This is a genomic window from Streptomyces albus subsp. albus (assembly GCF_000725885.1).
GTDB classification, from domain to species: Bacteria; Actinomycetota; Actinomycetes; order Streptomycetales; family Streptomycetaceae; genus Streptomyces; species Streptomyces albus.
The window spans coordinates 1-57,481 of record NZ_JODR01000020.1 but is presented as its reverse complement, the minus strand read 5'-3'; the positions used below and the strand labels follow the sequence as shown (position 1 = coordinate 57,481).

The window sequence follows — 57,481 nt, the reverse complement described above, 5'->3', positions numbered from 1 at the left end:
CCTCCACCACTTGCCGTCGGCCGAGGCGCTCGCCCTCTTCCGCCGCCATCTGGCGCCCGGCGGAACGCTGGTGGTCCTCGGGGTGGCACGCGCGGCGACGCCATACGACTTTCTGCTCTCCGCCGTGGCGGCGCCGCTCAACGCCCTCATGGGCTGGGCCAGGAACAGGGGACGCACGGCGCCCCGCCCCGTGTCGATGACGGCCACGACGCGGCCGGCCGAGGAGAGCTTCCCCGACATCGTCCGCCAGGCCCGTGCGGTACTGCCCGGGGCGCGTCTGCGCCGACGGCTGTTCTGGCGGTACACGCTGGTGTGGCGGAACCGTTGAGCGGGCGGCGCGCAGCAACGGAACGCGGCTCGCACGGTCCTGTCCGGCCGGTGCCGGGGCCGTCGGCGCCGGCCGCTGTCAGTGCCGGTCGGCACAATGACCGGCATGACACCGTGGCTTCTCAGCGACATCGAACGCGCCGTCCGCAGCAGTTGGAGCGCGGAGACGTGCACACCCGAGTACCGCTCGCGCTGGTCCGGGGACAATCCGGCCCGGGACCAGTGCGGGGTCACCGCGATGGTGCTCAACGACCTGCTGGGCGGCGAACTGGTGCGAGGAGAGGTGTACGCCGGCGGGAAGCACGTGGACTACCACTGGTGGAACCGTCTGGGCATGGGCGTCGACATCGACCTGACCCGCGAGCAGTTCGGCCCCGGGGAGACGGTCACCGGTGGCGTCGTCGTGCCCCGCCCTCCGGTCACCGAATGACGCAGACTCCGCGAGGAGTACGAACTCCTCCGCGACCGTGTGCGGGCCAAGCTCGCCGGGCCGCGGGCGGCAGAACTGTGACCGGCCCCGCCGGGCCGCCTGCGTCGCGCCTCTTGTCACCGGCCCGGTCGACGGGTCTTCACGAGGGAGTGGCGGAGTCCGGGCGGAGCTGTTCCTGCATGCCTTGGAAGTCCCAGTTGAACCACGACTCCGCGATCTTCCCGTCGCGGAACCGGAAGGTGGCCTGGCCGGCCGCCTCGAAGGTCCGGCCGCTCGGCGCGATCCCCTGGTACTCACCGATGTGCCGGCCTCGCACCGTGAACCGCGCGGCCACCAGATCGTCTTCGGCCACCATGCTCTCGACCGTGTGCCGGAGCGCGAAGGCCGTGGCCACTCCCCCGTACACCTCCCGGGCCCCTTCCAGGTCCACCGTCTCCTGCGGCATCGCCGGATCGTGTTCGGCGTAGTCCGCGGTGCACAACTCGGGGTACTCGGTCACGCGGTCCGCGTCCCGCTCCTCCTCCAGGAAGCGGCGGACCGCCTCCTTGTGCTCTGCGAGCTGGTCGAGCGCCATGACGCCTCCCGGACACAGTGGACATACCGGATGTTCCAGGCTAGTCGCCCCGGGATGGTGTGTCCTGTTCGGCGGCGCCCCGGCAGATGACGGCGAGCGGCGCGCGACCGGGCGCGGGCGCGCCCGCGGGCGAACGCCCCCCGTACCGGTGGACGTACACAGGATCGCCGCCGGTCCGGTAAGAGCCACAGCGACAGGGGGCGGCTCGTGGCGGGGGACGGGGCAGGCCGGCTCGGGGAGCGACAGCGCGGGATCGTCCGGCCCACGGAGGCCGCGCGGCGCGTTTTCCACCCGCCGCGGATCCCCGAATCCGTGGATCCGCTGGTCGAACGGCTCAGGCAAGTCCGCGTACTGACCAGCCTCGTGACCGCGCTGGGCGTCCACACCGTCTCGGCGGGCGGCTTCTCGCTCCGCGAGGCGCTGGAGAACGGTGTGACCGCGTCGCTGGCGCTGCTCGTCATCACGCCACGACGGTGGGCGGACTGCTGGAGCTGCACCGTCTGCGCCGCCACCACGGCACCCGGCTGCGGACCCACCCGCTGGCCCGTACGCGCTGAGCGCGGGGCCGCGACGCGGCCGGCCCGGCCGCTCCCCCGCCCCGGGCGCCGGGGCGGATACCGCACCGGCACCTCCGGGCCGACCCGGGATCGGGCGGTCTTCCCCGCTGAGGGGCGACGGCGGTCAGGCCGTGGCGCGGGGGCGGGACCGCTCGTCGGGGGTCGTCTTGCGGTCGGCCTCGTCCTTGACGAGCCAGGAGAGCAGCGACGCCACCGTCAGACCGGCTTCGGCCGGGTGGCGCAGCACCTTGCTGGGGTCGATCTGGTAGGTGTTCGTGCGGCCTTCGCGGGTGTGCGAGAGATAACCGTCCCGCTCCAGGTCGGCAATGATCTTCTGTACAGCGCGCTCGGTGAGTCGGCAGTGCGCGGCGATGTCGCGGATGCGGGCGCCGTGGTCATCCGCGATGGCTGCCAGCACTCGTGCGTGATTTGTCAGAAACGTCCATCCGGTGTGTGGCTCTGGCACTCCGTGCATGCGCCAACTCTACTGCCCCAGCATTCACGCACCCAATAACACGTACTAGAGTTCATGTATCTTCTGACATGTGAAACCAGGAGGAGCGCGCCGGACACCGAGGCCGGCCCCGAGGAGAGGGGAGGGACGTCCATGACGGAACACTCCGGAGGCCGCGGCGTCCCGAGCGGCTTCCCGGCGGGCGGCACGCCGATCGGACGGGCCGCGACAGCATGCGGGCGGAACCCCCTTGTGCGCCCCGGCCGTCGAAGCCGCACCCGAGGGCGACCGGACCCGTGTCAGCGTACGGGGCGAACGCCGCCGCGGCAGCCCGCGCGGCCGGGCCGGCCCGCACCGGGCACCGAGCGCTTCTGCTGCCCGGCGGCGGCACCGGCCCGGCTCCATGCCGGGCCGTGCGCCGTGACCGCGCCGGGCTCCACGTCCTGCTCCGCCCGCGCCGGCAGGCGCTCGGACCGAGGCAGACCGTCCCATCCACACCAGCAGCCCCGCGGTTGAGCGGCTGCTCATCCTGACCGGAGCGCGGGAGTTGTTCACCCAGCACAGCCCAGACGACGACAAGGACACACCCGGTACCGGCGATCCGCACGAGGACGCCGACCAGGATCTGCGCACCGAAGTGAGCCAGCTGCGCCGGGCCATGCAGACCCGGCCGACGATCGACCTGGCCCGCGGCATGCTCATGGCCACTTTCGGCCTGTCCCCCCAGGCGGCCTGGAGCGTCCTCGTCACCACCTCCCAGAACACCAACACCAAACTGCACCGTCTGGCCGACGATCTGGTCGAGACGGTGCAGGGGGCACCGCTGCCGAAGGCGGTGCACCAGCAGTTGGTGAAGGCGGTCGCCGACGCGAACGCCGCGACGGCGGCCGAGGGCTCCGGCCGCCGGCCGACAGCCTCCCGGCAGGCCCCGGCGGCCGGCCCGCGCCACTCCGCCGCCGGACCGTCGCACGACCCCGGGCCCGGACCGTCGCGAGAGTCCCGGCCCGGACCCCGCTCACCCGCGGGGCCGTGAAGTCACCGTGCCCCTCGGCGGCGTCCGGCCCGGTCCGGATCGGCGGCGCCGCGCTGCTGCGCACCACCGCCCCGCCCGCCCCCGGACAGGCCCGATCAGCAGTGGTCAGGCGGTTACCGTTCTGATACTGGTACGGCATGGATTTCCAGGAGAAGACCGGGTTACCACACACTCAGGACGTCCCCGCCTTCCTGGAGGGCCTGCGACGTCTCAAAGAGGAATCGGGTCTCACGCTGCGGCAGTTGGAGCAGCGCGCTGCCGCGAAGGGTGAGCTGCTGCCGCGCAGCACACTCTCCTCCATGCTGAGCGGCAGGAGACTGCCCCGGCCCGAACTGCTCGCCACCTTCATCAGGGCCTGCGGACACGAGGAGCGGGTGGACGCATGGCTCGCCGCCCGGGACACGCTCGCCGCAGGCCTACGTTCCGAGGAGGACCCGGCCGAGACCGCCCCCGCACCCGCCGCCCCCGCACCCGCCGGCCCCGCACCCGCACCCGCACCCGCACCCGCACCCGCACCCGACGGACCGAATCCCACCGCAGCCGGGCCCGGTCCCGTCCCCGCCGCACCCGTCCCCGACACCGATACCGAAGGGCGCGGTACCCACGCATCCCGTTCCCGCCCGTACCGCCGGTTGCTGCGGCCCCGTCTGCTGGTGCCGCTGGCGGTGGTCGCGCTGGTCGGCGCGACGGCCGGGGTGCTCGGCACGCGGAGTGAGGATCCCGGACCCGGACCGGCCACCGCGGCCGATGCCGCCCGGGAATCGTCCGGACAGACAACGACGAGAACCGCCCGGGAGAAGGGGGAAATACCCCGTGGCGCGATCCGTCTGCACCCGCTGTCGGCCGACCGGCTGTGCCTGACCGACGGTCATGTCCGCGACGGTCGTTATCACTCGCAGGTCGCCGTCCAGCGCCCCTGCGACGAGGCGCCGCCGCAGAAGACCGAGCTGCGCCGCGAGCCCGGCTCGGACGGCTACCGCATCCAGTGGCACCACCCCGAGTTCGGTACCGGCTGCCTCAAGGTCCTCGACTCGGGCCCCGGCAAGGGGCTGCTGGAGCCCTGGGACGCCTGCGACCGTGCCGAACTGTTCCAGGTGGTGCCCGCCCCCGGCCGCGGTGTGGTGACCTTGCGTACGGAAGGGGGCCGTTGCGTGGGCATGGCGGAGCCCGTCACGGCCGAGCGCACCGAGGCCGTCGCCCAGCGGTGCACCACCGGCCGCCACCAGTTGTTCCGCGTCGAGCCCGCCGACTGACCCCGCCGGCCGCGTGTCGGGCGGCCGGCGGGTGTTCTGCGGGCGGACAGCGCGAGCCGGAGGCGGGTGCCGCACCCGTCGGTACGGTCGGCCGTCCCTCACCTCCCCCGTGGCGGTGAGAGACGGCCCGGTCATGCGGTGTCCGGGAGGGGATGCCGACGCCTTCGATCTTCGGTGCGGGCCCCGGCGGGGAGGAAGGGGGCCGGGCTGTCCCGGACGGGTGCGCGCCTGTCCGGGCAGGTCAACGGCCTGTGCGCGGTATGTCCCGGACGGTGCGGCCGGGGGCCGGGGACGCGGCGGCACCCTGTGCGGCGTCCTTGGGGGCACCGGCTGCCGTGGTGTGCTCAGCGCCGCTCCCGGCGCCCGGGACCGCGAGCACGCTCCCTCTTTCGAGTGGTTTGCCGACCGAGGTTGTTCCGACGGTCGGACGATCCTGCCGGGGGGCCGTGCGCTGCGGCCCGGGGAAGGATGGTGTGCCACCGATGGACACGATGCGACGAACACTACTGGGGGCTGCCATGGCCTCGCCGCTGCTGGCCCAGTTCTCCGGCACGGCAGCCGCGGCTTCCGTGGACGACACCTGGGGAACCGTCTCCGACGCCTGGGTCGAGATCCGCTGGACCGCCCCGGCCCAGGCACAGCTCGACCGGCTGGAGGCGGTGGTGGAAGCGGTGCCGCCGGCCCGGCTGATCAAGGGCTCCGAAGGTGCCGCCCTGCGTTTTCCCGTACGGACCGGGAGGGGCGAGCCCTCGCTGAACGATCTGTCGAAGGCCCGGGGAGAGGGCGGCCTGGACGGCGGGCTCACCGTGCGCACGCCGCAGGGGACTTTCCGGGTGACCCGCCTCCGCGGCACGCTGCGGGAAGAGGTGGCGTCCGGTACGTGCGTGGTCAACGGCGTGGAGGCGGGGCACCGTTCCCTGTTCCGCTGCGGTGTGGCCGAGGGCCGGCTGACCGCCGGGCAGGTGCCGGCCGACCGTCCGCTGAAGGTCCGGGTGGGCGATATGCCGCTGCACCCCACCCCCGATCTGGTCGAGGCGTTCTCCGCGACGTTCGGCAAGCCCGTCTTCTCCACCGGCACGGTGCTGGCGCATCTGTCGGCCGAGGGCGTCTACACCCCGCCGAAACGCTGACGGCGGACCCGCCCACGGGCCCTCCGCCCGGCTGGGGCGATCCGCGCCGGTGCGGTGGGCCAATGGCCGGGGCACGGCGCCGACGGACCCGAGCAGCGGGTCCGTCCGCTCCCCGGGCGGGCGGAACCGGTCCGGGTCATCCGGTCCGGGTCGGTTTTGCCGGGGTGGCGGGGGCGGGGAGCCCGGCGCCGTAGCGGCGCTCGCGGGAGGCGTAGACGGCACACGCCTCCCGCAGCTGTGCCAGCCCGAAGTCGGGCCACTGGTCCGGGGTGAACAGCAGCTCGGCGTAGGCGAGCTGCCAGGGCAGGAAGTTGCTGAGCCGCTGTTCGCCGGAGGTGCGGATCAACAGGTCCACGTCGGGCAGGCCGGGTGCGTACAGGCACCGGGCGAGGTCGTCGGGGCCGATGTCCTCGGGACGCAGGGTGCCCGCGACGGCCTCGGCGGCCAGCGCGCGGGCGGCGGCGGCGAGTTCGTCCCGTCCGCCGTAGTCGACGCAGACGGTCAGGTTCAGCACGTCGTTGCCGAAGGTCATGCTCTCCAGCAGGGCCAGCGCGGCGGCGAGGGACTGTTCGATGCGGTCGCGCCGCCCGCACCAGCGCACCCGTACGCCGAGTTCGTGCAGCCATGCGGCGCCCTGGAGTGCCGCGTCGGCCGCGGCGGCGAACAGGGTGACCAGTTCCTGCTGGGCCCGGTTCCAGTTCTCGGTGGAGAAGGCGTAGACGGTCAGGTGCCGGATGCCGAGCCGTAGCGCGGCGTTGACCAGGCGTATCAGCGCCCGCCCGCCCGCGTGGTGGCCCTGCCAGGCGAGCAGTCCGCGCCGCCGGGCCCACCGGCGGTTGCCGTCCATGATCACCGCGACGTGGCCGGGCATCGCGTGGCCGGGCCGCACCGTGGCCGGGGGCCGGCGTGCCGTGGCGGCCGGGGTGAGCGGGGCGACGCCGTCGGTCAGTACGCGGGAACGCAGCAGGGCCGCCTCGTCGTACTGGAGTTGCGCGCCGAGCAGGAGGACGTGCAGGAACGGCCGGCAGGCGGCTTCGACGGCCCCGGTGACCGGTACGGCCTCCTCCAGCAGGCTCTGCCACCGGGTGAGCTGCCGGTCGACCAGTTCGTCCAGCGCCTCCCGTCGGCCGCCGCTCAGCAGGTCGGCGGGTTCCAGTCCGAGGTCGCGCAGGTCGCCTCGCGGCAGATGGCAGCGGCCGGCGGCCAGATCACCGGGCAGGTCCTCGAAGATGTCGGCCATCTGGCAGGCCTCGCCCAGCGCGGACACCAGCGCGGGTGCGTCGGGCCCGTGCGGTCCCAGCAGCGGGAGCCAGAGTTCGGCGATGGTGCCGGTGACGCCCCGCAGGTAGTGCCGCTGCTGGGCGAAGGTCTCGAACGCGGGCGGGGCGGCGCAGTCCTGGCCGACGGCGTCCAGGAACTCCTCGACCAGCGTCCGGTCGAGGCCGTGGCGCAGCACCGTGTCCACGAACGCCCGCCGCAGCGGATGTGTGCTGTGCCCGGTGCGCAGGTCGGTCATGGTCTCGGCGCGCCAGCGGGCCAGGCGGCGCATGCGGCCTTCGGGTGTCCCCTCGTCGGCGATGCGGTCGGTGCGCAGGGCGAAGCCGTGCACGGCGTGGAGGTGGGGGCGGACCGCGGAAGGCAGCATGTCGGTCGCCGTCCACAGGGGCGGCAGGTGCCGCCGGATCTCCCGTGCGCACAGTTCGTAGGACTCCCGCAGTGCGCTCGCGTCGTTGCCCGCCTGGTCGTGTCCGGTCATGCCCGCCCCTCTCCCCTCCCCCGCCCCGTCCGCATGGTCCGCGGTGCTGTCGCCGGGCGGGCCTCGGTGCCGGCTGCCGGCCGGAACGGCCGGGAAGCCGCACCGGCGTCAACGACGCGGCGGCGCGTGGGTACCGCGACAGGCGGGGGGGCAGGCCTGCAACCGGCCATGATCGTGCCGGCTGCCGGGGGCCGGGGGGCGGGCCGGTGGTGACTTTGGGTGCGGTCAGCCGAGGTGGCGGGTGGCCTCGGACTGGGCGTGGGCCGACCGGGTCAGGAAGTCGGCGACGGTGGCGAGTTGTTCGTCGTCGTACTGCTCGCACGCCTGCCGCACCCTGCCCGATGTTTAACCAGACCTATCCAAATAACTCAGGGTGAGGGGTGTTTCTGTCGCGAAAGCGCTCATCGTCGGCGCGACGAACGCACCCGAGGACGCCGTCGAGCCGGCCCGGGGCCGTGCGGGGCCGCCCCGACATCCCCTCCGTCTTCGCGGCCTTCGAGGCCCGCCGGCGCCCCGCGCGAGCGGATCGTCAAGGAGGCGGCGTATCAACAACGACAAGGCGGCGGGGCCGGTGGCCCTCGTCTTCCGGGGCATGCCGCTGCCGGTGATCACGCCGAGGACGGCGGGCAGCGCCGGGATCCGGCGGACGTACGGTCACCGCATCGGCTGGGAGGCCCCCGTCACCGGCGGCTGCGAGGTGCGGCGGTCCCCGCCGTCGGGCCACGGGGCCGGGTCACAGGAGCAGGTGGACGACCGCCGCCAGACCGATGACGATCACCGTCGCGCGCAGCACCTGGGGCGGCAGCCTGCGGCCGACCCTGGCACCGAGGAGGCCGCCGAGCGTGGAACTGACGGCGAGCACCCCGACGACCGGCCAGCTGACGGGGGCGACGACGGCGTACACGGCCCCCGCCACGATGTTCACCACGGCGGACAGGGTGTTCTTGAAGGCGTTCAGCGTCTGGAGGGAGTCGGCGAGCAGGAAACCCATGACGCCGACGAGCATGATCCCCTGCGCGGCGGTGAAGTAGCCCCCGTAGACGCCGACGAGGAAGATGAGGACGTACAGCAGCGGCCCGGAGCGGTCCGCGCCGTTCCGGGTGCGCAGCCGCCGCGCCGCCAGCGGCTGGACGGCGACGAGCAGCACCGAGAGGCCGACCAGTGCGGGAACCACCAGTTCGAAGGCGTCCTGGGGCAGCGACAACAGCAGCACCGCTCCCCCGATGGCGCCGAGGAACGAGGCGACCGCGTAGCGGATCACCCGGCCGCGCTGTCCGGCCAGCTCGTGCCGGTACCCGTAGGCACCGGTGACCGAGCCGGTGATCAAGCCCACCGCGTTGGACGTCGTCGCGGTCACCGGCGGCCAGCCGAGCGCGACGAGCACCGGGAAGGTCACCAGCGTCCCCGAGCCCACCACCGTGTTGATCCCGCCGGCCCACAGGCCCGCAACGGCGATCACTGCACCCTCCCACCATGTCATGAACGCAACGGTACGATCACCGGCGGCGAGCCGGACCGGGGGGCCGCCGCCGAGAGCGCGTCACTCCGCTGGCGGACCGGCACCCTCCGTCTGCCAGCGGGAACGCCACGGATGCGGCCCGGCCCGCCCCTCTCCGCGCAGACTGGTGGCATGGGCAACGTCGACGGCCAGGACGCATCCACGCGACGGTTCCCCCCACGGCCCGACAGCGTGAGGGCGGCCCGGCGTTTCGTGCGGACCGCCCTGGAGGGGACGCCGGACCCGGTCGTGGACACCGCCGAGCTGCTGCTCGGCGAGCTGGCCACCAACGCGGTGCTGCACGCCGGCACCGTTCGAGGTGTCGGTCTCGGCCACGGACGGCAGGGTGCGCGTCCAGGTCGGCGACCGGCAGCCGGACCGCCCGCCGCTTCCCCCGGGAACCTGCGCGGGAGCGGGCACCGGGCTGGGGCTGGTCATGGTCGAGGAGCTGGCCTCCCGTTACGGGGTCCGGTCGGGCGAGGAGCACAAGACCGTGTGGTTCGACCTGGGGGACGGTCCCGCACCGTGGGCGCCGTCCACCTGGGAGTCGGCCCGGCCGCCGTCCGGGCCGCACACGACGGTCGCCTTGGTCGACCTGCCGCACGCCCTGTACACCGCCTGCCGTATGCGCAGACACGCGCTGCTGCGTGAACTCGCGCTGGCCACCCCTCCCGGCCGCGCGGCCGGGGTGTCGACGCGGGACGCTCTGACCGCGCACGAGACGAGCACCCGGGTGACCGCATGGCTGGCAGCGGCCCTGGAGACCCAGCAGCCGGCCTCGGACATCCGCTCGGTGCGGATCGCGGTTCCCAGCGACGCGGCGCCGGCGGTGGACACCCTGCGCCGGGTGCTGGAACGGACGGAGGAGGCCGCCCGCGACGGGCGGCTGCTGGCCCGGCCGTCCTTCACCCACCACCGTGACTTCCACACGTGGCTGTTCGACCAGATCGTCCGCCAGCTCGACGGCGAGGACCCCACCGCGTGGACGGTCGTCCCGCGCGAGCCGGGCGCCACACCCGCCCAGCTCGCCCCCTGGGAGGCCGGGCAGGTACGGGACAGCCGCACCCCCACCATCGCCGCCGACGAGGACAACAGGATCATCGCGGCCAACGACGCCGCGGCCGACATGCTCGGCTGGTACGCGGAGGAACTCGTCGGGCAGCGGCTCACCGTGCTGATCCCGCAGCATCTGTGGGGCCGTCACCTCGCCGCCTTCGGCTCCCTGCTGCTCACCGGTATGCCCCGGATCATGGGCCGCTCCGTGCCGCTGCCCGCCCAGCACCGGGACGGGGAACTGGTCCCGGTCCGTCTGCTCATCCAGCCCCAGGAGACGGCCGAGGGCGAGACGGTCTTCGTCGCCCAGCTGACGCCCAGGGCCGCCACCCCCTACAGCCACGCTCCCGAACGCAAACGCGCACCGTTTCCGCAGGAGCCGGCCGGCGTGCCGGCGCGGGAGCCCGTCAGCGCGAGCACCGGCGGCGACGAGGACGCGTACAAGCTGGAACGGCTGGCGCTGCTGGCCGACACCCGCAGCGCGCTGAGCGGCACCGCCGATCTGCGGGAGGGGCTGCGGCGCGTCTGCCTGGTGCTGACCCAGCGGCTGGCCGACTGGTGCGTGCTGGATCTGGTGGACGAGCACGGCCGGGTCGAACGAGCCTGCGTCGTGCACCGCGATCCCCAGCGGGTGCCCTTCGACATCCGCACCGGCGCGCTGCCCTCCGTCTCGGAGGAAGCCCAAGGGGCGCTGGCGCGGGTGCTGAGAGGGGCGGGCCCGCTGCTGCTGACGGACGCCTCCGAGGCGGGGCCCGCCCGCAACGCGCTGGACGCCCGGCATCTGGAGCTGATCCAGCGGATGGGCGCCAACAGCGCGGTGGTGGCGCCCCTGCGTGCCCGCCAGGAGATCATGGGCGCGGTGACGGTGGCCCGTACCGGCGGGGCGGAGCCGTTCACCGGGGAGGATCTGCCCCTGGTGGACGATCTGGTCCGCAATCTCGCGCTGGGCGTGGACAACGTCCGCCTGTACCAGACGACGCAGGACATCGCCGAACGCCTCCAGCACTCCCTGCTTCCCGTCCTCCCCGACGTCCCGCACCTGCGGATGGCGGCGCGCTACGCCCCCTCCTCCGCCACCGCGCAGGTCGGCGGCGACTGGTACGACAGCTTCGTGGTGCCCAACGGCAGTACGGCACTGGTCATCGGGGACGTGGCGGGACACGATCTGGAGGCGGCGATCGCCATGAGCCAGCTGCGCAGCATGCTCCGCGGTATCGCCATCGACCGCCAGGAGCCCCCGGAGACGGTACTGCGCCGGCTGGACACCGCCCACCACAGTCTGTATCAGGAGGCCACCGCGACCTGCGTGTACGCCGTGGTGAAAGGGCCGGCCGAGGGCACCTGGGAGCTGAAGCACTCCTCCGCCGGGCACCTGCCGCCGCTGCTGACCACCTACGAGGGCGAGACCCGCTATCTGGAGGACGGCGCGGGACTGCTGCTCGGTGTGGACCCCGGAGCGCCCCGGCCCGGCGCCCGGGACCTGGTGCCCGCCGACGCGACCGTCCTGCTGTACACGGACGGGCTCATCGAACGCCGCGGAGGCTCCCTCGACGACGGCATGGAGCTGCTGCGTGAGCACACCGCCGACCTCGCCCGGGAATCCCTCGACGTGTTCTGCGACGAACTGCTGCTGCGGCTGGGGGCGGACAACGCGGACGACATCGCCGTGCTGGCCGTGCGCCCGGTGCGGCCCTCCTGACGGCCTGCTCAGTCCTCGTCGGTGAGCAGCTCCACGTAGTCGGGCAGCGGGGGGATGGCGTCGTCGTCGGCGCGCAGGCTGAGCACGTCCCCGTCCTGCCCCACCTCGGTGAACCCGCCGAGACGGTAGGCGATGTACATCATGCGGTTGCGGTCGGTGCGGACGAAGTCGGCGTACAGGGGGCAGCCGGCGGCGCGGGCACGGCGGCGCAGATGGTTCACCATGATCGCGCCGATGCCGCGGGACAGTACCCGGCAGGACATCAGCAGCAGCCGTACCGTCCACGCCTCCTTGCCGGTCTCCACCAGTGCCAGGCCGATGACACCGTAGGGGCCGAAGCGGTCGGTCAGTTCGGCGACCAGCAGCTGGTGGGTGGAGGAGGTGCGCAGGGCGTCCAGCTCCGCGTAGGAATAGGTGCGGCCGGTCGCGTTGAGCTGGTGGGTGCGCACCGTCAGCTCCTCGGCGCGCCGCAGGTCCTGCTCGCGGGCGGGGATGATGCGCAGCCGCATCCCGAGCGAGGCCAGGAAGCTCTCCTGGGGACCCTCGAACTCCTCCTCGGCCTGCTTGCGGCGGGCCGACGCCTGGTACATCCGCCGCCGGTCGCGGGCCTCGGCGGTGATGTGCGCGGGGGACAGCTCGGCCCTCTCCACGAGCGTCGGCACGTCCGCGGCGTCCACGCAGAGCACTTCGGGCAGGACGTGGGCGACCTCGGCACGCTCGTAGGGGTCGTCGTCGACGAAGACGAACGAGTCGGTGGCGATGCCGAGTTCCGCGGCGATGTCCCGGATGGCCTGCGACTTGGTGCCCCAGCCGATGCGCGGGGCGAGGAAGTAGTCGGCGAGTCCCAGCTCCGCAAGCCGTGCGAGAGCCGGCTCCGGCTCGTTGCGGCTCACGACCGAGTGGAGGATGCCGCGGCCGTCCAGGGTGCGCAGCGCCTCCCGGACGCCCGGGCGCACCGTGAGCTCGTCGCCCTCCAGCAGCACTCCGTCCCACACCGTGTTGTCGAGGTCCCACACGACGCACTTCTTGGTCTCACCCACCGCTGTGCACTCCCCTGTTCTGCGCCGGGGCCGACAGCCCCGCGGGCCCGGCCAGTTCCCGGACCACGGACTGAGCGATCACCGTCTGCTGGATCTCGGTGGTGCCTTCGATGATTTCCATGATCTTGGCGTCCCGCAGCAGCCGCTGGACGGGGGCGTCGGGGCCGCAGCCCCGCGCGCCGTGCACCTGGACCGCGTCCGCCGCCGCCCGGAAGGCGCTGCGCGCCGCGAAGTACTTCGCCGACCACACGGCCTCCACCGCCTGCGGGTCGGCGCTGTGCAGCAGGCGTCCGGCGCGCAGGCACAGCAGCCGTGCCGCACTCGTGTTGACGGCCATCTCCGTGATGAGGCGCTGCACCAGTTCGTGCTGGGCCAGCGGCCGGCCGAACTGCTCGCGGGCGGCGGCGTGCCGGGCCGAGGCCTCCACGCAGGCACGCGCCAGTCCTGCGGAGCCCCACGCGACGCTGTAGCGCCCGGTCTCCAGGGCGTCCGCCGCCACGGCGTTCAGTCCGAACCCGGCCCGGCCCACCAGGGCCTCGGCCGGTACGGCGCACCCGTCGAAGTGCAGGTGCGCGGTCATGGCGGCCCGGGTCCCGAGCATTCCCGTGACGGGTTCGACGGTGCAGCCGGGGGCGTCCCGTTCCACGAGGAACGCCGCGGGGCCGTCGTCGCACCGGGCGAAGACGAGGAACACATCGGCGGCCTGGCCAAAGGTGATCCAACGCTTTCCGCCCGTCAGCCGGTAGCCGTCGGCGGTCTTCTCGGCGGCTGTGCGCAGGCTCGCCACGTCGGAGCCGGCCTCGGGCTCGGTGAGGGCGAAGGCCCCCACCGCGGTGCCGCTCGCCAGCGCGGGCAGCCAGCGGGACCGCAGCCGGCTGCCGCCCCAGCGCGTCACCGCGCGGATCACCATGCTGTGCACGGTCAGCAGGCTGCGCACGGACGAACAGGCGTGCCCGAGTGCTTCGTTGAGCAGCCCGAAGGTGACCGGGTCCAACCCGGCGCCGCCGTGTTCGCGGGGTGCCCAGGCTCCCAGGTGGCCCTCGTCGGCCAGGGCGCGCACCACCTCGCCGGGCAGGTGCTCCTCACGGTCCCAGCGGTCCGCGTGCGGCAGGATCTCCCGGCGGGCGAAGTCCGCGAAGCCGGCCTGTGCCGTGCGCTGCTCGTCGGTCAGCTCCAGCCCTTCGGTCCACGGCGGCGGTGCGGCCGGGCTGTCCGGGGCGCCGCGGGAGCGGGGCCGGGCCGTGGTCACGGCTGCCCCGGCGTGCCGGCCGCGGCCTGCTTGCGGGCGACGAAGGTGTCGATGGCGGACACCGAGCAGAAGTTGTCGCGGCGCAGGTCCCCGTCCTCGACCTCCACCCCGAGGGTGTTCTCGACGAAGACGACGAGTTGGAGCAGGAACAGCGAGTTGACGTAACCCGTGTCGAAGAGGTTCTCGTCGTCGCCGATGTCGTAGCCGCTCAGGTGCCGGCTCAAAAAGCCGCGGATCTGCTCACGGACGTCCGTCTGCGGGAGGTTCGTCACTGGCTCACCGTCCTTGTGCCGTGCCGGGTACCGCATCGCTCGGTGCGGTGCTTGTCGTGGATGTGGACGTGCGCGTCAGGTCTGCGCGTAGGTGTAGAAGCCCTGTCCGCTCTTGCGGCCCAGCAGACCGGCGTCGACCATGCGGCGCAGCAGCGGGCAGGCGCGGTACTTGCTGTCGGCGTACTCGGTGTAGAGGCCGTCGAGGGAGAGCAGCACGGTGTCCAGTCCGATGAGGTCCGCCGTCTCCAGGGGGCCCATGGGGTGACCGAAGCAGCCCTTGAACAACCGGTCGACGTCCTCGGCGGTGGCGACGTTCTCGTACACGGTGAACATGGCCTCGTTGACGGTCAGCATGAGCACCCTGTTGGACACGAACCCCGCCGCGTCGGCCACCACGACGGTCTCCTTGCCGATGCCGGCCAGCAGTTCGCGGGCGCGGTCCAGCGTCTTGTCGGAGGTGTGGTGGCCGCGGATCACCTCGACCATCGGTTTGAGCGGTACGGGGTTCATGAAGTGCATGCCCAGCACCCGGTCGGGACGGCTCGTGTGGGCCGCGACCCGGGTGATCGGGATGATCGAGGTGTTCACCGCGAACAGGCACTCGGACTGGCACAGCGGGTCGATCGCCTCGTACACGCCGCGTTTGGTCTCCCAGTCCTCCACCACGTTCTCCACGACCATGCCGGCCTCGGCCAGCGGCGACAGGTCCCGGGTGAAGGTGATCCGCTCCAGTACGGCCGTGCGGCTCTCGGTGCCCGCCGCTCCGCCCTGGCCGGTGGCCTGGGCCTTCGCCGCGTCCTGGCGGGCCAGCAGCCGGTGGAAGCGCAGCGCCTGGGAGATGTTCGTCCTCGCCCGTTCCAGGGCTTCCTCGCTGACGTCCACGAGGACGACGCGGTGGCCCGCCTGGGCGAACGTCTGGGCCACCTGGCTGCCGATGACGCCGGCGCCGACGACCCCGATCGTGGTCTGGTTGTCCACGGGTTCCTCCTTCCTGTCAGGTGCCGCTCGTTGGGCCGTCGCCGTCCGCCGCGAGGTCGGGATCCCGTCCGGCGTCGGCGGCGCCGTCCGGCGCGGCCAACTGCCGGGCCAGATCGGCCACGGTCAGCGACTGGAAGAACGTGTTCATGCTCAGTCGCGCGCCGAAGTCGGAGCGCAGCCGGGCGAGGAGCTGGAGGGCGAGCAGGGAGTGTCCGCCCAGGTCGAAGAACCGGTCGTCGACGCCGACGTCCTCGACCCCGAGCAGCTCCGCCATCAGCGCGGCGAGGCGTTTCTCGGTGCCGTCGCGGGGCGCCACGTAGGGCGTGCTGAGCGCGGGACGCGGATGCCGGGCGGGCGGCGCGTCCCCGGCCCCGTCGCCCCCGGCCGGGGTCCCGGCGGTGGACGGCTGCCCGTTCCCCGGTGGCTGCGCCGCCCCGGGGTGCTGCCGCCCTCCGGTGCCGGGCAGGGCCCGGGGGGAGATGACCACCTGGGGCAGCCGAGGCCCCGCCAGGACCCGGAGGAACGCCTCGGTCCCCCGCTCCGGGTCGATACCGCGTGCGAGGTGGTCGCCCAGCGGATCCGCCGCGCGGACGGGTGCCGCCGGGCCGGCCTGCGCCCGGTGGGGTTCCTCCTCGTCCGCGCCCGGCCCGTGGTGAACGGTCAGGTCGGGAGCCGTGCCCTCCAGTACCGACCGCAGCCGGTCGGCGAGCACCCCCGCGTGTTTGAGGACGAAGCCCTCGACGTGGGCGAGCGTGTGGCCGTCCGGGTCGAGGAGGGTGATCTCCGACGTCCAGGTCTGCTCGGCGCCGGCCCCCGCCTCGCGGTTCTCCCCGCTCCCGGCCGGGCCGCCCCCGGTGAAACGGTGGTGGCTGAACAGATGTGCGGGGAGCGGCGCGTACATCCGCAGCCGCCCGTAGGCGAGGGGGATGCGGAAGGCGTCGGCCAGATGGATGCCGGGGTAGGCGGCGGCCAGATCCATCAGGGACGGGTGCAGGGCCAGCCGTTCCAGGTCGCCGGTGCACTCGTCGGGCAGCCGCAGTTCGGCCAGGCACTCCCCCTCGCCGGCCCACATGCGGCGCAGGCAGCGGGAGCGCGGCCCGAATCCCATGGGGCCGGTGTCGCCGGGCGGCGGGAGGGGACTCATCCGTGCGATGAGGGCGTCGAGTGGCCGCGCCCGGGGCGCTGCCGGCCGCGGCAGGCGCCGGACGCGGCCGGTGGAGTGGCGAATCCACGGGCCGCCCGGGCCTGTCGCGCTCAGGATGTGGAAGGTCGCCGCGTCGGCCGGGCGGCCGTCGCTCACCTCCCCGTCCCGTTCCAGGACCGTCCGCACCCGGCGGGTCTCCTTCTCGCCGAGGACGATGGGCGCGTGGAAGGTGACGTCCGACAGTTCGACGGCGGTCTCCTGCCCGGTCCCGGCCGGAGTGCCGCTCTCGAAGGCGGCGCGGACGAGTTCGAGGTGGCCGGTGCCGGGCACCACCGGGTGGCCCAGCATCCGGTGTTCGTCCACCAGCCAGGTGCCGGCCGCGCTGTAGCGGGCCTCGTGGACGTCACAGCCCGCACCCCCGCCGGGAAGCCGGTCGCCGAGCAGCGGATGGCCCGACGGTATCCGCTCCCGCCCGGACGGGGGGCCGTCCACGTCGCCGCCGGGAGCGGGTTCGCCGGTTGCGTCGCTGTCCGCTGACGCCGTGGCAGCCGTGCCGGTGGCAGCGGCGTCGGTGGGGGCCGTGCCCCCGGACACCGCGTCCACCGGAGCCGCCGACGTGGCCGGTGCGGGGCCGGCTGCCGCCTCGCGGACCGCCATGCCGATCTCGGTCCATCCGTCCCAGTCGAGGGAGACGACGGTGCCGGTGCCGTTCTCCTCCTCGTGGGCGGCGAGCGCGTCCAGACAGGCGTTGGCCGCGCAGTAGTCGGCCTGTCCCGGCGCGCCCGTCACTCCGAGGGTGGAGGAGCACAGGGCGACGAAGGACGGTTCCAGCGGCCTGAGTGCTTCCACCAGGTTGCGGGCGCCGGTGAGTTTGGGGGCGACGACGCGCGCCGCGACGGCGGGGTCCTTCAACTGGATGACGCCGCCCCCGGGCACCCCGGCGGCGTGCACGGCGCCGTCCACCCTGCCGAACCGCTCCCGTGCCTGTGCGACGGCGGCCGTCAGCTGCGCGGAGTCCGTCACGTCGGCCCGCACCACGAGGACTTCGGCACCCGCCTCTTCTAGGGCGAGTACGGCACGGATGCGGTGGACGGTCTCCTGGTCGGGCTTTCCCTGCGGCTCCGCCGCGGAGGCGGTGTGCGGTACGCCGGGCGGTTCCGTTCCGTCGCGTCCCTCGGAGGCGGCCAGCAGCGACTCCCATGTGTGGCGCGGGGGCAGTCCGGAGCGGGACACCAGGACGAGCCGGGCGTGCACGTCGCGGGCCAGGCGTCCGGCGAGGGCGAGGCCCATTCCGCCGAGTCCTCCGGTGATGAGGTAGACGCCGTTTTCCCGCAGCGTGGGCGGGGCGTCCGTCTGGTGTGCGGAGTCGGCGGCAGGCAGCGGGACGGGCAGATACGTCAGCGCGGAGCGGCGGGAACCGCGCAGGACGACGGCGGGCGCGCTGTCCGCCGCCGGGGCGAGACACTCGGCGAGAATCCGCCGGGCCAGTGTCCGCCGGGCCGCCGATCCGGCCGCCTCCCCGGTGCCGGTCCTCGCGTCCTGCTGCGGCGCCGGGAGGGTGATGTCCACGCTGCGGCAGTCCACCGCCGGGTTCTCCAGCGGCCACACCCTGCACATGCCCAGCACCGCGGCCTTGTCGGGGCTCGACTCCCGCCCGGCCTGGAGGGCCTGCATCCCGGAGGAGACGACGGTGACCCGCACGGGTGCGCCGCCCTCCCCGGCCTCTCCGAGTGCCTGTGCCAGGTGCAGCAGGCTGACGAAGCCCCGGCGCCAGATCTCCTGGGCGTCGGTGGCGGTCCCGTCCGGTGCGGGCGGGGTGACGGTCCACAGGTGGACGATGTGCCGGGGCAGCGTCCCGGCGGCGGCTGCCTCGCCCAACAGCCGGTCCCACCCGGCCCGGTCGGCGGGGTCGAGGACGTGGTCGGCGCCGTCGGGTGGTGTGCCGGACCCGTCCGCGCAGGCGACGGTGGTGACGGGCACCTGGTGCCGGGTGAGCGTGGCGGCCAGTTCGCGGCCGATGCCGCAGTCGTCGGTCAGCAGCAGCCACGGTTCCGCCGGGGGCGGCTCGGGTGCCGCCGCCAGCGGGGGCAGCGCCGTCCAGCCCGGGGTCCGGAACCAGCCGTCGAGCCGGTCGCCGGCGGTCTCCTCCCGCCGGTTCGGGGCGGCCTGCCGGGCCGCGGCGGTCTGTGCGCCGTCGTCGCTCCCGGCAGCCCGCACGGACGTTTCTCCGGCCGCCGTCCGTGCCGCCGTCGGGGAGGCGGGCGCCACGGTGGGCCAGTGCCGCCGCCGCTCGAAGGGGTGGACGGGCAGCGGCACCTTGACGGGCTGTTCGTGACCGTGCACGGCCTGCCAGTCGACCGGCGCGCCCGCCAGCCAGAGGCCGCCCAGCGTGGTCATCAGGAACCGGTCCTCGGGCTCGGACTCGTGACGGGCCGGCAGCGAGGCCAGGACGCGGACGTCGGACGCCGCGCCCGCCGGCCGGGCCTGGAGCGCGAGGGAGCCCAGGGTGCGGCCGGGACCCACCTCCAGCAGCACCCGCCCGGCCTGCTCCCACAGCCGGGCGGCACCCTCGGCGAACCGTACGGGATCGCACAGGTGCCGGGCCCAGTGGGCGGGGTCGCGGGCCTGGTCGGCGGTGATCCAGTCGCCGGTGACGGTGGAGACGTAAGGGAGGCGGGGCTCCCGCAGGGTGCAGGAGGCCACCACGGCGGCGAACTCCCGGGCCACCGGCCGCATCATGGGCGTGTGGAAGGCGTGGCTGGTCCGCACCGGGCGGGAGACGATGCCGGTCTCCCGCAGCCGGGCGGCGAAGTCCTCGACGGCGGGACGGGGACCGCCGACCACGCTGAGCCCGGGGCCGTTGAGCGCGGCCAGGGCCAGCTCGGGTGCGTCGGCGAGCCGTGCGGCCACGTCCGCCTCGGGCAGCGGCACGGCCAGCATGGCGCCGGCCGGCAGTCGGCCGATCAGCCGTGCCCGCTCGGCCACCAGGCGCAGCGCGTCCTCCAGGTCGAACACCCCGGCCAGACAGGCCACGGTGAACTCGCCGATGCTGTAACCGATCAGCGCGTCGGGCCTGATGCCCCAGTGTTCCCACAGCTTGGCCAGGGCGTATTCGACAGCGAAGACGGCGGGCTGGGCGAAGCGGGTGTCGGGCAGCTGACCGGGATCGTCGTCGGCCTGTCCGGCTGTGCCCCGGCGGTCCCTGCCGAGCATGCGGAGCAGATCGGGTTCCGGCCCGCCGGCCGCGGTGCCGGCTTCGGCGGCGGAGGACGGTGCGGGACCGGCGCCGGGCCGCCGGTCGGGGTAGAGGCCGGCCAGCAGGTTCTTGCCGGGCCGGTCGCCCAGCAGCCGTGCGCAGCGGTCGAGTTCGCGGCGGAATACGGGTTCGGTGGCGTACAGCCGCTCGGCCATGCCGACGTGCTGGTCACCGAGTCCGGGCAGCAGGAAGGCGACGGACGGCGCCGAGCCGGTCCGGGCGGCGCCGCCGGGACCGGCCGTGCCCACGCCCGGCACCTGCGCGGTGGGGCAGCGTGCGTCGTCGGTCAGCGCGGCCCGCGCCCCGGCGGGCGAGTCGGCGACGGCCACGGCGCGGTGCCCGAAGTGACGCCGCCCCAGGTGCAGGGTGTGGGCCGTTTCGGCGAGCCCGGGCGCCTCGGGTCCTCCGAGGTGCTGGGCGAGGCGCTCCCGCACGGTGCGCAGCGCGGTGGCGGTGGGGGCCGAGAGCGTGAGCGGGTGCCAGCGTCGCGGCTCGGTGCCCTCGTGCTCGGGGGCCACGGGCGGTACGGGCCGGGGGGCTTCCTCCAGGATGACGTGGGCGCCGGTGCCGCCCAGCCCGAAGGAGCTGACGGCCGCCCGCCGGGGTGCGCCGTCCGGCCCGGGCGGCCAGGGTTCGGCGGTCAGCGGGACCCGGAAGGGCGAGGCGTCGAAGTCGATACGCGGGTGCGGCCGGTGGAAGTGGAGGGCCGGCGGGACGGTGCGGTTGCGCAGGGCGAGGATCGTCTTGATCAGCCCGGCGATGCCGGCCGCGGCGTGGGCGTGGCCCATCATGGCCTTCACCGAGCCGATCGGCCGCCGCCCGCCGCTCCAGTCCTGTTCCCGGTAGGCGCGGGTCAGCGCGTCGATCTCGATGCGGTCGCCCATGGGGGTGGCGCTGCCGTGGGCCTCCACATAGCCGACGGTGTCGGGGTGGACCCCGGCCGCGGTGAGTGCGGCACGCACGATGGCGGCCTGCCCCGCGGTGCTCGGCGCGGTGAAGCCGACGCGGCCCGATCCGTCGTTGCCGATGGCCGAGCCCTTGATGACGGCGTGCACGGTGTCGCCGTCGGCCAGCGCGTCGGGGAGCCGTTTGAGCAGGACCAGTCCGACGCCCTCGGCGATGACCGTGCCCTGGGCCTCGGCGTCGAACGAACGGCAGTGGCCGTCCGGGGAGTAGATGCTGCCCTCGGGGGCGAGGTACCCGGGGCCCTCGCCCGCGCGTACGGTGACCCCTCCGGCCAGGGCAGCGGCGCACTCGCCGGCCCGCAGCGCCTGCGCGGCCAGGTGCACGGCGACCAGCGAACTGGAGCAGGCGGTCTGCACGCTGACGGCGGGCCCCTTGAGGTCCAGGACGTAGGCGAGGCGGGTGGCCAGGTAGTCCGCCTCGTTGCCGATGTCACGCTGGAAGAGGGTGTGCGGGTCGCCGTCGGCGTGGGCGCCCGCCAGTTCGTAGTAGGCGTTGCGGTAGCCGCCGACGAACACGGCGACCGGGTCGGTGAGGCGGCCGGTGCCCGGCGGGTTGCCGGCGTGCTCGAAGGTCTCCCAGGCGCATTCCAGCAACTGCCGCTGCTGAGGGTCGAGAAGGTCGGCCTCTTTGGGGTTGATGCCGAAGAACGCGGCGTCGAACATGTCGGCGTCCGGCAGGATCGCCTGCGCGGGCACGTAGCGCGGGTCGTCCACCAGACGGTCGGGCGCACCGGCGGCCCGTGCCTGTTCACGGGTGAAGAACGAGACCGTCTCGACGCCGTCGGCCACCTTGCGCCAGAAGGCGTCGGGGCCTTCGGCCTGCGGGAATCTGCATCCGATACCGATGACCGCGATGTCCTGGCCGGGTGGCGGCGCGGTGCGGGGCGTCATGCGGCGGCTCCATGGTGTGGGCTGCGGAATCCGGTGGCGGTGGCCGGGCGCGGAGCGGGGCGGGCTGCCGCCCGGGGTGCGCTCATCCGCCTCGGGCGGCGGTCTCGGCGGCCACGTGTTCGGCGACCAGGGCGCGCAGGGCGACCCGGTTGACCTTTCCGACGCCGATCATCGGCAGCGCGTCGAGGATTTCGAGACGTTCGGGCAGTTTGTAGGGGGCCAGACCGCTGGCGGCCAGATGGCGGCGCAGGTCGAGGAGGGCCGGCTCCGGTCTCGTGGCGCCGTCCGCGTCCGCTTCTCCGGCGGCAGGCCGGGCGGGTACGACGCACAGGCACACGGCCTGCCCCCACACCGGGTGCGGCATGGCCACGGCGGCTGCCGCCGCCACCGCCGGGTGCCGCAGCGCCAGGCCCTCCAGTTCGCCGCCGCTGATCTTCTCGCCGCCCCGGTTGATGACGTCGTCGAGCCGTCCTTCCACCACGAGGTTGCCGGAGGGGTGCAGCCGGGCGACGTCGCCGGTGCGGTAGAAGCCGTCCTCGGTGAAGGCGCGGGCCGTGGCGGCCGGGTCCCCGTAGTAGCCGGAGACGGTGTAGGGGCCGCGGGTCAGCAGGCTCCCGGTGCTGCCCTCCGGGACGGGCTTGTCGTTCTCGTCCACGAGGCGGATCTCGTCAGCGGGCGACAGGGGCCGGCCCTGGGTTTCGGCGATGACGTGCGCGGGGTCGTCGAGGGTGGTGTAGCACAGCAGGCCCTCGCTCATGCCGTAGCACTGCTGGACGGTGCAGCCCAGCACCCGCGTGGCCTCCTCGGCGGGGCCGGGCTCCAGCCGGGCGCCGCCGACCTGGAGGACGCGCAGCGACGTGGGTCCCCGGCCGCGCCGCCGGGCGGCGGCGAGCCACTGGCCGACCAGGGCGGGGACCAGGGTGGAGTGGGTGACCTGTTCCCTGTCGATCAGGTCGAGGGCCGCCTCGGCGTTCTGCGGTGAGTCGAGCACGACACGGCCGCCGGCTGCCAGCGTGCCCCAGATGCCGGGGCAGTTGAGGGTGAAGCCGTGCGTGGCCGACATGACCGCGAAGTAGACGGTGGAGGAGGTCAGTCCGGCCACCTCGGAGGCGGCCCGGATCATGTACCCGTAGCCCTCGTGGTCGCGGGCGATGGGCTTGGGCGGCCCGGTGGTACCGCTGGAGAGGAGGAAGACCGCGGGTTCGCCGTCGAAGGGCGGCCCGGGGTGCCCGGGCAGCGGGGTGTCCTCCCGTTCGGGCCGGCACAGCGCGCCCAGGTCGGCCACGCGGGGGCCCTCCTGTCCCGTCGCGTCCGGACCGTTCCGCCCGGCTGCATCGGCCGGGGGATCCAGTACCAGCAGCGTGTGCAGGCTGGGACAGCCTTCGGCGAGTTCGCGGGCGAGCGCGTAGTGGTCGAAGCGCTCCAGACGGCGGGGCAGCGCCATGGCGGCCGGGCGCACGATCCGCATGACGTGGGCGAGTTCGCGGTGCCGCAGGCCGGGCGGCGCCATCACCGGGTGGGCGCCCAGCCGCATCAGGGCGAGCGCGAGAACGACGAGTTCGCCGATGTTGGGGAGTTGCACCACGACGGTGTCGCCGCGGGTGAGGCCCAGCCGGCCGAGCCGCACCGCCGCCCCTTCGACGGCGGCCGTCAACTGCCCGTAGGTCAGCCGGCACCCGGGCGCGGTGAGGGCCGGCCGGTCCGGGTGGGCGGCGGCCGGGTCCAGCACCATGGCGTCGACGCGTTGTCCCGTCCACCAGCCCTGTGCCCGGTAGGCGGCGGCGCGCTCGGCGGAGGGGCGCGGAAGCGGTGGTGGTGCCTCCTGATGGGGTCGGGTCACCGCTCACCCCCGTCGCCGGTGGGGGTGCGGGAGCCTTCGTCCACGGCTGCCGCGAGTTCGGCGAGCGTGTAGTCGTGGGCGTCCCACAGGTCGATGCGGGCGCCGAACCGGCGTTCCAGCTCCAGTCCCAGCTCGGTGGTCTCGGCGGACGACAGTGCCAGTTCCGCGCGTAGTCTGCGGTCAGGAGAGAGGAGTTCCGGTTCGAAGCCCAGTCCGGTGAGTATGTCCTGTAACTCCTGCATGACAGCCATGGTCGCCACTCTTCCATTTCACGCGTAGGCAACGGTCCGGTGAGCGCAGTGGTCGAAGCAGTGGTCTGAACTGTGAACCGGCGGCCGGGCTGGGGAAAGTGATCAGTAATCACCGGCCGGAACACCAGGCCCGGATTCCATCAAGCGCACCCCGGGCCGTCAAGGGTCACAGGAACGATTTTCCGCCACCGTGCCCGGCCCTCGAAAATGACCATGACCGAAAGTGATTTTCGGGGCGACGTTGACGGTCCCGCCTCACCGCCCTAACGTGATGCCCGCCGTATTCCTGTTCCTGCATGCCCGAAGGGTTGAAACCCGTGACCGTGCGACAGGACCGAGCCGTACTGTTCCCCACCGGCACCTCGGCACCCCCTCCTCGAATTCCGGAGCAGGAATGACTGAGATGACCCGTAGACACGAATACGTGGTACCCGCAGGCCGTATCGGAAGCATCCTGGACGACGCCGAATTATCCGCGCTCCGCGCATTGGTGGATTCCAAGGAAGTGCTTTCCCAGGGGAACCGGAGAGCCGAGTTCGAGAGCCGGCTGCGTGAACACATCGGCACCCGGCACGCGCTGACCGTCACCAGCGGCACGGTCGCGCTCGACCTGGCGGTCCACCTCCTGGGTCTCCAGCCGGGCGACGAGGTCATCACCACACCCCAGTCCTTCAAGGCCATGGCGGATCCCCTGCTGGGCTACGGGGTGAAGGTCCGCTTCTGCGACGTGCGCGAGGACACGCTCAACATCGACCCGGCGGGCCTTCAGGCCCTCATCGGGGAGCGCACCCGCGCGCTGGTGCTGGTCCACTTCGGCGGCCACCCGGCCGACATGGACGAGATCATGCGCATCGCCCGGCGGCACGGGCTGCTGGTGGTGGAGGACTGCGCCCACGCCCTGGGGGCGCGCTACCACGGCCGGCGGCCCGGTTCGCTGGGGGACATCGGCTGTTTCAGCTTCCACTCCAGCAAGAACATCACCTCCCTGGGCGAGGGCGGACTGCTCACCTTCGACCGGGACGACTGGGCCGACCGGCTCGACCGGCTCCGCTCCAACGCGACCGACGGCATCTACCGTGCCGCGCCCGAACGGTTCGGCCAGCCGGACACCGCCCGTCCCTGGATGATGTGGGTCGACGACTCCTACGACCGGGTCTGCCTCGATGTGCGCCGGCCCGGGGGCAACGCCACGATGAGCGAGGCCGGCGCGGCCGTGGGCCTGGTCCAGCTGGGGCGGCTGCCCGAGATGGTGGCCAGACGGGCGTGGATAGCCGGGCGGATCACCGCGACCCTGCGCGAGTTCCCGCAGGCACGGGTGGCCGAGACCGCCGACGGCGTGGAACACGCCCACCATCTCTACACCTTCTTCGTCCGCCCCGGGCACGGCATCGGACGGGACGAGGTGATAGCGGCGCTGGACAAGGCCGGCGTCGAGGTGCAGCTGCGGTACTTCCCGCTGCACCTGCGGCCCGAGTGGCGCGGCCGGAGCCACGGCATGGGCGAGTGCCCGGTGGCCGAACGCCTCTGGTTCCACGAGCAGGTGAACCTGCCCTGCCATCCGTCTCTCACCGACGAACAGGTGGAGCACATGCTCCGCGCCCTCAAGTCGGCCTTCTCCTGACCGGCCACGTCGCACACCACCCCGACACCCCGCGCGCCCCGGGCGCGTACGACCACGCCAGGAGGTCCAACCAGCCATGACCGACACCGACGGTCTCTACGACATCGTGGTGGTGGGGGGCGGCCCCGTCGGGCTGTCCTGCGCCTGGGAGGCGACCGAACGCGGCCACCGCGTCCTGCTGCTGGAGTCCGGAGGGTTCCTCCACGAGGACGGTGGCAGCACCGGGGCGGAGCGCCACTGGCGGCTCCAGTACACCCAGGAGGACATCTTCCGGCTCACCCTCCAGGCGCAGCCCCTGTGGCGCCGGCTGGAGAGCCGCTGCGAACGGCGGCTGCTGCACGAGATCGGCAGCCTGTGGTTCGGGGACACCGAAGTACGCACCAACGAGGGACAGATCCGGGAGACCGCCGAGGTCATGGACCGCCTCGACGTGCCGTACGAGTGGCTCACGGCGGCCGACATCGAGCGGCGTTTCGGCTTCCGTGACCTGCCGCGGCACTACGAGGGGTTCCTCCAGCCCGACGGCGGGACGATCGACGTGCGGGGCACCATCGCCGCTCTGCTGGGGCTGGCGCAGGCCGGTGGCTGCGCGCTCCACGCCCACGAGCCCGTGCGGGAGGTGACCCCGGACGCGGACGGGGTCACCGTCCGTACCGAGCGGGCCGTCTACCGGGCGCAGAAGGTCGTCCTGGCGTGCGGCCCCTTCGTGAACGATCTGCTCGAACCGCTCGGCCTGCGGCTGGACTACCAGGTCTTCGAGATGGCGGTGGCGACGTTCCGGCAGCGCGCGTCCGCGGACACGGCCTCCCCCTTCTGGTTCCTCTTCCAGCAGCCGACCGAGCAGGACACCAGCCTCTTCTACGGCTTCGGCCACAACCCCTGGGCCCCGGGCGATCTGGTGCGCTGCGGCGTCGACTTCGAGATGAGCCCGCTGCCGCACCCCTCGAAGGCCACCGGGAAGCCCGACAGCTACCAGGTGGAGCGGCTCGCGGGATGCGTCGAGCGGCACCTGCCCTCGCTGGACCCGGCGCCGGTGCGGCAGGGGACGTGTCCGGCGGTGCTCCCGTCCGACCCGGAGCGCCAGTTCTTCCTGGACACGGCCGCCGGACGAGTCCCCCACGGGGAGCGGCTGGTGGTCTACGGCGCCGGCTGGGCGTTCAAGTTCATCCCGCTTTTCGGGCAGATCTGTGTGGACCTCGCCGAGAACGGCACCTGCCGACACGACATCTCCCGGCTGTCGCTGGACCCCGCCGGACAGGAATGAGCCCCGCCCGGGCGGGGCCGCCCCGCCCGGGCCGCTCCCCTCCCCCGCGCCTCCGCCGACGCGGTGATGCGGGGACGCGGGGATGCGGACACGGAAATGTGCGCCGTACAAGTACGGTGAGCGACTTCCACGGCGTACACCCGCATGCCGTCCATCCGCTGGGGCTACGGCTTTCACGGAATCCTGGACGGAATTCCGCTCCGGTTCCGCGTACGCCGCGGGACTCATGTTTTTCCGCTCCCCCGGACACGATGCGGTGGTCCGGAGCATGGTCGTTGCGGTCGTTTCCCGGATCCGCGACGGCGTAATCCGGTCCGGATTTTCCGCGGCACTCCTAAGTTTTCGGTGCGCGGTCGACAGTTTTCGGTGCGCCGTCGTCCCGGGAAACATCGCGGCGCAGGCTGAGGACGACACCGAGCACCACCACCGCTCCGCCGATGAGCTGAATCCGCGTCACGGACTCGCCCGCGACGACCACCGCCGAGACGAGACCGAAGACCGGAATGGTGTTGAGGATGGTGACAGCGGTACTGGAGGAGATACTGCGGAGGCCCTTGTTGTAGCAGAGGAAGCCGCCGATGGAGCACACTCCGGCCAAATATGCCATCAGGCCGATGTCGACCGGTGCCAGCCCGCCCCAGTCCCGGTACTCCGTCAGCGCGAGCGCGGCGAACGCGACGGCACCGCCGAACGTCTGGTAGTAGGTGGCGGTCAGGGCCGACATACGGGGGCGCCGCGCCGCCAGCAGCAGGTTGTAGGCCGCCCACGCGAGCCCGCCGAGCGCCAGCAGCAGATCGCCCAGGAGGCGCTGACTGCCCGCCGCGTCCGCGTTGTCCCGCACGATCAGCACCACGCCTCCCACCGCCAGCGCCATGCCCAGCAGGGCCAGTGGCGCCGGGCGCTGCCGGAAGAGGGCGAATTCCAGCGCGAACGTCAACGCGGGGTAGGACGCGACGATGAGCGTGGCGTCGGACGCCGTGGCCAGGTCGACGCCGAAGTTCTCCAGCGTGAAGTAGAGGGTGATGCCCAGCAGCCCGGCCAGTGCCATCTCCAGCCGTTCCCGCACGGACGGCGGTCGCCACCGCCGCTGCAGGCGCACCGCGACGGCCAGCAGCAGGGCCGCCAGGCCGAAGCGCAGCGCTCCGACGGTCAGCGGGGGCGTCCGCTCCAGCGCGAGCTTGGTCACCGAGAACGACGTGCTCCAGGCCAGGGCCGCGGCGGCGACGGCCGCCGCACCCCACCAGACGTGTCGCCCGGCGATGCCCCCGCCCGATGCGGTGCGCTCCCCTTCCGGTTCCGCTTCACCGTCCGGTTCCGTCTCCCCGCTCCGCGGCTGCCGCTCCGAGACCGCCGGCGGCTGCTGCCGCGGGACATCCCCTCGCCCGGCCTTCTTTTCGGCGCCGTCCCGGGCCCCGGCCTCGCCGGCTTCCCCGGCCTTCTCCCCGACGGCGACGCCGTCGGCATCCGTGGCCGCGGCGGTGCCGACCCGCCTGCGACCGCGCGAGCCGTACCTGCCGATGATGCTTCGCTCTTCCCCCACCTGCATCGCCCCTTCTGTGGGAGCCCTGAGAAACCGTCGCTGTCCATCACCCCCGCGTCCCCGCCTGTCCACGGTCTCCGGACGGAGAAACGGCCCGGGCCTCGGCGGAGAATGACGCGACCGAAACTACCATGTGTGACCGAACAGACGCCCAGTGTCTTCCCGCCGTCGACGGGCCCTCCCGGGGCAGTGCCGTGTGCCGCCCCTCACCCCGGGTACAAGCCGGGGGAGGCCCTGGCTTCTGCCCTCACGTCGGGAAACAACCGGTGACACGTGACGCTCGGGAGACACCGTGACAGCCAGACAGCGCGCATCCGCCTCTGCGGCACCAAGCGGTCATCCTCTCACCCTCGGCGTCGAGGAGGAGTTCATTCTGGCCGGTGCGGACGAAGTCCCGGCCGTGCATCCGGAGGCGGACGTCTTCACCGACGACGGTCCGCACGAGCCCGGAGCACCGGAGGATGCGACAGCACTCCACGGGGAGATGCTGACCTCGATGGCCGAGACGGCGACCGGCGTGTGCACCGATCTCACCCAGGTGCGCGCCCAGCTGACCGCCGCCCGCGCTCGGCTGTCCGCGGCGGCCCGGGCCGCCGGGGTCCAGCCGCTGCCGCTGGGCACCCCGCCGGTGCCGGGCCCCCCGCGGTCGGCCGCGCCCACCCCGCACTACCGGCACATGCGCCGGCTCTACGGCTATCTCGTCACGCAGAGCGAGACGTGCGGCTGCCACGTCCACGTGGGCACGTTCGACCGGGAGACGGCGGTCTGGGCCGCCGGGTATCTGCGCCCCTGGCTGCCCACCCTGCTGGCTATCTCCGCCAACTCGCCGTTCTACAAAGGCGTGGACACCGGATACGCCAGCTGGCGGACGATCATGCTCAGCCGCTGGCCGACCCTGGAGATCCCCCCGCACTTCCCCTCCGCCGCGGCCTACGACGAGACCGTGACCACCCTCCAGCGCGGCGGGGTGCTGCCCTCGGGCGCCAACGCCTACTGGCTGGTGCGCCCCTCGTACCACCTGCCCACCGTGGAGATCCGCGTCGCCGACACCACCGCCACCATCGACGAGGCCGTCCTCCAGGCGGGCCTCGTCCGCGCCCTCGTCCATACGGCGCTGGCGGCGCGCGCCGACGGCGAGAGCCCGCCCGGGATGAGCGACCACATGGCCTCCGCGGCGCTGTGGACGGCCGCCCGGCACGGCCTGCACGGCCCCGCCCTCCACCCGTTCACCGGGCGGCAGGTCCCGGCTGTCGGCCTGGCCGAGGAGATGATGGCCATACTGCGGCCCGCGCTGCGCGAGACCGGCGACCTGGAGGAAGTCCAGCGCCTGCTGGACCGGGTGCTGCGCGACGGGAGCGGCGCCGACCGCCAGCGCAGGACCGGCCGCCGTCCCGGCGACGCCTTCGGGACCGCGGAGGCCGAGCGGCGGGTCGCGCCCGCCGCCCCGGTGTCCGCCGACGGCCGGGGCGGCTGACCCCGGCCCTGCGGGCCGGGCCGCGGTTGTGGTGCCGACGGATTGCCGTGCGGCCTCCCGCCCCGCAGGATGGGGGCACCGCACGGACGGTGCCCGCACGGCGAGGGGCGGCGGGCGCGTGCGCAGGGGGGCACCGGATGAGGAACGTCGTCGTACGCTGCTGTGCGCTGCTGCTCGGTGTGGCCGCCGTCTGGGCGAGCCTCGACCTGGCCGTCGAGCCGTACCGCAAGACCGTGGAGTACCGGCACGCCGAGCCGTGTCAGCGCGCCGCGCCGCGCATGGATGCCTGCATCGGACGGGAGACCGGCCGGGTGGCCGACAAGTACACCCGGACGACAACCACCGGCAGCACCGAGGACTCCAGCACGGAGACCCTCTACTACCTGCGCATAGCGCGCGACGGGCGCACCACGGCGTACGAGGTCTCCAACGGCCTGTACGGTGCGGCACGGCGGGGCTCCCGTGCCGGGCTGGACGTCTGGCAGGGGCAGGTGGTCGGCATCACCGTCCGGGGCGCGCGCGACCGGCTCGCCCCGTCCGCGGCCGGCGATCTGACGTTCAGTCTGTTCCCCGGCTGGCTGGGTGCCGGTCTCCTCCTGTGGGCGGCGCTGGGCGGCGGCCGACTGCGGAGCCTGTTCGGCCCGCTGGGGACCCGGGCCTTCGCATGGGTGTGGCTCGGGCTGTGGACGCTGCTGCCCGCCGGACGGATCGCCGCCCACGGCACGGCGGGCTGGGGCATCGTCGGCTGGTCGGTGCTGTGGCTCTTCGGCGCCGCGGTGAGCGTGCCGTTCCTCTTCGGCGAAGAGACGGGAGGCTTCCGTGCGGCGCGCCGGTGGCGCCTCCGGCACCGTCCGCGGCGGTGAGGCCGCTCCCCCGCCGCCCGAGCCGCCTCGGCGCAGCCGTCCGGCCCGGTTTCGTTCGTTCGTGGACGGAACCGGATCACCATGCTCCGGGATTGTCCGCGCGGACCGCGTGAGAAGGGCCGCGGACTACGATGCCGACATGTCCGTACTTGCCAGTTCGTCCCTGCCTGCCGACTCGGTGACCTTCAGCAAGGCGGCGGACGCGCTGTCGGCACTGTCCACCGGCCGCCGGCTGGGCATCCTCGGCGCGGTCGCCGAACTGAACGCGGCAGCCGGGCCGCCACGCCTGGCCGATGTCGCGCAGAAGGTGGGCCTCGACCTCAAAACCCTCTCCAAGGAGGTCGTGCGTCTCACCGAGGCGGGGCTGCTCACCCGCGAGGGCGCTTCGCTGACCGCGCGGCCGGAGGCGCTCGGGGACCTGGCCGCCTCCCTGGCCGAGCACACCGCTTTGAACCGGATCGTTCCCCCGGACTCCCCCCTGCGCCGCTATCTGTCGCACGGGCGTATCACCGCGCTGCCCAAGCGCCCCGAGGATCTGGAAGCCCTCGCGCTGGCCCTGGCCGCGCTGCTGCCCGAGGACCGCTCGCTCACCGAGAACGAGGTCAACGCGCTGCTGGCGCAGGCGGGTGACGACGTGGCACGGCTGCGCCGGCTCCTGGCGGACTTCGCCCTGGTCGACCGGGCCGGATCGGCGGAGTACCGGCGCCGGCCGCTGCCCGGCCCCACCGCCGCCCCCTGACGGACCGGCGTCCCGGCCGGGCATGGCCGGGCTGGGGACCCGCCGCTGATGCGGCGTCAGCCGGCCTCGTGCGTGCGGGCGGGCAGGACCACGGTGACCGCCAGCGGTTCGGCGGCGACCGCCGGTGCCGCCGCGGCGGCCTCCTGGGCGGTCACGGCCCGCAGCGCGGCCAGCAACGAGACGACGAACCGCGACGGCAGGCCGGAGCACTGCACGTCCGCCTGGGTGGCCAGCGCCCTGGGGGCCGGGCCGAGCCGGCGCAGCAGCCCCGTGGTCACGATGCGCCGGGCCGCCTCCACCGTCCGGCCCGTGACCGGCGCGGGGAGGCGTCGGGTGTGGGCCGCGCGGACGAGACGGAGCACCCGGTCGACATCGGCGGTGTCGGGGGCCGCGAGCATGACGAACTCCCCGTGCGCGTGGTCGAACAGGCAGTCCCACAGATAAGTGAGGGCGTGCCGGAACCGCAGGGTGTGGTCGAGGGCGGAGCCCCACGGGCCGAACCCGGCCTGGTTGGCGAGGAGGACCGCCGCCAGTTCCCGTACGGTGCCGACCGGTGGAAGGGGCCGGCGGATCTGCACGTGGGCGAGTTCGGCCCGTCCGCACACGATCTCCAGCCGTTCCGGCGGGGGCGCGTACCGCGGCAGCCGGATAGTCAGCCGGGGGTCCGGGGACACGGGCGGTGGGCCGGCGGGCGGGTGGGTGGCAGGCCGGGCAGCGGTGAGGACGAGGCGCGAGACGAGTGCGGGCGCGTGCAGCGCCGCCTTGTCGGCCAGGTGGCGGGCGTCCTCGGCCAGACGTGCGGTGAGGTCGGTGGCGTGCAGCCGGTCCGCGGCCGGGGCGGCTTCGCAGTCCGCGCGGGCGGCGGCGGTGGCCAGCGCCGCGAGGCCGAACGAGGTCCCGGTGCGGGTGTCCGCGGCGCGGACGACGGCCTGGTCGAGGTTGTCGTCCCGCACGGTGTCGGCCACCGCCCGGCACACCGCGGCCCGCAGCGCGGCGGCGTCGTCCCACAGCTGTGCCGGGTCCAGTGCGGAGAGATGGGCCTCCACCCCCGCGATCCGGCCGTGGTCCACCACGGGCCGCAGCTCACCGAGGCCGGAGCAGTGGTCCCACAGACGCGGCAGGACCAGCGCGTCGTGCAGCAGCAGGGCAGCGGCCGGGGCGGCGGGACGGCCGACGACGCGCAGGTGCAGCAGCGGGGCGGCGTCGGCGGTGACGTAGCAGCGCAGGCTGCGGTGCCCGTCGTCACGGCCGGTGTCGCACACCGTGCCGTCCGGCGCGGAGAGCGGGGCGATGGACGGGCTCACGGGTGGCCGGCCGCACGGGTGTCGATCTCGGCGTACGGGCCGGCCGCGAGCAGGTCCGCGAACCGGTGCAGCGCCTCCGCGTCGAGGGAGCGCACGGCCCTGCGTACGTCGTCGGGGCCGCACGGGCGGCCGGGGGTGCCGTGCAGCAGGTCCAGCGCGTCCCAGGCGGCGAGGTCGGTGACGTCGGGTCGCTCCCGTACCAGTGCGGAACGGACGGTGCCCAGGTCGTCGAGCGGGCCGCGCAGGAGGGGCAGCAGCACGGTACCGGGGAGCGAGGCGGCGCACGGCCGCCGCCCGTCGGTACCCGCGGCCACGGCGTACAGATGGCCTCCGCGCACCGGCACCACCCCGTGCGGGCTCAGGACTCTGCCGGACACCCAGCGTGTGCCGGCCGGGCGGGGCCGCCGCTCCAGCAGACCGGCGACCAGGCGGGCCGCCGCGGCGGACTGCGGTGTCCTGGGCAGCACCCAGGCGGCGGCGCACGCCCCGGTACCGCCTTCGGTGACGGTCCGGCCGGCTGCCGGCGGGACCGCCGGCGGTCGCACGGCGGGGCGGACCCCGGCGCCGGCACACATACGGGCCAGGTCGTCGGCGGCCGGGCCGGGTGTGGGGCCCGCCACGCACACCGCGTGGGCGCGGCCGTGGACGAAGCGGCCCAGTTCACCGGCGAGGGCGGGCAGCTCCCGCGCCCCGGCCCGGACCGCCACCGGATCGAAGCCGGGGTCGCCGCGCAGCAGTCCGGCCAGTGGGCGGCGCGGGAAGCCCGGCAGCGGTTCCTCCCGCAGCCCGCGGTGTTCGAGGCGGATGAGGCGGAGGGCCGCGGTGACGGCTTCCGGTGACGGCGGTGCGGTGAGGCGGGCGAGCCGCGTGGCAACGGCGTCCACGACGGCCGCGATCCGGTCGGGCGGACAGGTGTGGTGGAGCACGACGGCGTGTTCGCCGGTCTCGCCCCACTCGAGTGCGGGGCCGCGCGGTTCGAGGGCGAACCAGACGTGTTCGAAGAGATGGGCGAGGCCGGGGCGGTGCGGCGGATCGTCCAGGTAGCCGCGGTCGAAGGCCACGCTCACCACCGCGCAGGGGCTGTCGGGGACGACCCGCACCGCGGTGCAGGGGCTGCCGTGCCGTAAGGCGGTCAGCATGCGGTGTCCACCCGACCGGTGCCGGTGGGCGCCTCGGGTGCCCTGCGGGCGCGGGCGGCCGAGAGAGCCAGTCCCGTTCCGGCGGCGAGGGCCGTGACCAGTCCCGCGACGAGGAACGTGGCCCGTGGATGGTCCGCGGCGGACAGGCCGCCGAGGGCGTATCCGACGAGGAAGAAGGCGTTGACCACCGAGCCGGCCGCCGCGTGGGCCCGGCCGCGCAGCTCCTCGGGGGTACGCAGTTGGACGCAGGTGCGCATCGCGATGTTCTGGTAGGCGTTGGCCGCGCCGGCGCACACGGCCATGACGACGCAGACACCGGTCACCGCGACCGCGCCGAACACCAGGACGGCGAGCCCGAGGGCGATCGCCCCCGTCTGGACCGCGCGTTCGGGTACCGCCCATTCGCGGCGCGCGGCGACACCGGCACCCACCAGGGCGCCCGCTCCCCAGGCGGCGGTCAGCACGCCGAGAACCGTGCCCGTGGAGTCGAGGGGGCCGGTCACGAAGAAGACCATGGCGACGTTGACCGTCGAGGCGGCGGAGACGGTGAGGACCACCACCGGCAGCACGGCCCGCAGCCCGGACTGCCGGGAGAGGAACCGCACCCCGTCGGTTGCCCCCTGCCACCAGGGCCGGCCGTCTCCCCGCACCGGCCGGCGCACCCGGGCCAGCGCGATGGCGCCCGCCGCGACGGCGAAGGACAGCGCGTCGGCGAGCAGCGCGGTCCTCAGCCCCCAGGCGGCGACCAGGACACCGCCGAGGACGGGACCGAGGAGGGTGGAGGCGGCCCGGCCGGCCTCCAGCAGTCCGTTGGCCCGTGCGGGGAAAGCCTCCCCGGCCAGGATCGGCATCAGCACGATCGCGGCCGGGGTGGCGACGGCCGCACCCGTCCCGACCACCGCGGTACCGGCGAGCAGCACCGGGGTGACCGGCCAGGCACTCATCATGAGCAGCGCACCGGCCTGGAGGAGGGAGACCAGGACGAGGGCTCGTCCGGCATCCCGCCGGTCCAGCAGTTGTCCCGCCAGTGGGGCCAGCAGCACCCCCGGGGCCAGTTGCAGGGTGAGCAGGGCGGCGACGAGCAGCGACCGGCCGCTGCCCGCGAGTTCGACGAGGACGGCGATGGCCGAGATCTCGTCGCCGATGGTGGAGACGAACACGGCGAGCAGGAACACCGCGGCGACGGCCTGGTGGCGGGCGCTGCCGCCGGACGGGGTGGTGTGGGTCATCTTCTCCGGCCAGTGAGTACGTGGTCCGCGTCGTTTCCGTACGCGTGCAGGTGGGTGAATCCGGCCTCGGCGAACAGCTGTGCCAGTTCCGCCATGGGCCGCAGGCGGCGCAGTTGTGTGCCCTCCTCCGTCGTACGGCCCCGGCCGTCCGGGTCCACGACGCGGACGGTCCGCTCCACCGCGAGCAGCCTTCCGCCGTCCCGGGTGCGTCTGCGTTCCTCGACGTGTGCCGTGCGTCCGTCGCCGAGCGGCACGTCCGGGCGCCGCACCCAGTCGGTCCGGGTGCGCAGGACGGCCGCATCGCCCGCGGAGCCGCTGAGCGCGAGGATGCCGCCGGGGGTGAGCGCGGCGGCGTAGCTGTGCACCGACTCGCGGGCGAGGTCGTCGTCGACGATGAAACTGAACGCGTTCAGCGGGCAGTACAGCGCCGCGTAGCCGCCGAGTGAGGCGTCCAGCGGTGCGAAGCTCCCCTGGTGGACGACCGGGTCCAGGCCGAGGGAGACGGCCTGGGCCCGGCACAGCGCCGTCATCTCGGCGGAGAGTTCCAGTCCATGGACCCGGTGCCCGGCGGCCAGCAGCCGCAGCAGCAGACGTCCCGTGCCGCTGCCCAGTTCGAGGGCGGTGCCGTCCGCGCGGGCGACGAGACCGGTGAACAACCGGTCCTCGCCGAACCGTTGTTCGCTGATGGCCGCGGCGTACACGGTGCCTATCAGCCCGGTGTAGAAGCCGGTCGGTGAGCCGGTGGAGGACATACGGGTCTCCTCTCGCCGTGGTGGCGGCCCAGGACGGCGCCGGGGCGGGTCAGTTGTGGCGCAGGGCGTTGTCGGGCAGCCGGACGGCGGCTGCTGCGGGTTCCCATCGCGCGTAGCGCCGGTGCACGGCGTCGAGGTGGCCCCGGTACAGGTCCAGCATCTGGTGCAGCACGGCGAACAGGTGCTCCACACGGGCGGGGGCCAGATTCCGCTCCTGCGCAAGCAGCGCGGCCGGCAGTCCGCCGTGGTCCGCCTCGACGTCCTCGGCCTCGTGGGCGCGGAACGCGTCGAGCAGCGGGCCGGGCACGCCGTGCCGGTCCTGGAGGAGGTCGAGTACGTCGGTGCCGGGCCGGGCGCCGTCGCCGCCGTGCGCGGGGACCTCCGGCAGGACGAGGGCCGCGGCGAACTCGGCGACACCCTGCCAGGCGAAGGCGCCGTAGGCGTGGCTGTAGGCCATCGTCTCGGTGGCCTCCCGGCCGTGGCGCAGCGCGCCGGCGTCGAAGCCCGCCGCACCGAAGCCGCTGAGGAGGAGTTCCCCGTGCCCCGACTCCGAGGCGCGGAAGTCCTCCAGTGCCTCGCGCTGGGCCGTGGTCATGGGGTGCCGGAAGACCGGTTCGGCAGTCCAGGAGGCGGCCCGTACGACGAAGTAGGTCTCGGCCAGCAGCCCCAGGGCCAGCCCGCGGTGGGGGGTGCCGGCGAGGTCCCGCAGCAGCGGTGAGCCGGACAGGACGCGCGGGAACGCGCGCCGGAAGGTGTCGACGAGCCGGCAGGCGACGTACGCCCCCGGCACCGAGGGGAGCCGGCCCGCTTCGGGGTCGATGAGCAGACCGGTGCTGAACAGCCGCTCGATGACGTCGAGGGCCGCCGCCTCGTCGCGGCCCAGCCAGCCGCGGAAGCCGTCGACCAGTTCCTGCGGGGCCATGCCGGAGGCGAGCCGGGCCAGTTCGGTGAGGGGGACGTCGCGGGCGGGGAGCGCGGCCCGGTAGGTGCCGTCCTGGATGCGGACCGTGCCGCCGTCGACGGTGAAGGTGACGTGCGGGCCGAACCGCGGGCGTACGGCGGAGTCGATGACTGCGACCATGCGTGTTACCTCTCGGCGGGTTTGACGAAGATGCGGCCTTGGGTGTCGATGCGGTGGAGCAGCACCGGCCGGTCCAGTCCGGCCAGGTACTCGTCCGTGGCGCGGGTGGCGCCGGACAACTTGCCGTAGTCGTCGACGAGGACCACTCCCCCGGGGGCGACGCGCGGGTACAGCTCGCGCAGTTCGTGCCGTGTCGAGTCGTACTGGTCGGTGTCCAGCCGCAGCAGGGCGATCGTCGCGGGGGCCCGGTCCGGGAGGGTGTCCTGCACGAGCCCGGGGACGCAGTGGATCCGCCCGGCGGGATATCCGGCGGCGGTGATGCGCCGGTGGACTTCCGCGGCCGACACCCCGTCGGTCATCCCTCCCGCCGGCTGCCCGCACGGTTCACCGTCCGGAGCGGGGCAGGAGCCGGGGCCGGGCTGTGCGGGGGCCGTCCCGGCGAATCCGTCGTGCTCGCCGGGCTTCTCCCAGTCCCAGCCGAAGGTGTCGTACAGGTACAGGTCCCGGTCGGTGACGCCCATGTCTTTCAGGGCGAGCGCGGCCAGCAGCATGCTGCCGCCGCGCCACACCCCGCACTCGACCAGCGCCCCGGGCACCTGCGCTGACACGACGTGCCGTACGGCCGTCCACAGGGCGTAGCGGGCGGCGGCGGAGGTGAGGGTGAGGTCTTCGCAGGCCCGTGCCGCCCGCATGAACGCCGCGTCGGCGTGCAGATCGGGTGTGGCGGAGACGGCCCTGGCGATCTCGATGTTGGCGTCGCGCAGGGCGGGCCGCGGCGCGTCCGTGACGACGTGTGCCTGCCGCAGCCGCGCGAGGGCGGCGGACACCGCCGCCGCGCCGGGCGCGGAGACCTCCGCCCGGCCGGTCGCCTCCGGCGCCAGGGCCCGGGCCAGTTCACCGGCCGGGGTGCCGCGCGCGATCTCGGCGAGCAGGACGAGGACACCCGCGTCCGCCTGCCACAACTCGAACGGGCGGTCAACATGGCCGACCACCAGCCGCCCGTCGCGGGCCGCCACGAACGCGCCGTCGTTGAGCCTCATCCGGCCGCCCCGGCGTCCAGGGCGCCGTACCGGACCAGTTCCGCGAGCAGCGTCGCGGCATCGTCCCGGGAGGAGGCGCCGGCGGCGCGGGCGAGGGCTGCCCACTCCGCGGCGGTGCGTGTGGTGCCGGGGGCGAGCGCGGGGAGGAAGGCGTCGAGCCAGGCGCCGCCCCCGGCACGTAGGAGGTGGCCGTTGACCGCGAGGTAGGTGAGGTCGTCCGCGGTCCGGGCACGCAGCGCCGAGCCGGTGGGCACCGTCAGCGGGTCGTGCGGGGCGAGACGGGGGCGCTCGCGGGGTGGGGGGACGACCGCGAAGTGCGTTGCGGTCTCCCGTTGGAGGCGGCGCAGCCCGGTGTGGAGGCCGAGCGCGGTGTCCTCCAGGAGGCGGGAGACCGTCTTGTGGACCTGGGTGTCGACCGCGGTGTCGTCCGCGCCGTCCCGGCCGCCGTGGAAGCGGCGGACGCCGAGTTCGGCGGTGGTGAGCCGGCGCAGTCGGCGCAGCAGCGTCTCCAGGCGGTCCTCCCACTGGTAGTGGGCCAGGTGCAGGGAGACCGCAGGCCGGCCGTCGGAGAGTGCGCAGTGCCACCGGTCCGAGGGCCAGTACAGCACCGTTCCCGGGCCGCCCTCGACCACCGTCGCGGTGTCCAGGTGGTCCTCGGCGCGGACGGACGCGGGCAGATTGACCTGCCGTTGCGCGGCCCCGTCCCCGGCGATGTCCGCGAACACCTCGAACGGCCAGGTGCAGTACCTCTTGTAGCCGCTCACCACGTAGGTGAGGACTCCGGCGGTGTCCTTGTGGACGTGTGTCGGCGCGGTGCCGTAGACGGAGGCGATCAGATGGCAGTCGACGCCGCCGGGCGGCGGGGTGCCGGCCGCGGCGAGCACCGGACCGGTGTGGCGGCGCAGCGTCCGGAAGAACTGCCAGTCGAACTGCTGGAGGGAGTTGACGGTCAGCGCGAAGGTGCGCACTCCGGCCTTCCGCATGCGGTGCGCGTAGCCGCGGAAACCTTCGTCCGTCTGCGGCGAGGGGAGGTAGGCGTCGATGCGGGACGGGTTGACGAGGTGGTCGTCGGCGAACAGGCGCACGTCCTGCGGGTCGGGCAGTGCGGTGCGCCGCGCCGCCGCGGCACAGGCGAGGGCGAACAGCTCGTCCTCGTCGAACGCGGGTGCCTGTCCGGGCAGTTCGAGGACCCGGGGGCGGGTCTCCCAGAACGCCGGCACGTCCCATCCGTACGCGTCGTCCCGCCGCGGGCCCGCTGCGGTGTCCGGCCGCGGGCCGGGAAGGCCGCTCACCGCAGGGACCGCCGTGCCTCGTCGACGTACGGTTTCACCCGCGGGTCCCGCGCGCACAGCCGCTCGCCGTGGTCACGTACGAACGCGTCGGGGTCGGTGACCTTCTCGGCCTTGAGGAGGGTGGCCAGCTCGCCGCCCTGCGCGCCGGCCCAGAGGAGCGCCGCGAGGAGCTGGGTGGCGCCGCCGCCGATGTGGAGGCGCGAGAAGATCTTGCGGCGGCGGAACTCGGGGACGGACGGCAGCAGCCGGGCCACCGCGTCGTCCTCGCGCTCCGCGTCGGCCCGCGCCAGCAGGTCCGACACCTCCTCGGCCGGGTTGTCGCACATCTCGTCCACCACGTGGAGGAGATGGAGAGCGTCGACCAGTCGCAGCGCCGTGCCGAGAGTGCGCAGATACAGGTCCCGGTTGGCCCGCCGCAGCAGGGCGAGCCCGTCGGTCCAGCGCTGGATGTTCGAGGTCTCCTGGAAGGCGGCCGGCAGATAGGCGGTGCCGGGCGGGATGAACTCGTGCGGCCGGTGCGGCGGTTGACCGGCTGCGCCATGGCCTGCGGTTCCGGCGCGGGGCGTGCAGCGGATCGACACCGTCACGGACGGCTTCTCGATCCAGTAAAGCTCATGGACCATCGTGGGCAGGATCGGGGAGACCGCCGCGTCCCGCATCATGGTGCGGCCGAGTGTGGACAGACCGCCGAACGTCACCCCGCTGCCGAGGGGCGCCGGGGAGTCGAAGGCGTACTCCAGGTGCATGCGCCGCCCGCTGAGGGCCAGGAACGCCCCGGGTGAGACGTGCTTGTGCAGGGTCGAGGCGTTCTGCAACCAGTAGAGGACGTCGACGCGCAGCGTCTCGGTGCGGATCACGGTGATGGACGCGTTGCCGAAGTAGTTCTCCCAGTTCTGTTCCGGCCAGCGCCGCGGGTCCGCCAGCAGATCGGCCAGCAGCAGACCGGGGTCGAGGCGGGTGAGGGCGTGCGCGTCCGCGAGCACCGCGGCCAGCGTCCGTGCCCGGCGGGCGTCCTCTTCCGGCCCGCCCGCGGTGTCGTCCGCGGCCGGTTCGGCGGCGGCCAGGGCGTCCCGCAGCTCGTGGAAGGCGTCGAGCGTTTTCACATCGGCTCCCTTTCGGCGTTCGGTGGGGCGGGCGGTGAGGTCTTTCAGGTGGGTATGCCGTACGTCCACCGGGCGCCGAGCAGACGGCGTCCGCCCCGGCTGTCCGACGGGTACGTCGATGTGGTGGCCCCGGGCACCAGGACGCGGACGACGGTCCAGTCGGGCCCGCGGAGCGGCAGCCGCACCGCAACCGGCGCGGTGCCGCGCTCCGCGAGCAGTCCCACGAGCCGGGTGAACTGCTCGTCCTCCGTCGTGTACGGGATCGGGTACGGCTGAGCGTACGGCTGGGCGTCCAGATATCCGCGGGCCTCCTCCACCACGTCCGGCCGCGCCCATGCCGCGTGCGCCGGTCCCGCCGGCCGGCCCGCCCCATGGGCCCGTACCGCTTCGAAGTGCACCTGGCACAGCTCCGTCACGGCGCTGTCCAGGGCCTCTTCGAAGGTGAGCCCGGAACCGCTGGCCCGCACCAGCGTGCCGATGCGGGGATCGTGGTGGAAGGCGTGGACGTCGGGCAGCGGGACGTTCGGATCGGGCCAGTGCAGGGCCCACACCTCGCCCCGGAAGGCGCCGCCGTCGAGGCCGAGGCGGGCGAGCGCCGGTGTGTGGTCGAGACGGACGGCGGGCCGCAGCCGGGTGAAGGAGCCGTACAGCCGGTGCCGCTCCAGGACCTCCCGCAGTCCGCGCAGCGCCGCCGTGCCGGTGTCCGGCCCGGCGGCCAGGCCGGTGGTGGTGCCGTCCGTGGGGCGGTCGGCGTCCGTGCAGGGGAAGACGACGAGTGCCTTGGGCACCGCAACGGCGGAGCCGTCGGCGAGGTCCACGCCCTCGGCGTACCTGATGGGCCGCTCCCCCGCCGCACGGTGCCGCTCCCAGGCGGGCCCGTAGGGATGGAAGCCGGCGAGGCCCAGCCGGCGTACCGCACCGGGCGCGGGCGGCAGGCTCCGGTTGGCCTCATAGGCCGCGTACCGTTCCAGTGCCTCGCCGACGGCTCCCCGGGCCGCGGCCTCCGCACTCATGCCCTTGCCGCTGTTGCCTTCCAGGTGGTCCTGCCCGGCGGCGGGTGTCCGGCAGGTGGCGACGTGGCTGCCGGGCACTGTTCCGGGCCGCACGGTGAGACCGCGCACCATGCCGAACGTCCACGCCTGACCGTCGGAGATGTGCCCGAAGGGTGCCGTGCCGACGGCGCCGGGGGTGCAGAACGCCACGGTGCGGCCCTCATGGACGAGCACGGCCTCGTCGGGCCCGAGCGCGAGGGCGGTCAGGACTGCGCGGACCAGACCGTCCGGGTCGGTCCGCAGACGGTGCACGAACGGCAGGGGCCGGGCGGCGAACCCGAGGGAGTCGAGGCGGGCCTCGAACGCCCAGCGGGTGCCGGGGCAGGCGCCGGGCCCGCGACCGCCCGGGCCGGTGACGTAGGTACCTTCGAAGGCTTCGCCGAGGTGGAGGACGGCTGCCGCGTCCGCGTACGGCGGCGACGGCGGCAGCTCGGATGTGCGGTGAGCGACGGGCAGCACGTACGGCGGTGGGCCGGTGTGCGGCAGGGGCTGTCCGGCGCGGAGCGTGATCCAGCGGCCGGCTCCGGCGGCGGCCAGCCGACGGCAGAAGGAGGCGCACACGCCGGCCGGTACGGCGTCGTCCCGCAGGACGACGCCCGCCACCCGCTCCGGCGACGGACCGGCGCCGGGCACCGGTGTGCCCTCTTCCGTCCCGGTCTCCTTCCTGGCGTCGCCCGGAGGGAGCGCCCCTGCATGGCCGGGACCGGTGGGTTCGAGCCAGCCCGCCGAGACGGCCTGTTCGGGCCCCATCGCCTCGGCGACCGCCCGGGACACCGCCGCCCGGCCCGCCGTCACGGTGCCGGCCCCGACCCGGACGAGAGCCAGGCCGGGCCCGAGCAGATGAATGTCCGCCCCCTGAACGGCCGGGACCACCCAGGGGGCGAGACGGTAGGACAAGTCCGCACTCCCCGGTGACCCGGCCGTCGGCGTGGTCGGCAACCGCGCGTCAGCCATGCCGGGTGCGGGCTCAGTACGACTTCATCTGGAGGACGATCGGGTTGTTGTCGAGCTCCATCATCTCGACGGTGAACGGCACCCGTCCTGCCGGGGTGTTCTCGGCGTTCTCGGGCCGCGCCGTCGCTTCCGTCACGTCGTCGACGTCGAGGTTGCGGTCATCGGTCATCGTGCTGCCTCCGAAGTGAGGGTGGGAGTCATCCGCGCAGACGAACCAACTGGTGCGTCAACGTACCGATGGGACTTTCCTACCGTCAATCACTCGATTGATTGTTTAGCGGGCATCCGGAACGGTAAGGAGAATTCGGGCGACAATGCGCCAATAGGACTATCGGCGGCGGGAATTGGTCTCCTCGCGCCCCGTCTCGTCGTCGCCGGCACGCGGTGCACAGGTCCGCGGACCACACCGCCCGGTGCACCTCCGGCCGCAGGGCCGGGCCGGGTTCCCGCAACTCCTCCGGAACCCTGTCCGGATTGCGTACGGGGGTTCCCAGCCACGGGGCGTGTCGCACGGTCAAGGACCACGCCTCCCAGCATCCTGCGGTCAGCCGTGTGACACCCGCGGTGTCACGGGGAAGGAGTGGGCGGACCGAGGGAGGCCGATGTGGCGCATGACCGGCTCAAGCTGGGCGACGTGCTGGCGGCGGCGGAGAACGCCGCGCCGGGAGAGTCCATCACCGTCGTGGCCGGAAATCTGCGGGAACGGTTCGGCGCCATGGCCGTGTCGTTCCTGTTCGTCGACGTCGTCGGCCGGCAGATGGTGCGGGTCGCCGAGGAAGGCGCACCGGACAAGGGCGAGGGCTCCGAGTGCATCCCCCTCGCGGGCAGCGTCTACGAGAAGGTGCTGCGCACCCAGCGGCTCACGGCGGCGCCCGACGGCGGAGCGGGACAGCGGGTGATCGCACCCGTCACCAACCGGGGCGACACGGTGGGCGTACTGGAACTGACCCTGCCGAGGGCCGCCGGCGACGTGCTGGACGAGGTCGGCCGGGCCGCGCACGCGCTGGCGTACATCATCGTCACCGACAGCCGGTTCACCGACCTCTACCACTGGGGCCGGCGCACCGCTCCGATGAGCCTGGCGGCCGAGATCCAGTATCAGCTGCTGCCGTCGTCCCCCTGCTGCGAGGCCGACCAGTTCGCGCTGGCCTCGGCGCTGGTGTCGGCGAACGACATCGGCGGAGACACCTACGACTACGCACTCGACCGCGACACCCTGCACCTGTCGGTCACCGACGCCATGGGGCACGACGTCGACTCCGCACTCCTGGCCACGCTCCTGGTCAACGCCTCCCGCGGCGCGCGCCGCGCCGGGCAGGGGCTGGCCGAACAGGCCGACCGCACCCACCAGGCCCTGCTCGACCACGGACGGGGCGGTCTCGCCACCGGCCAGCTGCTGCGGATCGCCCTGGACGGCAGCAGCACCCAACTGGTCAACGCGGGGCATCCGTGGCCGCTGCGCCTGCGCGACGGCACGGTGGAGGAAGTGGCCCTCGACGTCGATCTGCCCTTCGGTGTCCCCGCGTCCGCCGGCTACCGCGTGCAGAACCTCGACCTGCGCCCCGGCGACCGTCTCCTCCTCTACACCGACGGCATGCAGGAACGTCGTGCGGCGGCCGTGGACGTGCCGGCGCTCATGCGTCAGACAGCGCGCCTGCATCCCCGCGAAACGGTGCGCGTGCTGACCGCCGCGGCGACCGAAGCCTGCCACGGCCACCTGGAGGACGACGCCACCGTACTGTGCCTGGACTGGCACGGTGCCGCTGTGCCCGACGGGGACTGAGGCACTTGCTCACCCCGGAGTGCGGTCACCGGCCCGCGCGGGGCGGTGGGGCGGTAGCGTGCTCGTCATGACGGCTGAGGACGAGGCGCTGGCCGGCGGGATGGTGAACGCGGGGGCGGTCTTCCGCCGGGGCACGCTGGTCGACCGCCCGGCGCCGCGTAACGCGCACGCCTTGCATGCCCACCTCCTTGCGCTCAAGGAGCACGGCTTCGACGCCGCACCGGCCCCGGTCGGCCTGACCGCGAACGGTCGCGAGCAGCTGACCTTCCTCCCCGGCGACGTGGCTCTGCCGCCGTTCCCGGACTGGGCGATGACCCGGTCCGCCCTCGCATCGGTGGGGAGCCTGCTGCGGCGTCTGCATGAGATCAGCGAGGCCGTCGCGGTCGACCCCCGTGCCAAGTGGCCGCGGGACCTGGCCGACCCCGAGGGGGGAACGATGCTGTGCCACAACGATGTCTGCCCGGAGAACGTCGTCTTCCGCGACGGCCGTGCCGCCGCCCTGATCGATTTCGACCTGGCGGCCCCGGGCCGCCCACTCTGGGACATCGCCATGGCCGCCCGCTATTGGGCGCCCATGCTCGATCCCGCCTCGGCCGCCGCTCTCTACCCCCGCGGGCTGGACGCGCCTGCACGGCTGCGCGTCCTCGCCGACAGCTATGGCCTCCCGGCGCGGGACCGCGCCGAGTTGCCCGCCGTCATCGAACAGGCCACGGAAGTCAGCCGGGCTTTCACCGCTCGCCGCGTTGCCGACGGTGACCCCGTCCATCTCCAGGCGTTGGCCGAGCGTGGCGGATGGGAACGCTGGGACCGCGTCCAGACCTGGCTGGCGGACCACCGCAAGACGTTCGCGGCTGCCCTGCTGGACTGACGCCGGCGGCCGGTCGAGGCCGTGCTCGTGAGGACGTTCTTGGTACAGCGTCCAGAAGAAGCTTCCCGGTGCCGCGTCGCCCACGGTGGGCCGCAACCGCAAGGAGTCGGTGCCGGCCGGACCGGCGCACCGCTCACGGGCGGGGCGCGGACCCGCCCCGGCCCTCGGCGGCGGTGTCCGGTCCGGCCGGCAGTGCGTCACGGCATCGGCCCGCCTCGGCCCCCGCCCCCTTCGGCAGCCGGCGCCCTCGGTCAGGGCCGCCGGTGGAGCGCGGGGCCGACGAGACGGCTCCGGTGCTCGCCACGCCCACGCATCCCAGCGCCGCCCACTGCGTGAGGGCGAGATGTTCGCCTAGGACGAGCACCCCGGCAAGCCCCGCGCTCGCGGGCTCGAGACTGGTCAGCACGCTCACCGTCCGCGCGGGCAGCCGCCGCAGGGCCGCCAGTTCGAGTGAGTACGGCCCCACCGCCGAGAGGACCGCCACCACGAGACCGGTCGCCAGGATTCGGGGGGCCAGCAGCGCCGTCCCCTGGTCCGCCACGCCGAACGGCACCGTCAGCAGTGCCGCCCAGGTCACCGCGAGCGCCAGCGGGCCGCCTCCGGTGGTGCGGTCTCCGGTCCGCTTGCTCAGCAGCAGATACCCGGCCATGGAGATACCCGCGGCCAGCGCGAGCAGCACGCCGGGGAGCGGCATGCGGACATCGCCCGGGGCGTGGAAGAGCCACACCCCGCAGCCGGCCAGCGCGGCGAAGCCCGCGTCGCGCAGGCGGCGGGAGGTGCACAGCGCGAGGGTGACGGGGCCGAGCAGTTGGAGCGCGCTGGCCAGACCGAGGGGCAGGAAGAGCAGCGCGGGGTAGATGAGGTTCATCCCGGCGATGGCTGTTCCCAGACCGAGTACCGACACCGTCTCGGCCCGGCCCCGCGGCAGCGACGGACGGTGCAGCAACAGCAGGACCAGCGCGGCCAGGCCCAGGCGCAGGGCCACGGCTCCCGGTGCGCCGACCGCGCCGGCGAGCTGTTTGCCGACTGCCTGCCCGAACTGGATGCTCAGCACGCTCGCGAGCATCAGTGCGGGTGCGGGAAGCCTCGTCATGCCCACCAGGCTCGACGGCGGAACCGTGCACGTCCAGCGAACTTTTTTTCATACTTTCTTTTAGGCTCTCCTTCATGATCGACCACCGGCTGCACGTCCTGCGGGCGCTCGCCGAGCACGGCACGGTGACCGCGACCGCCGCCGCCCTCCACCTGACGCCCTCGGCCGTGTCCCAGCAACTGCGCGGCCTCGCCCGGGAGGTGGGGGCCGAGCTGCTGCGACCGGAGGGCCGGCGGGTACGGCTGACCCCGGCCGCTCACATCGTGCTCCGGCACGCCGACACGCTGCTCGGCCAGTGGGAGGCCCTGCGGGCGGAACTGGCGCGGCAGAACTCGGCGGCCCGGGGCACGCTGAGGCTGTGCGGTGTCTCTTCCGCGCTGGCCGCGCTCGCCGCCCCCGCGGTCACCCGCCTGCGGCAGAGCCACCCGCTGGTGGAGCCGCTGATCACCGAGGAGGAGAGCGCCGAGTGCTACCGGCTGCTGCTCGCGGAGGAGGCGGACGTGGCTCTCGTCCTGCCGGGCCCCGAAGCGCCGCCCGTCACCGACACCCGCTTCGAGCAGTCCCCGCTGCTGACCGACCGGCAGGACCTGCTGGTGCCCGACGGGCATCCCTTCGCCCGTCGCGAGAGCGTCGAACTGGCCGAGGCCGCCGGGGAGTCGTGGATCGTCAAGAAGCACAACAACGACACCTATCCGCTGCTGACGGCAGCGTGCGCGGCGGCCGGGTTCACGCCGCGCGTCACCCACCAGGTCAAGGAGTGGTACGCGGTCTCCGCTCTGGTGGCCGAGGGGCTGGGGGTCTGTCTCCTGCCCAGAATCGTCCCGCTCCCCGCACACCCCGTCGTCCGCGTCCCGCTGTGCGGCGGGCCGGCCCCCGTCCGCAGGTTCCTCACTGCCGTACCACGCGGCACCGCCGCCCACCCCCTGACGGCGGCAGGCCTGGAGGCACTGCACACAGCGGCGGCGGCCCACGCCCGGGGACCGGAGCACAGGCTCTGACCGGCCCGTCACGTCCGCTGCGGGGTACGCAGCGGCCTCGGCCACCGAGGGGCGGCCATCTGATCGGCCGGCGCAGATCGCGCGGTTGATCGTCCAGGTGCGGATGGCCGGCGGGCCGGGGCCGCTGGAGGGCGCCCTGCGGGAATGGCACGGCGGGCTGTCCGCACGCGGACGGGCCATGCTGAGCGGCGCCGCGGAGCTGGAGGGCCACCTCGCCGAGCGCGGGTGATGCGTCGCCGGCCGGGTGAGGGCGCCGGTCCCGCCCGGAGCGGGGGCCAGACGGACCGACCTCACCAAAGGGTTGTGTGTCTAGACCACCCGGCGCCCGCAGTCGCGTATTCCGGCCAAAGACCGCGCTCCACGGCTAGCCCGTGCTGTCGGCCGTTGAGTAGCGTCCGGGACCCGGGCGGCGCATTGCCCGTGCGGCCGTGGAGTTCTCAGGAAGCGGGAGCCCAGGCGGGTGGCCGCGCAGCCGTCGCGCCCTTGAGGCCCGCACACGGCCGGGCCCCCGGTGCCGTACGGCGGGCCCACGCCGCCACCGGGTCCGGGCTCCCGCTCCCCCGCATTCCGCTCACCGCCCTGTGCCGCACCGCAAGGAGGACCAGTGCCCTACGCGACCGTCAACGACATCGAGCTGTTCTACGAGGACCGGGGAACGGGACAGCCGCTGATGCTGGTCCACGGCTGGGGCACGTGCGGCCAGGTGTGGCGCGCGCAGCACCAGGAGTTCTCCCGTGACCACCGGGTCGTCACCCCGGACACACGCGGGTGCGGTCGCTCCGGGCGCCCCGCGGGCGGCACCACGATCGCGGACAGCGCCGATGACCTGCTGGCCCTGGCGGCTGCCCTGGAGCTGGACGGCCCCGTGCTCGTCGGGTGTTCGGCCGGAGCCGCGGTGGTGCTGGAGGCGGCACGGCGGGGCCCCTCGTCCGTGCGCGCGGTCGTCGCCGTGGACGGGCCCGGGTACTGGCCCGCCGAGCGGAAGGCGCAGCAGCTCGTCACCTTGCGGCAGGCGCTGAGCGCCGACCGGCCGGGGACGGTCAGACAGTGGGTCGTCGACTGGTACGGACCGCTGGCCGATCCGTCGCTGCGGGAGTGGACGGCCCAGCAGATCCTGCGTTCCTCGGACTCCATCGACGAGATACTCACCGACGCGGTGCGCAACAATCCCCGTGAGTGGATCGGGGAGCTGGCCGTGCCGGCGGTCTTCGTCCACGGCCGGCTCGACGCGGAGATCCCGGCGGAGGTCTCCGAGACGCTCGCCGGGCTGGCGCCGCACGGCGAGGCCCACATCATGGAGGAGTCGGGCCACATGCCCCACATGGAACAGCCGGCGGAGTTCAACGAACTGCTGCGCTCCGTGCTCGGGCGGCTCGCGGGCCGGGGAGGGTCCGGCCCCGCGATTCCGCGCTGACGGGCGCCGGCGGCGCATACCAGCAGGGCCCCGAACCGGTGAACCGGCTCGGGGCCCTGACGTACGGCGCTGGGGTCCCCCGATCCCCAGGCGCGGTACGACTCCAGGAAGTTGGCCGATACTGTTCCGCGGCGGTGCCGCGATCCCGTAGGCCATTTGACTCCTGGGACTGAGAACGTTACTCACTGCGGAAAAGGCGAGCTAGCCGCAAAGCGCGGCCCCTGGCCGGATAACGCGACGGTGAGTGAGGAAGCCCTGATGCATGCGCCCGCTGGCGAGGGGAGCCGCATGCGGACGCTGGTCCGCAGCGACGATCTGGACGAGACGCGCGAAATGATCAGCAGCGCGTACAGTCCGTACGAGCTGCGCGCGCTGAGCAGGCCGCAGGACTTCTCCGCCTGGTACGCGGAAGGCGGTTTCCCCGGCGTCACCCTGTCCGGGCTGAGCTACGGGACCGAGACGCTGGTGGCGCCCGAGCCGCTGACGACGTATCTGCTCGTGTGCCAGGTTCACAAGGGCAGGGTCCGGGTGGAGTCGCCGGGCCGCGAGGAGCAGTTCGTCGACACGGGCGACACCTATGTGCTCGACCCGCACCGGAGGTTCAAGGTCTTCTGGACCGCCGGCAGCCGGATGACGACGATCAGGCTGCCGAGGGATGTGGTGGACCGGGCGGCGGGCGAGGCGCTGGGGCGGGAGGAGCCGGTGCGGGCGCGGTTCGCACTGGGCGGCCCGGTGTCCGCCGCGGCGGCGGAGAGCTGGTCGGGCATCTCCGCGGCCGTGCACCGCGAGGTGATGGCCGGGGGTGTCGCGCACGACAATCCGCTGATCGCCGCGCAGCTGACCCAGATGACCGCCGCGACGCTGATGGCGACGCACCGTCTGGTGCCGGCTTCGGAGCCGGTGCGCTACACGGGGAACGTGGCCCATCCCGCCGTCCGAAGAGCGATCCAGCTCATCGAGGAACGCAGCGACCAGCCGCTGACGCTCTCCGATCTCGCCGCGGCGGCCCGGCTCAGCCCCCGGGCCCTCCAGGAGGCGTTCCAGCGGTACGCCGGCTGCACGCCGTTGGCCTATCTGCGCGAGGTGCGGCTCGACCGTGCCCACCGCGACCTGGTGGCTGCCGACGCCGACGGGCCGGTCACGGTCGCTCAGATCGCCTACCGCTGGGGCTTCTCCAACCTGGGCCGGTTCGCGCACTGGTACCGGAAGCGCTACGGGCACGCCCCTTCCGTCACCCTCCGCTCCTGACGGTGTGCCGGGCCGTCCGCAGCCCAGCCGGTGTCGGACCCCGCGGCTAGCCTGGCGAGATGTTCACACAGGAGGGAAACCGCGCGAGCGGGAGCGCGGTCGTCGTGCGCCCGGCACGCCCCGCCGACGCCGAGGCGGTGGCGGACATCTGGCGCGACGGTCATCTGGGGCATGTGCCCGAGGAGTTGGCTGCGGTCCGCACGCCCGAGTCGTTCGCGGCCCGTGCCGCGGAGCGGGTGGGAGACACAGTGGTCGCCGTCGCCGACGGCGAAGTGGCGGGCTTCGTCATGGTGGCCGGCGACGAGGTCGAGCAGGTCTATGTGGCGGCGGCCGGGCGCGGGACGGGCGTGGCGGGTGTACTCCTCGCGGAGGCGGAACGCCTGGTCGGGGAGAACGGCCACGACCGTGCCTGGCTGGCGGTCGCCACCGGCAACGCCCGCGCGCGCCGCTTCTACGCCCGTCAGGGCTGGTCCGACGAAGGACCGTTCGACTACCCCGCTGCGGGCCCCGAGGGCCCGATCGCGGTCCCGTGCCACCGGTACGCCAAGCGTCTGACGGACTGAGCCGGCGCGGCCCGCGAACGGACGGGACGGGACCGTGCCGTGCACGCCGTGCAAAGGCGGCAGGCCGCCGCGGCGCCGGTTGTGCCACTGAGCGCCTCCCGGGCGGCTCCGGGGGAGCTCCTCGACGCCCTCGCGGACTCCGCGCCCCGGCCCTTCGTCGCCCAGGTCAGAAGCGCGGTGGGGCGCCGGGACGGCCGGAGCCGCTGTGGCGGCGGAGCAGCAGGGTTCCCAGCGCGCTACGGCGGTGCAGGACGGCGCGGCCGGCGCGGCTCGTGGTGATCAGCCCACCGCCCCGCAGCGCGGCGGTGTGCGCGGAGACGGTCGCGTTGCTGATCCGCAGCCGGCGGGCGAGACCACCGGTGGTGTGCTCCTCGGCGAGCAGCAGCAGGATGTGCAGCCGGGTCCGGCCGAGCACCGGCACCAGCGGGTGCTCGGGGGTGCCGGCTGCATCAGGGACGAGCGGCAGACCGGGGCCCGCCGGGTACGTCAGGTGGACGGCGCCGTCCGCCGGGGCGGCGACGAAGGGGTGGCCGAGCCCGTGGAAGGTGGGGTGGAGGACGAGCCCGTGGCCGTCCGGGGTCATGTCCGCCTCCCATGGGGCGTCCAGTTCCCAGGTGTCGTTGCGCAGCCGGCTTCCGGGGAGGAGGGCGGTGAGTGCGGCGGCGGTGCCCTGTTCGGCGGCGGTCAGCGCGTAGCGGGTGAACTCCTCCTGGTGCAGATCCTCGATGCGGGACCAGACGGGGCGCAGTGCGGCGTCGAAGGCGGCCCGCTGGGCCCGGTGCAGAAGCTGCCAGGCGTCGTCGTCGCCCCGGTGCAGTGCGCGGATCCACCGCGGTGGGGGGCCGGGGACGGGGGCGTGAACCCGCACGATCTCGGAGCGGACCAAGGCCGTGGGGAAACTCCGCACGGTCTCCAGCCCTTCGGCCAGGTCGTTGCTGAACACGTCGAGGAACGCGGGTGCTCGGCCCGCGGGGACGAGGTCGGAGAACGGTTTCGCCGCGGCGGGCAGGGCCCGCAGCAGGCGTGTGCGCCAGCGGCCGTAGAGGAGTGCGTCGTCGGGGCGCATCATCTTCGCGAGCGCCATGTTCAGCTCCTGCAAGGGGGCGGGCCCCGGTGCGAACCGGACACGGGCGAAATCCGCCGCCGTCAGGTGGATCCGTATCACTGCCCGCTCCCTCGGCTGTCCGCCACCCTTTCGGTCTGAGCCTCAATGATGTCCGGGCCGCGGTGCCGGACGACAGCATGCACGCCATGACTTCCACTTCCTGTCCAGCCGGCCCGCGCCGTCCGGGCCGCCGCGGCGTCGTCATGTCGGCCGCCGCCCTGTCGGCGGGGCTGCTGTTCACCGGCGGTACGGCGCGGGCGCAGGCGCGTCCCGCCGGCGGCGTCACCCTGCGGCTTCCCGCACCGACCGGACCCCACCGCGTCGGGACCACCACCCTGTATCTGGTGGACCGCTCCCGGCGTGACCCCTGGGACCCGGCCTTCCCCGTCCGGGAGGTGATGGCCACGATCCTGTATCCGGCCCGTACCGTGCGGGGACGCCCGCTCGCCCCGCACATGACGCCCGGCGCCGCAGCCCTGTTCGAGCAGATCGACGTGCACATCCACGGTCTGCCGCCCTCGGGTGTGGACTGGGCGGCCACCACCACGCACGCGTACACGGACGCCCCCGCGCAAGCCGTCCGGCGTCCGGTCCTGCTCCACAGCCCGGGCGGCGCCGATCCCCGCTCCATGGGCACGGGACTCGCGGAGGAGCTGGCGAGCCACGGTTTCGTCGTGGTGACCGTCGATCACCCCGGTGACGCGAGCGAGGTGGAGTTCCCGGCCACCACCGCCTACCGGGACCGCCCCTGGCGCACCACGGTGTTCCGGGGCGATCCCCGTACGGACCCGCCCCTGGAGCGCACCATGATCGAGACGCGGATCGCCGATCTGCGCTTCGTCCTGGACCGGTTGGAAGCGCTGGCGGCCGGAGAGAACCCGGACGCGGCGGGCCGTCCGCTGCCCGACCGTCTCGGCCGGGCCCTCGATCTGCGGCGAGTGGGGTGCTACGGGCACTCAGCCGGCGGCACCGCGGTCGCCCAGACCCTGTACGAGGACCGCCGTACGGCCGCGGCGGTGGTGCTGGAGGGCTATCTGAACCATCCGCCGCAGGGGCCGGGCCAGGAGGGGGAGCTCTATCCGGTCGCCCGCTTCGGGGTCGACCGGCCACTGCTCCTCCTGGGCACCGACGGCTTCATCGGCCAGGCCGCGGCCAAGCGGGAGCTGGAGTCGTCGTGGGCGGCCATGCTCTCCGACGGATGTACCCGCAGACGGCAGATCGACCGGGCCGCCCACTGGGTGTTCACCGACTACGCGTCCCTGGCCCCGCAGCTCCAGGCCGCCGGGCTGATGACGGCCGAGGCCCGGCGCGCGCTGGTGGGCGCGGTGGAGCCCGCCGTGTCCGTGCCCCGTGTACGGCACCACGTCCGGTCGTTCTTCGCGCGGCATCTGGCGCGGTAGCGGCGCCTGCGCCGTCCGCGTGGGAGGCCATGGCCGGGGGCCGGTGCCGCGGGCCCGGCCCCCGCCTTCGGACGGTACTGCGCTGCGGCCCGGCGCCGCGTGCCCGCCACGGGGGCGGACACGCGGCGCCGGGCCCGGGTCAGCGGCGGGGCCAGGCGCAGTGGACGTGCCTGCTGTGGCCGCGGTCGCCGGGGCCGAGGACCTCGTTGGCGCCGAGCCGCTTGCAGGCGGCCATCAGCGCGCGGTGCGGGGCACCCGAGCCGACGTGGCGGCCGTTGATGTAGTTGATGTCGACGGCGAGTCCCGCGTAGTGCCTGGAGTTGGTGCTGTGGTCCCCTCCGACGATCTCGGAGACGGAGATCCTGTAGTTGTGCTGGGTGCGCAGCTTCAGCATCCCGTTGAGCATGCGGGTGTCGAGGAGGACCCTGCGGTTGGGCTTGTCGCTCCAGGGGCTGGTGAGGGCCCCTTTGCCGTTGGCGGTGTCGACGATGTTCTGCCGGGCGGTGGAGGCGGCGTGGCGGCCCCCGGGGTGGACGGTGGCCAGGGCGATGCCGCGCGTGTTGAGGATCTTCTTGGCGAGGGCGGCCCGGCTGTCGGCCGTGGTGCCGGCTTCGGCGGCCGTGCCGGCGCCGGCGGTGAGAGTGGCCGCGGCGAGGGCCGCCACGAGCAGACGGGCACCGTTGCGGCGGCGGGTCGTGGTGACAGGCGTCACGGGCATGTTCGCTCCTTCTTCGTGTGCCGGCGCGGAGGCCGGGCGGATAAACGGCGTCCGGCGCGAAAGCCGGACGGGGATGCGGTGTCCGGCGCGGAAGCCGGACGGGGACGCGGTGTCCCGCGCGAAACCGGACAGGACCGGGGTGTCCGGCGCCGAGGCCGGCGGAGGTGCGGCGTCCGGTCCGACAGTCGGACCGGGACCCGGTGCCGGTCCGGCTGCCGGACCGGAAGGCGGTCCCGGCCCAACCGCCGGCCGCCGCTGCGGCGTTCGGATCGGATGTCCGGACCGCGATGCGGTGGTGCCGGTGCGGCGGCAGGACGCGGGTGCGCCGGTGCCCCCCGTGGTTGCGCGAGGTCGTGGCGCCCCCGGCGGGCGGCCTGGGGTGTTCAGCGAAGGCGCTGGTTGGCCATGGCGCGGAGTTCCTTGAGGCTGCCGCGGAAGACGTTGAGATCGGCCGCGCCGGGGATGCCGGGAGTGCGACCCTTGTCGGTGTACTGCCAGAACGTCCATGACCGGCCCGCCCCGGGTACCGGCTGCGGCTCCTTCGCACCGCTGCCGTAACGGGCCAGCCACAACGGATGACCGGCGAAGACGTTCCCCTTGCCGTTCATGCACTCACGCACGAACGAGGCGCGGGTGTAGACGATCGGCGCGGCCTTGAACGCGCTCCTGACCTCTTTGAGGAACGCCGCGACCTGCTGGACGCGGAGTCCGGGCGGGCACATTTCCCTGCCGCCCCGCCGCACCTTCTCGATGTCCAGGACCGGCGGCAACTCCCCCGCGCGACCGCCCTGGTATCCCGCTTTGCGGGCGGTGGCGATGAAGTGCCGTGCCTGGGCGACGCCGTCCCCGGCGCTCCTCGGGTCGAAGAAGTGGTACGGGGCACGCACCAGCGCCGTACGGGAGGCCGCGGCGAAGTCCCGTGCGAACCAGGGGTCCGCGTAACGGGTGCCCTGGGTCGCCTTGAAGAACGCGAAGGAGTGTCCGCGGGCCACCCGCGGCCAGTCGATGGGCGTCTTCTCCTGGGGCCCGTGGTTGTGGTGGCTGGTGTCCACACCGGTGACCCGGTAGGAGGAGGGCGGAGCCGCCTGCGCCTGGGGGGCGAGGGCGGGCAGAGCCGTCAGCACCGTCAGGGCCGCGCCCAGAGCAGCACCGGCGGTTACCGGACGACGTACTCGTACGGGTGATGTTATGCGCATGATCCGATTCCCTTGGCCGGGCCTCCAGCCCCCGGGCGTGACGGTGCGCCGCGCCATCCGGGCAGGCAGGGGCGGTTCCGTCACCGGAGCAGGAGGGGAAGTGGGGGTCGCGGGGCTTGTCGCCGGCCGCGTTCTCACCCTGCACCGGGAGGGCCCGGGTCATCTAGCATCTGCCCACCGCAGGCTGATGCCTCTATGTCAGGCCGCTTATGCGTGCCCGGTGACCTGCGGTGATGCAGGAGGACGGCAAGGTGCAGGGCAGTGACCGCATTACGGAACATGCAGCATGAGCAACCGGCCGGGGCGGCGCTCGCCCGGCTGCTGAGGCAGTGGTGGGAGCAGTCGGCGCACAACGGGGTCGAAAAGCCGACCCAGCAGTCGCTGGCCCGCCATGTGGGGGTCGACCAGACGACGCTGTCCCGCTATCTGAACCCCCGGCATCCGTCCACCGCACCGCTGCGCGTCGTCGAACTGCTGCACAGTCATCTGGGGGCGCCCGCCGGTGAACTGGCCCGGGCCCGCGCCCTGCACCGGGAGGCGACCACCGCCGCGAGGCGCCGCGCCCACCGGACGACCGCCCCGGACGGCGCCGGAGACAGCGCACCGCCCGGTCCCGCAGAGGCACAGGGCGCCGGGCCGGAGCGCTCCGGGCCCTCGCCCGCCGCCTCGTCCGCGGCCGGACACCGCACCCGGGTGCGGCAGGTGACCGCATGGCCCCTCGCCGCGGCGGCGACCTTCCTGCTCCTGGTCGGTGTGGGGGTGTGGTGGTGGGCCGCCGCGCCCTCTGGCAACGGACGGGAGCAGCAGTCCCCCTCCCCCGCCGCCAGCGCGGCGGAGTGGCAGCTCACCCAGGAGGGGGACCGCTACTGGAAGGCGTGGACGGTCCAGTACCTGCTCGCCGCCCACGGCCACGAGGTGCAGGCCGACGGGATCTTCGGGAAGAAGACCGCAGCCGCCGTCAGGAGGTTCCAGAAGGAGCGGGGCCTGCTCCCCGACGGCAAAGTCGGCCCGCGCACCTGGCCGTTGCTCGTCCGCACCGTGGACTCCGGATCGCACGGCCCCGAAGTGGAGGCGCTCCAGCACCTGTTGACCAACGCCGGGCTGCCCACCGACATCACCGGCACCTACAGTGCGACCACCGCCCACAACCTCACCGAGTTCCAGGAGGCGCACCGTCTGCCGGTGACCGGAGAGGCCGATGTCGCAACCTGGCGTGCCTTGATGGCCGCCCAGCAACCGCCCGTCCGCTCGCACCCGACTCCCACGCCCACCGGTTGACGCCTCCGGAGGGCCGGGGCGGGGTCCGGAGAGACCGCACGTGGGCACCGATTTGCTTCCGGCGGGCGGATACCTCCACAGTGGACACGCACCGTGACCGCACAGTGACTTGAAGTCGGCGTCCCGTTCGGTCTCCTCGCGGGCCCGGGCTTCGGACGAGCGTCGACGTTGGGAGAACCGTGTCCCTGGCCAGCGAGCACACCGCCCGGCAGGCGGCGGAAAGGCGTATCCGCGAGGTCTACCCCTTGGTACGGCAGTATCTGGCCGGTCTCCTCGACGACTACCGTCCACGCCATGGCGCGCTGCGCACGGCCGTCGGCACGCTGATCGGCCAAGGACGCTCGTCGCCCCACGAGTTCGCCCTTCCGCTGCTGATCCACGGTGCGATCAGCGGCGACCCGGAACCGGCGGTGCCCGTCGCCGGGGTGCACGCCCTGTGGTGGAGGGCGGCCAACACCTTCGACGACCTGGTCGACGGGGACACCGGGGGGCACCGCCTGTACGGGACGGACCGGGGCGTCGCGATGCTGGCCGCCCTGGAGAGCGGATACGCGCTGCCGCTGCGGGCGTTGGAGGCGGCCGAGCTGCCCACGCCGCTGCGCCGCCGGCTGGCGGCCGACTACCTCGACTGCTGGACGCGCGCCACCGACGGTCAGATCGGCGACCTCCTCAACCGTCCGCAGCAGGTGGACACGCCCAGGTGCTGGAGGTGTACCGGAAGAAGAGCGGCTCCGTCTACGAGATGGCCGGCACCATGGCCGCGCGGCTGGCCCACGGAACCGGCCGCGGCCAGGAGGCATCCGGCGGGAGCGGCGCGGACGGCGACGATCCGTCTGTCGCGGCCTGGGGCGAGTTCGGGCATCTGCTGGGTGTGCTCGCGCAGTTCCGCAACGACCACGACGATCTGTGCGGGGGGCCCGGCGAGGATCTGGGGAACGGCACGGCCACCTATCTGCTCGTCCACCTGCTGCACAGCGCCCCGGCCGCCGCCCGTGAGCACGCGCTGGCCCTGCTGGAGCGGACGGCTGCCGCACGGAGCACACGTCGCGAGCTGGCCGCCATGATGCTCGCCCCAAAGATCGTCCGCCCCTACAACCGGTTCCTCACCGAGTTGCACGACCGCGCCCACGCGCTGCTGAACACTCTGGCACCCGCCTCCCCCTTCACCGACTGTCTGCGGGCGCGGGTCGATGCGGAGACGCGGCTGCTCGAACCCCGGGACACGGCCACCGCTGCGTCCGTCCGCTGACAATCGCCGAGCGCACGTATGATCCTCTGATCATGGGGGCCGTACGGGTGTGGAGAAGCGTGCGCCGGGCAGACGGGCCGGCCGCGTACGCCGTCGTGGCGGTGAACCTGCTGCTGTGTCCGGCGCTCCTCACGATGATGACCGGAGGGGCCCTGGGCTTCGAGGCCACCACCCGCGAGGAGGAGCTGGCCGCGCAGGCGCTCGGGGCCCGGATCTTCGGCTGCTGGCTCGTCGGCGGACTGGTGGTGTTCTCCGCGCTGGGCATGGCCCGGTCCCTCGTCGGTCATCTGGCCACGCTGCTCCTCACCCCCGCCGTGCTCCTCTCGGTGCTGTTCCTCCTGTGACGGCCCGGCTCGGTGACGTACCCCCGGCGTGACCGGCGGCGCGGCACCACAGCGTCCGGCCTCCGCCGGCGCACCGCGCGGCCCCGGACCCGCGTGGTGCGGGGCCGGGGCCGGGAGAGGGGCGGGG

46 protein-coding genes and 2 pseudogenes (1 of these 48 cut by a window edge) are annotated in these 57,481 nt (G+C 73.8%); 22 read left to right on the top strand and 26 right to left on the bottom strand.

The features are described from left to right. Positions 1–328 carry the final stretch of a class I SAM-dependent methyltransferase gene (locus IO40_RS0123195; protein WP_016473162.1) on the top strand. The gene continues 329 nt to the left of window position 1, outside the view, so 328 of the gene's 657 nt are visible here — the last part of the coding sequence; the start codon falls outside the window, past its left edge; the stop codon is at positions 326–328. Positions 329–433: 105 nt separating this feature from the next. Further along, positions 434–838: pseudogene (locus tag IO40_RS33975) on the top strand (YunG family protein). 58 nt (positions 839–896) lie between these two features. Here IO40_RS33975 and IO40_RS0123185 read toward each other — a convergent pair. Beyond that, entirely contained in the window at positions 897–1,331 is a 435-nt protein-coding gene (locus IO40_RS0123185) for an ester cyclase (RefSeq protein ID WP_016473160.1), read from the bottom strand. A 681-nt stretch (positions 1,332–2,012) separates the two neighbouring features. Next, positions 2,013–2,363 carry a helix-turn-helix transcriptional regulator gene (locus tag IO40_RS0123175; protein ID WP_016473159.1) on the bottom strand — a complete coding sequence of 117 codons (351 nt, stop codon included), beginning with the start codon at positions 2,361–2,363 and terminating at the stop codon, positions 2,013–2,015. A gap of 526 nt (positions 2,364–2,889) precedes the next feature. On the opposite strand from IO40_RS0123175, the gene IO40_RS37120 reads away from it, so the two are divergent. The 3 genes from IO40_RS37120 to IO40_RS0123160 all read left to right on the top strand — a co-directional run bounded on the left by IO40_RS37120 (position 2,890) and on the right by IO40_RS0123160 (position 5,758). Further along, positions 2,890–3,375 (top strand): ANTAR domain-containing protein, encoded by a 486-nt coding sequence (locus IO40_RS37120; protein ID WP_016473158.1) that lies wholly within the window; start codon positions 2,890–2,892, stop codon positions 3,373–3,375. A 137-nt stretch (positions 3,376–3,512) separates the two neighbouring features. Further along, entirely contained in the window at positions 3,513–4,628 is a 1,116-nt protein-coding gene (locus IO40_RS0123165) for a helix-turn-helix domain-containing protein (protein WP_031176060.1), read from the top strand. A gap of 491 nt (positions 4,629–5,119) precedes the next feature. Beyond that, positions 5,120–5,758 (top strand): hypothetical protein, encoded by a 639-nt coding sequence (locus IO40_RS0123160; protein ID WP_234335609.1) that lies wholly within the window; start codon positions 5,120–5,122, stop codon positions 5,756–5,758. A gap of 136 nt (positions 5,759–5,894) precedes the next feature. Here the strand turns inward: IO40_RS0123160 and uppS are convergent, their stop codons facing one another. Further along, a complete protein-coding gene (gene uppS, locus IO40_RS0123155) occupies positions 5,895–7,514 on the bottom strand; it encodes a polyprenyl diphosphate synthase (protein WP_016473155.1) in 1,620 nt (539 codons plus the stop codon). Between the two features lie 733 nt (positions 7,515–8,247). Further along, a complete protein-coding gene (locus IO40_RS0123145) occupies positions 8,248–8,994 on the bottom strand; it encodes a sulfite exporter TauE/SafE family protein (protein ID WP_030407033.1) in 747 nt (248 codons plus the stop codon). Positions 8,995–9,358: 364 nt separating this feature from the next. On the opposite strand from IO40_RS0123145, the gene IO40_RS0123140 reads away from it, so the two are divergent. Then, on the top strand, positions 9,359–11,764 hold the full coding sequence (locus tag IO40_RS0123140) for a SpoIIE family protein phosphatase (RefSeq protein WP_016473152.1): 2,406 nt from the start codon (positions 9,359–9,361) through the stop codon (positions 11,762–11,764). 8 nt (positions 11,765–11,772) lie between these two features. Here the strand turns inward: IO40_RS0123140 and IO40_RS0123135 are convergent, their stop codons facing one another. From IO40_RS0123135 to IO40_RS0123105, 7 genes are all read right to left on the bottom strand, one after another. Then, entirely contained in the window at positions 11,773–12,804 is a 1,032-nt protein-coding gene (locus tag IO40_RS0123135; RefSeq protein ID WP_016473151.1) for an HAD-IIIC family phosphatase, read from the bottom strand. Then, complete coding sequence (locus tag IO40_RS0123130) at positions 12,797–14,053, bottom strand: acyl-CoA dehydrogenase family protein (RefSeq protein WP_016473150.1); 1,257 nt, start codon at positions 14,051–14,053, stop codon at positions 12,797–12,799. The genes IO40_RS0123135 and IO40_RS0123130 overlap by 8 nt, the downstream gene beginning before the upstream one ends. After that, positions 14,050–14,325 carry an acyl carrier protein gene (locus tag IO40_RS0123125; RefSeq protein ID WP_033229546.1) on the bottom strand — a complete coding sequence of 92 codons (276 nt, stop codon included), beginning with the start codon at positions 14,323–14,325 and terminating at the stop codon, positions 14,050–14,052. The genes IO40_RS0123130 and IO40_RS0123125 overlap by 4 nt, the downstream gene beginning before the upstream one ends. Before the next feature lie 75 nt (positions 14,326–14,400). After that, entirely contained in the window at positions 14,401–15,366 is a 966-nt protein-coding gene (locus IO40_RS0123120; RefSeq protein ID WP_106963954.1) for a 3-hydroxyacyl-CoA dehydrogenase family protein, read from the bottom strand. Then, positions 15,320–21,559, bottom strand: coding sequence for a type I polyketide synthase (locus tag IO40_RS0123115; RefSeq protein ID WP_051719299.1), 6,240 nt, complete (start codon positions 21,557–21,559; stop codon positions 15,320–15,322). The genes IO40_RS0123120 and IO40_RS0123115 overlap by 47 nt, the downstream gene beginning before the upstream one ends. Positions 21,560–21,641: 82 nt before the next feature. Further along, entirely contained in the window at positions 21,642–23,399 is a 1,758-nt protein-coding gene (locus IO40_RS0123110) for a (2,3-dihydroxybenzoyl)adenylate synthase (RefSeq protein WP_041968544.1), read from the bottom strand. Next, entirely contained in the window at positions 23,396–23,641 is a 246-nt protein-coding gene (locus IO40_RS0123105; RefSeq protein ID WP_106963953.1) for an acyl carrier protein, read from the bottom strand. The genes IO40_RS0123110 and IO40_RS0123105 overlap by 4 nt, the downstream gene beginning before the upstream one ends. 412 nt (positions 23,642–24,053) lie before the next feature. Between IO40_RS0123105 and IO40_RS0123100 the strand changes: the two genes are divergently transcribed. Both IO40_RS0123100 and IO40_RS0123095 read left to right on the top strand, forming a co-directional pair. Beyond that, the gene (locus tag IO40_RS0123100; protein WP_031176058.1) at positions 24,054–25,271 is read left to right on the top strand and encodes a DegT/DnrJ/EryC1/StrS aminotransferase family protein; all 1,218 of its coding nucleotides are present in this window, start codon (positions 24,054–24,056) and stop codon (positions 25,269–25,271) included. A 76-nt stretch (positions 25,272–25,347) separates the two neighbouring features. Further along, positions 25,348–26,535 carry an FAD-dependent oxidoreductase gene (locus tag IO40_RS0123095; protein WP_031176057.1) on the top strand — a complete coding sequence of 396 codons (1,188 nt, stop codon included), beginning with the start codon at positions 25,348–25,350 and terminating at the stop codon, positions 26,533–26,535. A 334-nt stretch (positions 26,536–26,869) separates the two neighbouring features. Here IO40_RS0123095 and IO40_RS0123090 read toward each other — a convergent pair whose 3' ends face one another. Further along, on the bottom strand, positions 26,870–28,075 hold the full coding sequence (locus IO40_RS0123090) for a DMT family transporter (protein ID WP_234336564.1): 1,206 nt from the start codon (positions 28,073–28,075) through the stop codon (positions 26,870–26,872). Between the two features lie 292 nt (positions 28,076–28,367). Here IO40_RS0123090 and IO40_RS0123085 point away from each other — a divergent pair, with 292 nt between their 5' ends. The 3 genes from IO40_RS0123085 to IO40_RS36130 all read left to right on the top strand — a co-directional run bounded on the left by IO40_RS0123085 (position 28,368) and on the right by IO40_RS36130 (position 31,151). Beyond that, on the top strand, positions 28,368–29,549 hold the full coding sequence (locus IO40_RS0123085; RefSeq protein ID WP_031176055.1) for a carboxylate-amine ligase: 1,182 nt from the start codon (positions 28,368–28,370) through the stop codon (positions 29,547–29,549). A gap of 137 nt (positions 29,550–29,686) precedes the next feature. Beyond that, positions 29,687–30,412 carry a hypothetical protein gene (locus IO40_RS0123080; RefSeq protein WP_016473140.1) on the top strand — a complete coding sequence of 242 codons (726 nt, stop codon included), beginning with the start codon at positions 29,687–29,689 and terminating at the stop codon, positions 30,410–30,412. A 139-nt stretch (positions 30,413–30,551) separates the two neighbouring features. Further along, on the top strand, positions 30,552–31,151 hold the full coding sequence (locus IO40_RS36130; RefSeq protein ID WP_031176054.1) for a DUF2087 domain-containing protein: 600 nt from the start codon (positions 30,552–30,554) through the stop codon (positions 31,149–31,151). A gap of 56 nt (positions 31,152–31,207) precedes the next feature. Here the strand turns inward: IO40_RS36130 and IO40_RS0123070 are convergent, their stop codons facing one another. The 10 genes from IO40_RS0123070 to IO40_RS37720 form a co-directional block, all read right to left on the bottom strand. Next, positions 31,208–32,455, bottom strand: coding sequence for a peptidase M16 family protein (locus IO40_RS0123070; protein WP_016473138.1), 1,248 nt, complete (start codon positions 32,453–32,455; stop codon positions 31,208–31,210). Further along, positions 32,452–33,594: a peptidase M16 family protein gene (locus IO40_RS37115; RefSeq protein ID WP_016473137.1), complete on the bottom strand. Its 1,143-nt coding sequence runs from the start codon at positions 33,592–33,594 to the stop codon at positions 32,452–32,454. Before IO40_RS37115 ends, IO40_RS0123070 begins: the two co-directional genes overlap by 4 nt. Next, the gene (locus IO40_RS0123060; protein WP_016473136.1) at positions 33,588–34,823 is read right to left on the bottom strand and encodes an MFS transporter; all 1,236 of its coding nucleotides are present in this window, start codon (positions 34,821–34,823) and stop codon (positions 33,588–33,590) included. The genes IO40_RS37115 and IO40_RS0123060 overlap by 7 nt, the downstream gene beginning before the upstream one ends. Next, complete coding sequence (locus IO40_RS34965; RefSeq protein WP_016473135.1) at positions 34,820–35,575, bottom strand: class I SAM-dependent methyltransferase; 756 nt, start codon at positions 35,573–35,575, stop codon at positions 34,820–34,822. Before IO40_RS34965 ends, IO40_RS0123060 begins: the two co-directional genes overlap by 4 nt. Positions 35,576–35,624: 49 nt before the next feature. Continuing rightward, entirely contained in the window at positions 35,625–36,656 is a 1,032-nt protein-coding gene (locus tag IO40_RS0123050) for a hypothetical protein (RefSeq protein WP_031176053.1), read from the bottom strand. A 5-nt stretch (positions 36,657–36,661) separates the two neighbouring features. Beyond that, positions 36,662–37,696 carry a TylF/MycF/NovP-related O-methyltransferase gene (locus tag IO40_RS0123045; protein ID WP_016473133.1) on the bottom strand — a complete coding sequence of 345 codons (1,035 nt, stop codon included), beginning with the start codon at positions 37,694–37,696 and terminating at the stop codon, positions 36,662–36,664. After that, positions 37,693–38,916, bottom strand: a complete 1,224-nt coding sequence (locus IO40_RS0123040) for a hypothetical protein (protein ID WP_137034492.1) — start codon at positions 38,914–38,916, stop codon at positions 37,693–37,695. The genes IO40_RS0123045 and IO40_RS0123040 overlap by 4 nt, the downstream gene beginning before the upstream one ends. A gap of 68 nt (positions 38,917–38,984) precedes the next feature. Continuing rightward, on the bottom strand, positions 38,985–40,091 hold the full coding sequence (locus tag IO40_RS0123035) for a hypothetical protein (RefSeq protein WP_031176052.1): 1,107 nt from the start codon (positions 40,089–40,091) through the stop codon (positions 38,985–38,987). 44 nt (positions 40,092–40,135) lie between these two features. Beyond that, entirely contained in the window at positions 40,136–42,040 is a 1,905-nt protein-coding gene (locus IO40_RS0123030; protein WP_031176051.1) for a YcaO-like family protein, read from the bottom strand. Positions 42,041–42,110: 70 nt separating this feature from the next. Then, a complete protein-coding gene (locus tag IO40_RS37720; protein WP_016473129.1) occupies positions 42,111–42,266 on the bottom strand; it encodes a hypothetical protein in 156 nt (51 codons plus the stop codon). A 435-nt stretch (positions 42,267–42,701) separates the two neighbouring features. Here IO40_RS37720 and IO40_RS0123020 point away from each other — a divergent pair, with 435 nt between their 5' ends. Continuing rightward, positions 42,702–43,880 carry a PP2C family protein-serine/threonine phosphatase gene (locus IO40_RS0123020; RefSeq protein WP_016473128.1) on the top strand — a complete coding sequence of 393 codons (1,179 nt, stop codon included), beginning with the start codon at positions 42,702–42,704 and terminating at the stop codon, positions 43,878–43,880. A 67-nt stretch (positions 43,881–43,947) separates the two neighbouring features. Next, positions 43,948–44,748, top strand: a complete 801-nt coding sequence (locus tag IO40_RS0123015) for a phosphotransferase (RefSeq protein ID WP_016473127.1) — start codon at positions 43,948–43,950, stop codon at positions 44,746–44,748. A 133-nt stretch (positions 44,749–44,881) separates the two neighbouring features. On the opposite strand, the gene IO40_RS33960 is transcribed toward IO40_RS0123015, so the two are convergent. Continuing rightward, complete coding sequence (locus tag IO40_RS33960; protein WP_033229543.1) at positions 44,882–45,841, bottom strand: EamA family transporter; 960 nt, start codon at positions 45,839–45,841, stop codon at positions 44,882–44,884. A 74-nt stretch (positions 45,842–45,915) separates the two neighbouring features. Between IO40_RS33960 and IO40_RS0123005 the strand changes: the two genes are divergently transcribed. The 5 genes and pseudogenes from IO40_RS0123005 to IO40_RS0122985 all read left to right on the top strand — a co-directional run bounded on the left by IO40_RS0123005 (position 45,916) and on the right by IO40_RS0122985 (position 50,064). Continuing rightward, on the top strand, positions 45,916–46,839 hold the full coding sequence (locus IO40_RS0123005; RefSeq protein ID WP_031176050.1) for a LysR family transcriptional regulator: 924 nt from the start codon (positions 45,916–45,918) through the stop codon (positions 46,837–46,839). A 73-nt stretch (positions 46,840–46,912) separates the two neighbouring features. Next, positions 46,913–47,068 (top strand): annotated as a pseudogene (locus IO40_RS36110) (MerR family transcriptional regulator); the annotation flags it as partial. 375 nt (positions 47,069–47,443) lie between these two features. Further along, the gene (locus tag IO40_RS0122995; RefSeq protein WP_016473123.1) at positions 47,444–48,253 is read left to right on the top strand and encodes an alpha/beta fold hydrolase; all 810 of its coding nucleotides are present in this window, start codon (positions 47,444–47,446) and stop codon (positions 48,251–48,253) included. A 258-nt stretch (positions 48,254–48,511) separates the two neighbouring features. Further along, on the top strand, positions 48,512–49,501 hold the full coding sequence (locus IO40_RS0122990; protein ID WP_030407013.1) for an AraC family transcriptional regulator: 990 nt from the start codon (positions 48,512–48,514) through the stop codon (positions 49,499–49,501). Between the two features lie 59 nt (positions 49,502–49,560). Next, positions 49,561–50,064, top strand: coding sequence for a GNAT family N-acetyltransferase (locus tag IO40_RS0122985; protein ID WP_041968545.1), 504 nt, complete (start codon positions 49,561–49,563; stop codon positions 50,062–50,064). Positions 50,065–50,230: 166 nt separating this feature from the next. Here the strand turns inward: IO40_RS0122985 and IO40_RS0122980 are convergent, their stop codons facing one another. Continuing rightward, a complete protein-coding gene (locus tag IO40_RS0122980) occupies positions 50,231–51,229 on the bottom strand; it encodes an ArsR family transcriptional regulator (RefSeq protein ID WP_031176048.1) in 999 nt (332 codons plus the stop codon). Between the two features lie 86 nt (positions 51,230–51,315). Between IO40_RS0122980 and IO40_RS0122975 the strand changes: the two genes are divergently transcribed. Further along, positions 51,316–52,569 (top strand): alpha/beta hydrolase, encoded by a 1,254-nt coding sequence (locus tag IO40_RS0122975; protein ID WP_234315542.1) that lies wholly within the window; start codon positions 51,316–51,318, stop codon positions 52,567–52,569. A 139-nt stretch (positions 52,570–52,708) separates the two neighbouring features. On the opposite strand, the gene IO40_RS0122970 is transcribed toward IO40_RS0122975, so the two are convergent. Both IO40_RS0122970 and IO40_RS0122965 read right to left on the bottom strand, forming a co-directional pair. Further along, positions 52,709–53,287 (bottom strand): hypothetical protein, encoded by a 579-nt coding sequence (locus IO40_RS0122970; protein WP_031176047.1) that lies wholly within the window; start codon positions 53,285–53,287, stop codon positions 52,709–52,711. Positions 53,288–53,670: 383 nt separating this feature from the next. Next, positions 53,671–54,483 (bottom strand): glycoside hydrolase family 25 protein, encoded by an 813-nt coding sequence (locus tag IO40_RS0122965; protein WP_174500675.1) that lies wholly within the window; start codon positions 54,481–54,483, stop codon positions 53,671–53,673. A gap of 279 nt (positions 54,484–54,762) precedes the next feature. Between IO40_RS0122965 and IO40_RS37105 the strand changes: the two genes are divergently transcribed. The 3 genes from IO40_RS37105 to IO40_RS0122950 all read left to right on the top strand — a co-directional run bounded on the left by IO40_RS37105 (position 54,763) and on the right by IO40_RS0122950 (position 57,354). Further along, positions 54,763–55,761 carry a peptidoglycan-binding protein gene (locus IO40_RS37105; protein WP_016473116.1) on the top strand — a complete coding sequence of 333 codons (999 nt, stop codon included), beginning with the start codon at positions 54,763–54,765 and terminating at the stop codon, positions 55,759–55,761. A 700-nt stretch (positions 55,762–56,461) separates the two neighbouring features. Continuing rightward, positions 56,462–57,010 carry an isoprenoid biosynthesis enzyme family protein gene (locus IO40_RS38955; protein ID WP_051719298.1) on the top strand — a complete coding sequence of 183 codons (549 nt, stop codon included), beginning with the start codon at positions 56,462–56,464 and terminating at the stop codon, positions 57,008–57,010. Between the two features lie 59 nt (positions 57,011–57,069). Further along, a complete protein-coding gene (locus IO40_RS0122950; protein WP_234029943.1) occupies positions 57,070–57,354 on the top strand; it encodes a hypothetical protein in 285 nt (94 codons plus the stop codon). The last annotated feature ends 127 nt before the right edge of the window (positions 57,355–57,481 follow it).

Bases quoted from the DNA above. Each gene is read 5' to 3' on its own strand.
- IO40_RS0123185 (WP_016473160.1), bottom strand. From the start codon at position 1,331: ATGGCGCTCGACCAGCTCGCAGAGCACAAGGAGGCGGTCCGCCGCTTC.
- IO40_RS0123175 (WP_016473159.1), bottom strand. From the start codon at position 2,363: ATGCACGGAGTGCCAGAGCCACACACCGGATGGACGTTTCTGACAAAT.
- IO40_RS0123165 (WP_031176060.1), top strand. From the start codon at position 3,513: ATGGATTTCCAGGAGAAGACCGGGTTACCACACACTCAGGACGTCCCC.
- IO40_RS0123160 (WP_234335609.1), top strand. From the start codon at position 5,120: ATGCGACGAACACTACTGGGGGCTGCCATGGCCTCGCCGCTGCTGGCC.
- uppS (WP_016473155.1), bottom strand. From the start codon at position 7,514: ATGACCGGACACGACCAGGCGGGCAACGACGCGAGCGCACTGCGGGAG.
- IO40_RS0123145 (WP_030407033.1), bottom strand. From the start codon at position 8,994: ATGACATGGTGGGAGGGTGCAGTGATCGCCGTTGCGGGCCTGTGGGCC.
- IO40_RS0123115 (WP_051719299.1), bottom strand. From the start codon at position 21,559: ATGACGCCCCGCACCGCGCCGCCACCCGGCCAGGACATCGCGGTCATC.
- IO40_RS0123105 (WP_106963953.1), bottom strand. From the start codon at position 23,641: ATGCAGGAGTTACAGGACATACTCACCGGACTGGGCTTCGAACCGGAA.
- IO40_RS0123100 (WP_031176058.1), top strand. From the start codon at position 24,054: ATGACCCGTAGACACGAATACGTGGTACCCGCAGGCCGTATCGGAAGC.
- IO40_RS0123095 (WP_031176057.1), top strand. From the start codon at position 25,348: ATGACCGACACCGACGGTCTCTACGACATCGTGGTGGTGGGGGGCGGC.
- IO40_RS0123080 (WP_016473140.1), top strand. From the start codon at position 29,687: ATGAGGAACGTCGTCGTACGCTGCTGTGCGCTGCTGCTCGGTGTGGCC.
- IO40_RS36130 (WP_031176054.1), top strand. From the start codon at position 30,552: ATGTCCGTACTTGCCAGTTCGTCCCTGCCTGCCGACTCGGTGACCTTC.
- IO40_RS37115 (WP_016473137.1), bottom strand. From the start codon at position 33,594: ATGCTGACCGCCTTACGGCACGGCAGCCCCTGCACCGCGGTGCGGGTC.
- IO40_RS0123060 (WP_016473136.1), bottom strand. From the start codon at position 34,823: ATGACCCACACCACCCCGTCCGGCGGCAGCGCCCGCCACCAGGCCGTC.
- IO40_RS34965 (WP_016473135.1), bottom strand. From the start codon at position 35,575: ATGTCCTCCACCGGCTCACCGACCGGCTTCTACACCGGGCTGATAGGC.
- IO40_RS0123050 (WP_031176053.1), bottom strand. From the start codon at position 36,656: ATGGTCGCAGTCATCGACTCCGCCGTACGCCCGCGGTTCGGCCCGCAC.
- IO40_RS0123045 (WP_016473133.1), bottom strand. From the start codon at position 37,696: ATGAGGCTCAACGACGGCGCGTTCGTGGCGGCCCGCGACGGGCGGCTG.
- IO40_RS37720 (WP_016473129.1), bottom strand. From the start codon at position 42,266: ATGACCGATGACCGCAACCTCGACGTCGACGACGTGACGGAAGCGACG.
- IO40_RS0123015 (WP_016473127.1), top strand. From the start codon at position 43,948: ATGACGGCTGAGGACGAGGCGCTGGCCGGCGGGATGGTGAACGCGGGG.
- IO40_RS33960 (WP_033229543.1), bottom strand. From the start codon at position 45,841: ATGACGAGGCTTCCCGCACCCGCACTGATGCTCGCGAGCGTGCTGAGC.
- IO40_RS0123005 (WP_031176050.1), top strand. From the start codon at position 45,916: ATGATCGACCACCGGCTGCACGTCCTGCGGGCGCTCGCCGAGCACGGC.
- IO40_RS0122990 (WP_030407013.1), top strand. From the start codon at position 48,512: ATGCATGCGCCCGCTGGCGAGGGGAGCCGCATGCGGACGCTGGTCCGC.
- IO40_RS0122985 (WP_041968545.1), top strand. From the start codon at position 49,561: ATGTTCACACAGGAGGGAAACCGCGCGAGCGGGAGCGCGGTCGTCGTG.
- IO40_RS0122975 (WP_234315542.1), top strand. From the start codon at position 51,316: ATGACTTCCACTTCCTGTCCAGCCGGCCCGCGCCGTCCGGGCCGCCGC.
- IO40_RS0122970 (WP_031176047.1), bottom strand. From the start codon at position 53,287: ATGCCCGTGACGCCTGTCACCACGACCCGCCGCCGCAACGGTGCCCGT.
- IO40_RS0122965 (WP_174500675.1), bottom strand. From the start codon at position 54,483: ATGCGCATAACATCACCCGTACGAGTACGTCGTCCGGTAACCGCCGGT.
- IO40_RS37105 (WP_016473116.1), top strand. From the start codon at position 54,763: ATGCAGCATGAGCAACCGGCCGGGGCGGCGCTCGCCCGGCTGCTGAGG.